Source organism: Pseudomonas lurida (genome assembly GCF_013522705.1).
In the GTDB taxonomy this organism is placed as follows: Bacteria; Pseudomonadota; Gammaproteobacteria; order Pseudomonadales; family Pseudomonadaceae; genus Aquipseudomonas; species Aquipseudomonas quebecensis.
The window spans coordinates 57672-115342 of the sequence record NZ_JAAMRE010000010.1 but is presented as its reverse complement, the minus strand read 5'-3'; the positions used below and the strand labels follow the sequence as shown (position 1 = coordinate 115342).

Annotated in this window: 50 protein-coding genes and 1 pseudogene (2 of these 51 cut by a window edge); 32 read left to right on the top strand and 19 right to left on the bottom strand. The window is 61.5% G+C overall.

The genetic code is table 11. The features are described 5' to 3' along the window. From G7025_RS27040 to G7025_RS11180, 5 genes and pseudogenes are all read left to right on the top strand, one after another. A pseudogene (locus G7025_RS27040) lies at positions 1 to 819 on the top strand (HAMP domain-containing protein) (its annotated part extends 213 nt beyond the left edge of the window); the annotation flags it as partial. A gap of 93 nt (positions 820 to 912) precedes the next feature. Beyond that, positions 913 to 1677: a methyl-accepting chemotaxis protein gene (locus G7025_RS27035; protein ID WP_370694783.1), complete on the top strand. Its 765-nt coding sequence runs from the start codon at positions 913 to 915 to the stop codon at positions 1675 to 1677. A 122-nt stretch (positions 1678 to 1799) separates the two neighbouring features. Beyond that, the gene (locus tag G7025_RS11190) at positions 1800 to 2921 is read left to right on the top strand and encodes a glycosyltransferase family 4 protein (RefSeq protein ID WP_181079037.1); all 1122 of its coding nucleotides are present in this window, start codon (positions 1800 to 1802) and stop codon (positions 2919 to 2921) included. After that, a complete protein-coding gene (locus G7025_RS11185) occupies positions 2914 to 3657 on the top strand; it encodes a DUF2334 domain-containing protein (protein ID WP_181079035.1) in 744 nt (247 codons plus the stop codon). The genes G7025_RS11190 and G7025_RS11185 overlap by 8 nt, the downstream gene beginning before the upstream one ends. Then, positions 3654 to 4763, top strand: coding sequence for a lysylphosphatidylglycerol synthase transmembrane domain-containing protein (locus G7025_RS11180; protein WP_181079033.1), 1110 nt, complete (start codon positions 3654 to 3656; stop codon positions 4761 to 4763). Before G7025_RS11185 ends, G7025_RS11180 begins: the two co-directional genes overlap by 4 nt. A 111-nt stretch (positions 4764 to 4874) precedes the next feature. On the opposite strand, the gene purU is transcribed toward G7025_RS11180, so the two are convergent. Then, positions 4875 to 5723, bottom strand: a complete 849-nt coding sequence (gene purU, locus G7025_RS11175; RefSeq protein WP_181079031.1) for a formyltetrahydrofolate deformylase — start codon at positions 5721 to 5723, stop codon at positions 4875 to 4877. A 348-nt stretch (positions 5724 to 6071) separates the two neighbouring features. On the opposite strand from purU, the gene mvaT reads away from it, so the two are divergent. After that, positions 6072 to 6446, top strand: a complete 375-nt coding sequence (gene mvaT, locus G7025_RS11170) for a histone-like nucleoid-structuring protein MvaT (protein ID WP_181079029.1) — start codon at positions 6072 to 6074, stop codon at positions 6444 to 6446. An 89-nt stretch (positions 6447 to 6535) separates the two neighbouring features. Here mvaT and sbcB read toward each other — a convergent pair whose 3' ends face one another. After that, positions 6536 to 7963, bottom strand: a complete 1428-nt coding sequence (gene sbcB / locus G7025_RS11165) for an exodeoxyribonuclease I (RefSeq protein WP_181079027.1) — start codon at positions 7961 to 7963, stop codon at positions 6536 to 6538. Positions 7964 to 8130: 167 nt separating this feature from the next. On the opposite strand from sbcB, the gene G7025_RS11160 reads away from it, so the two are divergent. The 6 genes from G7025_RS11160 to G7025_RS11135 are packed head-to-tail and all read left to right on the top strand — an operon-like array spanning position 8131 to position 14792. After that, positions 8131 to 8823 (top strand): RDD family protein, encoded by a 693-nt coding sequence (locus tag G7025_RS11160; protein WP_181079025.1) that lies wholly within the window; start codon positions 8131 to 8133, stop codon positions 8821 to 8823. Beyond that, on the top strand, positions 8820 to 9800 hold the full coding sequence (locus G7025_RS11155) for a stage II sporulation protein M (protein ID WP_181079023.1): 981 nt from the start codon (positions 8820 to 8822) through the stop codon (positions 9798 to 9800). Before G7025_RS11160 ends, G7025_RS11155 begins: the two co-directional genes overlap by 4 nt. Continuing rightward, a complete protein-coding gene (locus G7025_RS11150) occupies positions 9787 to 11307 on the top strand; it encodes a DUF4129 domain-containing protein (RefSeq protein WP_181079021.1) in 1521 nt (506 codons plus the stop codon). The genes G7025_RS11155 and G7025_RS11150 overlap by 14 nt, the downstream gene beginning before the upstream one ends. Continuing rightward, positions 11304 to 12461, top strand: a complete 1158-nt coding sequence (locus tag G7025_RS11145) for a DUF4350 domain-containing protein (protein ID WP_181079019.1) — start codon at positions 11304 to 11306, stop codon at positions 12459 to 12461. The genes G7025_RS11150 and G7025_RS11145 overlap by 4 nt, the downstream gene beginning before the upstream one ends. Further along, on the top strand, positions 12458 to 13453 hold the full coding sequence (locus G7025_RS11140) for an AAA family ATPase (protein ID WP_181079017.1): 996 nt from the start codon (positions 12458 to 12460) through the stop codon (positions 13451 to 13453). The genes G7025_RS11145 and G7025_RS11140 overlap by 4 nt, the downstream gene beginning before the upstream one ends. A 7-nt stretch (positions 13454 to 13460) precedes the next feature. After that, entirely contained in the window at positions 13461 to 14792 is a 1332-nt protein-coding gene (locus G7025_RS11135; RefSeq protein ID WP_181079015.1) for a DUF58 domain-containing protein, read from the top strand. A 59-nt stretch (positions 14793 to 14851) separates the two neighbouring features. On the opposite strand, the gene G7025_RS11130 is transcribed toward G7025_RS11135, so the two are convergent. Then, positions 14852 to 15211 carry a PilZ domain-containing protein gene (locus G7025_RS11130; RefSeq protein WP_181079013.1) on the bottom strand — a complete coding sequence of 120 codons (360 nt, stop codon included), beginning with the start codon at positions 15209 to 15211 and terminating at the stop codon, positions 14852 to 14854. A 223-nt stretch (positions 15212 to 15434) separates the two neighbouring features. Then, positions 15435 to 15806: a tetratricopeptide repeat protein gene (locus tag G7025_RS11125; RefSeq protein WP_181079011.1), complete on the bottom strand. Its 372-nt coding sequence runs from the start codon at positions 15804 to 15806 to the stop codon at positions 15435 to 15437. Positions 15807 to 15981: 175 nt separating this feature from the next. Between G7025_RS11125 and pyk the strand changes: the two genes are divergently transcribed. After that, complete coding sequence (pyk, locus tag G7025_RS11120; protein WP_181079009.1) at positions 15982 to 17433, top strand: pyruvate kinase; 1452 nt, start codon at positions 15982 to 15984, stop codon at positions 17431 to 17433. A gap of 83 nt (positions 17434 to 17516) precedes the next feature. Here pyk and G7025_RS11115 read toward each other — a convergent pair whose 3' ends face one another. Both G7025_RS11115 and G7025_RS11110 read right to left on the bottom strand, forming a co-directional pair. Continuing rightward, on the bottom strand, positions 17517 to 18266 hold the full coding sequence (locus tag G7025_RS11115; protein ID WP_181079007.1) for an enoyl-CoA hydratase-related protein: 750 nt from the start codon (positions 18264 to 18266) through the stop codon (positions 17517 to 17519). A gap of 30 nt (positions 18267 to 18296) precedes the next feature. Continuing rightward, positions 18297 to 19229, bottom strand: a complete 933-nt coding sequence (locus G7025_RS11110; protein ID WP_181079005.1) for an iron-sulfur-binding ferredoxin reductase — start codon at positions 19227 to 19229, stop codon at positions 18297 to 18299. A gap of 219 nt (positions 19230 to 19448) precedes the next feature. On the opposite strand from G7025_RS11110, the gene G7025_RS11105 reads away from it, so the two are divergent. From G7025_RS11105 to G7025_RS11075, 7 genes are all read left to right on the top strand, one after another. Continuing rightward, positions 19449 to 20972 carry a fumarate hydratase gene (locus G7025_RS11105; protein WP_181079003.1) on the top strand — a complete coding sequence of 508 codons (1524 nt, stop codon included), beginning with the start codon at positions 19449 to 19451 and terminating at the stop codon, positions 20970 to 20972. A gap of 171 nt (positions 20973 to 21143) precedes the next feature. Further along, positions 21144 to 22910 carry an ATP-binding protein gene (locus G7025_RS11100; RefSeq protein ID WP_181079001.1) on the top strand — a complete coding sequence of 589 codons (1767 nt, stop codon included), beginning with the start codon at positions 21144 to 21146 and terminating at the stop codon, positions 22908 to 22910. Then, entirely contained in the window at positions 22904 to 24229 is a 1326-nt protein-coding gene (locus G7025_RS11095) for a sigma-54-dependent transcriptional regulator (protein WP_181078999.1), read from the top strand. The genes G7025_RS11100 and G7025_RS11095 overlap by 7 nt, the downstream gene beginning before the upstream one ends. A gap of 184 nt (positions 24230 to 24413) precedes the next feature. Then, the gene (locus G7025_RS11090) at positions 24414 to 25733 is read left to right on the top strand and encodes an MFS transporter (RefSeq protein ID WP_181078997.1); all 1320 of its coding nucleotides are present in this window, start codon (positions 24414 to 24416) and stop codon (positions 25731 to 25733) included. A gap of 92 nt (positions 25734 to 25825) precedes the next feature. After that, positions 25826 to 27835 (top strand): M3 family metallopeptidase, encoded by a 2010-nt coding sequence (locus G7025_RS11085; protein ID WP_181078994.1) that lies wholly within the window; start codon positions 25826 to 25828, stop codon positions 27833 to 27835. Between the two features lie 118 nt (positions 27836 to 27953). Beyond that, complete coding sequence (locus G7025_RS11080; RefSeq protein WP_219855275.1) at positions 27954 to 29462, top strand: trypsin-like serine peptidase; 1509 nt, start codon at positions 27954 to 27956, stop codon at positions 29460 to 29462. Between the two features lie 96 nt (positions 29463 to 29558). After that, positions 29559 to 30191, top strand: a complete 633-nt coding sequence (locus tag G7025_RS11075) for a flavin reductase family protein (RefSeq protein ID WP_181078992.1) — start codon at positions 29559 to 29561, stop codon at positions 30189 to 30191. 120 nt (positions 30192 to 30311) lie between these two features. Here G7025_RS11075 and G7025_RS11070 read toward each other — a convergent pair whose 3' ends face one another. After that, the gene (locus G7025_RS11070) at positions 30312 to 30557 is read right to left on the bottom strand and encodes a hypothetical protein (protein WP_181078990.1); all 246 of its coding nucleotides are present in this window, start codon (positions 30555 to 30557) and stop codon (positions 30312 to 30314) included. 42 nt (positions 30558 to 30599) lie between these two features. Next, positions 30600 to 30941 (bottom strand): putative quinol monooxygenase, encoded by a 342-nt coding sequence (locus G7025_RS11065; RefSeq protein ID WP_181078988.1) that lies wholly within the window; start codon positions 30939 to 30941, stop codon positions 30600 to 30602. Between the two features lie 327 nt (positions 30942 to 31268). Between G7025_RS11065 and G7025_RS11060 the strand changes: the two genes are divergently transcribed. Then, positions 31269 to 32198, top strand: a complete 930-nt coding sequence (locus tag G7025_RS11060) for an AraC family transcriptional regulator (RefSeq protein ID WP_181078986.1) — start codon at positions 31269 to 31271, stop codon at positions 32196 to 32198. A 138-nt stretch (positions 32199 to 32336) separates the two neighbouring features. On the opposite strand, the gene G7025_RS11055 is transcribed toward G7025_RS11060, so the two are convergent. From G7025_RS11055 to edd, 4 genes are read right to left on the bottom strand one after another with little or no spacing between them, the layout of a single operon-like run. Continuing rightward, complete coding sequence (locus tag G7025_RS11055) at positions 32337 to 33806, bottom strand: ATP-binding protein (protein ID WP_181078984.1); 1470 nt, start codon at positions 33804 to 33806, stop codon at positions 32337 to 32339. After that, complete coding sequence (locus G7025_RS11050) at positions 33796 to 34569, bottom strand: response regulator (RefSeq protein WP_219855273.1); 774 nt, start codon at positions 34567 to 34569, stop codon at positions 33796 to 33798. Before G7025_RS11050 ends, G7025_RS11055 begins: the two co-directional genes overlap by 11 nt. A 44-nt stretch (positions 34570 to 34613) precedes the next feature. Continuing rightward, positions 34614 to 35570: a glucokinase gene (locus tag G7025_RS11045; protein ID WP_181078980.1), complete on the bottom strand. Its 957-nt coding sequence runs from the start codon at positions 35568 to 35570 to the stop codon at positions 34614 to 34616. Next, positions 35567 to 37393 (bottom strand): phosphogluconate dehydratase, encoded by a 1827-nt coding sequence (gene edd / locus G7025_RS11040; RefSeq protein ID WP_181078978.1) that lies wholly within the window; start codon positions 37391 to 37393, stop codon positions 35567 to 35569. Before edd ends, G7025_RS11045 begins: the two co-directional genes overlap by 4 nt. A gap of 221 nt (positions 37394 to 37614) precedes the next feature. Between edd and gap the strand changes: the two genes are divergently transcribed. The 7 genes from gap to G7025_RS27255 all read left to right on the top strand — a co-directional run bounded on the left by gap (position 37615) and on the right by G7025_RS27255 (position 46495). Next, entirely contained in the window at positions 37615 to 38616 is a 1002-nt protein-coding gene (gene gap, locus G7025_RS11035) for a type I glyceraldehyde-3-phosphate dehydrogenase (protein WP_181078976.1), read from the top strand. 129 nt (positions 38617 to 38745) lie between these two features. After that, positions 38746 to 39264: an RNA polymerase sigma factor gene (locus G7025_RS11030; RefSeq protein WP_181078974.1), complete on the top strand. Its 519-nt coding sequence runs from the start codon at positions 38746 to 38748 to the stop codon at positions 39262 to 39264. Between the two features lie 74 nt (positions 39265 to 39338). Further along, complete coding sequence (locus G7025_RS11025; RefSeq protein WP_181078972.1) at positions 39339 to 40307, top strand: FecR family protein; 969 nt, start codon at positions 39339 to 39341, stop codon at positions 40305 to 40307. Positions 40308 to 40422: 115 nt separating this feature from the next. Continuing rightward, a complete protein-coding gene (locus G7025_RS11020; RefSeq protein ID WP_181078970.1) occupies positions 40423 to 42990 on the top strand; it encodes a TonB-dependent receptor in 2568 nt (855 codons plus the stop codon). A gap of 134 nt (positions 42991 to 43124) precedes the next feature. Further along, positions 43125 to 43733 carry a biliverdin-producing heme oxygenase gene (locus G7025_RS11015; protein WP_181078969.1) on the top strand — a complete coding sequence of 203 codons (609 nt, stop codon included), beginning with the start codon at positions 43125 to 43127 and terminating at the stop codon, positions 43731 to 43733. Between the two features lie 84 nt (positions 43734 to 43817). Then, positions 43818 to 44231 (top strand): YbaN family protein, encoded by a 414-nt coding sequence (locus G7025_RS11010; protein ID WP_181078967.1) that lies wholly within the window; start codon positions 43818 to 43820, stop codon positions 44229 to 44231. Positions 44232 to 44356: 125 nt separating this feature from the next. Further along, positions 44357 to 46495, top strand: a complete 2139-nt coding sequence (locus tag G7025_RS27255; protein WP_181078965.1) for a methyl-accepting chemotaxis protein — start codon at positions 44357 to 44359, stop codon at positions 46493 to 46495. Between the two features lie 184 nt (positions 46496 to 46679). Here the strand turns inward: G7025_RS27255 and G7025_RS11000 are convergent, their stop codons facing one another. Further along, positions 46680 to 47243, bottom strand: a complete 564-nt coding sequence (locus G7025_RS11000; RefSeq protein WP_181078963.1) for a nitroreductase family protein — start codon at positions 47241 to 47243, stop codon at positions 46680 to 46682. A 140-nt stretch (positions 47244 to 47383) separates the two neighbouring features. On the opposite strand from G7025_RS11000, the gene G7025_RS10995 reads away from it, so the two are divergent. Genes G7025_RS10995 through G7025_RS10985 form a run of 3 tightly spaced genes read left to right on the top strand, consistent with a single transcriptional unit; the run spans position 47384 to position 51007 of the window. Next, the gene (locus G7025_RS10995) at positions 47384 to 48811 is read left to right on the top strand and encodes a di-heme oxidoreductase family protein (RefSeq protein ID WP_181078961.1); all 1428 of its coding nucleotides are present in this window, start codon (positions 47384 to 47386) and stop codon (positions 48809 to 48811) included. 31 nt (positions 48812 to 48842) lie between these two features. Continuing rightward, a complete protein-coding gene (locus tag G7025_RS10990; protein ID WP_181078959.1) occupies positions 48843 to 49907 on the top strand; it encodes an imelysin family protein in 1065 nt (354 codons plus the stop codon). Positions 49908 to 49909: 2 nt separating this feature from the next. Beyond that, positions 49910 to 51007 carry a DUF1513 domain-containing protein gene (locus G7025_RS10985; protein WP_181079096.1) on the top strand — a complete coding sequence of 366 codons (1098 nt, stop codon included), beginning with the start codon at positions 49910 to 49912 and terminating at the stop codon, positions 51005 to 51007. A gap of 78 nt (positions 51008 to 51085) precedes the next feature. Here G7025_RS10985 and G7025_RS10980 read toward each other — a convergent pair whose 3' ends face one another. From G7025_RS10980 to colR, 5 genes are all read right to left on the bottom strand, one after another. Next, a complete protein-coding gene (locus tag G7025_RS10980; protein ID WP_181078957.1) occupies positions 51086 to 51313 on the bottom strand; it encodes a hypothetical protein in 228 nt (75 codons plus the stop codon). Next, positions 51310 to 52029 (bottom strand): lipopolysaccharide kinase InaA family protein, encoded by a 720-nt coding sequence (locus tag G7025_RS10975; RefSeq protein WP_181078955.1) that lies wholly within the window; start codon positions 52027 to 52029, stop codon positions 51310 to 51312. Before G7025_RS10975 ends, G7025_RS10980 begins: the two co-directional genes overlap by 4 nt. 4 nt (positions 52030 to 52033) lie before the next feature. Beyond that, positions 52034 to 52714 (bottom strand): class I SAM-dependent methyltransferase, encoded by a 681-nt coding sequence (locus tag G7025_RS10970; protein ID WP_181078953.1) that lies wholly within the window; start codon positions 52712 to 52714, stop codon positions 52034 to 52036. 187 nt (positions 52715 to 52901) lie between these two features. Continuing rightward, positions 52902 to 54182, bottom strand: a complete 1281-nt coding sequence (locus tag G7025_RS10965; RefSeq protein WP_181078951.1) for a sensor histidine kinase — start codon at positions 54180 to 54182, stop codon at positions 52902 to 52904. Next, positions 54172 to 54855, bottom strand: a complete 684-nt coding sequence (gene colR / locus G7025_RS10960; RefSeq protein ID WP_034100290.1) for a two-component system response regulator ColR — start codon at positions 54853 to 54855, stop codon at positions 54172 to 54174. The genes G7025_RS10965 and colR overlap by 11 nt, the downstream gene beginning before the upstream one ends. Positions 54856 to 55056: 201 nt before the next feature. On the opposite strand from colR, the gene G7025_RS10955 reads away from it, so the two are divergent. After that, positions 55057 to 57006, top strand: a complete 1950-nt coding sequence (locus tag G7025_RS10955; protein WP_181078949.1) for an LTA synthase family protein — start codon at positions 55057 to 55059, stop codon at positions 57004 to 57006. Positions 57007 to 57090: 84 nt separating this feature from the next. On the opposite strand, the gene groL is transcribed toward G7025_RS10955, so the two are convergent. Next, on the bottom strand, positions 57091 to 57671 hold the end of the coding sequence (groL, locus tag G7025_RS10950) for a chaperonin GroEL (RefSeq protein ID WP_181078947.1). 1066 nt of this gene lie beyond the right edge of the window; 581 of the gene's 1647 nt are visible here — the last part of the coding sequence; the start codon falls outside the window, past its right edge; its stop codon occupies positions 57091 to 57093.

The following is a 57671-nucleotide window of genomic DNA, read 5'->3' as shown; positions in this document are numbered from 1 at the left end:
GCCCAGAACATCGCGATCAATCCGCAACCGACTGTGGTCGCCAGCCTGCTGGAACAAAAAACGCTGACGTCATCTTTCATGGCCACCTACGTGGGCGACAGCCAGGGCGCGTTCACCATCCGCCCCGACACCAAGATGCCGGAGGGCTTCGACCCGCGTGTGCGCCCCTGGTACAAGGGCGCGCAAAGCAGCAACGGTTCAACCCTGACCGAGCCTTATATCGACGCGGCCACCGGGCAATTGATCATTTCCATCGCCACCCCCAGCAGCAAGGGCAGCCAAAGCATCGGCGTGGTCGGCGGCGACCTGAGCCTGCAAACCCTGGTGGATACCATCGGCGCGCTGGACTTCGGCGGCATGGGCTATGCCTTCCTGGTCAGCGCCGACGGTAAGGTGTTGGTGCACCCGGACAAAACCCTGGTAATGAAGACCCTGGCCGATGTGTATCCGAAAAACACACCGAAGATCAGCGGCGATTTCAGCGAAGTTCAAGCCAACGGCAAAGACAATATCGTCACCTTCACCCCTATCAAAGGCTTGCCGTCGGTGAATTGGTACTTGGGTATTTCGGTAGATAAAGACAAATCTTTCGCCATGCTCAGCGAATTCCGCACCTCTGCGGTAATCGCCACGATCATTGCGGTGGTCATCATTATCGCCCTGCTGGGCATGCTGATCCGCGTGCTGCTGCAACCGCTGCACCTGATGACCCGTGCGATGCAGGACATCGCCGACGGCGAGGGCGACCTGACGCGCCGCCTGACCATTCAAAACCACGATGAGTTCGGCACCCTCGGTAACGCCTTCAACCGCTTCGTGGAGCGGATTCACACATCCATTCGCGAAGTGTCCTCGGCGACCGAACACGTCAATGAAGTGGCGCTGCGGGTTGTCAGCGCCTCCAACTCGTCGATGGTCAATTCCGACGAACAAGCCAATCGCACCAACAGCGTGGCCGCCGCGATCAATCAACTGGGCGCCGCGGCACAGGAAATCGCCCGTAACGCGGCGCAGGCATCCAATCAAGCCAGCGACGCGCGACAGTTGGCCGAGGACGGGCAGCAGGTGGTGGAACGCAATATCAAGGCCATGACCGATCTTTCCAAGATGATCAGCGCATCGAGCAGCAATATCGAGGCACTTAACAGCAAAACCGTGAATATTGGCCAGATTCTGGAAGTGATCACCAGTATTTCCCAGCAGACCAACCTGCTGGCGCTCAACGCGGCTATCGAAGCGGCCCGTGCCGGCGAGGCCGGGCGCGGGTTTGCAGTGGTGGCCGACGAAGTGCGCAACCTGGCCCACCGCACCCAGGAGTCGGCGCAGCAGGTGCAGACCATGATCGAAGAACTGCAGGTTGGCGCGCGCGACTCGGTAAGCACCATGAGCGAGAGCCAGCGCCACAGCCATGACAGCGTCGAAATCGCCAACCTGGCCGGCGAGCGCCTCAACAGCGTGACCCAGCGTATCGGCGAGATCGACGGCATGAACCAATCGGTCGCCACCGCTACCGAGGAACAGACCTCGGTGGTGGAGTCGATCAACATGGACATCACCGAGATCAACACCCTCAACCAGGAAGGCGTAGAGAACCTGCAGTCGACACTGCGCGCCTGCGCCGACCTGGAGCAACAGGCCGCACGCCTGAAGCAACTGGTGGGCAGCTTCCGCATCTGACAGAACACAGCGCGTAGGGGGGCCGGCCGGCCCGCGCCCCTCCACTCGCACAGCGCACTCGCATCCCGACCGAACATCTATCCTTGCCTAAGGTCCACGTAAAGGAGAGCTTGGAAGGAGGAATGTTCATCGTGCATATCGCTGACATAACCATGTTCTACGCCCCGGCCAGTGGCGGCGTACGCACTTACCTGGATGCGAAACACCGGCGCCTGGCGCTCAAGCCCGGCATTCGCCACAGCCTGTTGATTCCCGGCGCGCACTTGAGCGAACAGGACGGGGTGTACAAGGTGCCTGCACCCGCCCTGCCCTTTGGCAAGGGTTATCGGTTCCCACTGCGGCTGGCACCATGGCGAAATGTCCTGCACGATTTACAGCCTGATCTGATCGAGGTAGGCGACCCTTACCTGACCGCCTGGGCCGCGCTGGATGCCAGGCGCTCGCTGGATGTGCCCGTCATCGGCTTTTATCATTCCGACCTACCGCTGTTGGTGAGCAACCGCATGGGCCCGTGGTTTACGCCGAACGTTGAAGCCTATGTCAGCAAACTCTATGGGAATTTTGATCGGGTCCTGGCACCCAGCCAGGTGATGGCCGATAAGCTTACCGGGCTTGGGGTAAAGAACGTCTTCGTCCAGCCGCTGGGCGTGGATTTGCACACGTTCAACCCGGACGCACGCGACCCCGGGCTTCGCGCTGAACTGGGGATCGACCAAGACACGCGGCTGCTGATCTTCGCCGGCCGCGGCTCCAAGGAAAAAAACCTGCCGGTGCTGCTTAAATGCATGAAGCGCCTGGGCGAGCGCTATCACCTGCTGCTGGTGGGCTCCGGCATGCCCGCCAACGTGCCGGACAACGTCACCGTGGTCGATGGTTTCCAGCCCGCCGCGCAGGTGGCGCGCCTGATGGCCAGTGCCGATGCCCTGCTGCATGGCGGCGACCAGGAGACCTTCGGGCTGGTCATCCTTGAAGCCATGGCCTGCGCCATACCGGTCGTTGCCGTGGCCGCCGGTGCCTTCACGGAAATAGTGCACGAGCAATGCGGCCAGCTGTGCACGCCCAACGATCCGAGGGCGATGGCCGAAGCGGTGCGTACGTTGTTCGACCGTGACCCTGTTCGCCTTGGCGCACAGGCCCGGCGCCATGTTGAACAGCATTACGCCTGGGACACAGTGGTCGACAGCCTGCTCGGGCATTACCACGCGGTGCTCGGCACCCACAGCCCGATGCTTGCCCATGGCTGAGCGCTCGGTAGTGCTGGTATTGCACGATGTGGCCCCACAAACCTGGGTCGACTACCGCCCTTTTGTCGAAGCGGTGGACGCCTTGGGCGGCGTCCCCATCACATGGCTGGTAGTGCCGGACTTCCATCATGGCGGCGCTTTCGGCGATCACGCTGAGTTTCGTCGTTTGCTCGACATCCGCGTGACATGTGGCGATGAACTGGTACTGCACGGCTACTACCACAGCGATGACCAACCCGCGCCGCGCACGCCCAAAGATTGGTTTATGCGCCGCCTCTACACCCATGAGGGCGAGTTCTACCAACTGTCCCAGGACCAGGCACTGCAACGCTTGCACCAGGGTGTCGAGGTATTCCGGCGCAATGACTGGCCGTTGCACGGTTTTGTCGCCCCGGCCTGGCTGATGAGCCAAGGCACCCGGGATGCCTTGCGCCAACTGCCGCTCTCCTACACCAGCGACCCGCAGCATCTTTACCGGCTTCCCGACTTCACCGCTGTGGATGCCCCGGGCCTGGTCTGGAGCGCCCGCAGCCCCTGGCGTCGCGGCGTGTCCAAAGTCCTCAGCGATCGGCGCGAACGGCAGTGGCGAACCGCCCCGGTCATTCGCCTGGGGCTGCACCCGGTGGATATGCGCCATGAATTCTCCCGCCACTATTGGCTGCAAACCCTGCGGCGCCTGTTGGAGGCCGGCCGTACGCCAATGACTAAAATGGCCTGGCTGGCGTCGCAGGCATGAGCCGCCTGCTCTGGATGCTGCTGGCATTGCTGGTCGCCCTGGCGATTCCGGTATGGCTCGGCGGCAGCGAGACCGCCACACGCCTGCTGCAATTCCCACCCCTGCTCTTGTGGCTGATGCTTGCCATGATCATTGCATGCTGGATCATCAACAGCCTGCGTCTGCGCCTGTTGCTGGGCGAGCACAGGAGCCGGCTCAGTCGCCTGGGCAGTCTCGGCGTGGTGATGTCCACCGAGTTTGCGCTGTGCGCCACGCCTGCCGGCAGCGGCGGCCCGCTTACCCTGATGGCCCTGCTGGCACGCAACGGTATACGTCCGGCTCATGGCAGTGCGGTATTTGCCATGGATCAGTTGAGTGACCTGTTGTTCTTTCTGTGCGCCCTGACGGGGATCGCCGTGTGGGCTGTGTTTCACACACTCAATCCGCGCCTGGAATGGCTGTTGGGGTTGAGCGCGGCGACGATGCTGGGCGGGTTATGCAGTGGCCTGTTGCTGGTGCGTTCGCACCGCCGGGTGATACGCCTGACGGGACGATTGCTCAAGTACCTGCGCGTCAGTGCCAGCACTCGCCGACGTTGGGCACGCCGATTGCTGCATTTTATCGCGGCATTTTCCGACACGCTGAAATTGCCCTGGCTGACTCTGATCGGCGTGTTTGCGCTGACAAGTCTGCATTGGCTCCTACGCTACAGCGTGCTCTACCTGGCATTGCGCGGGTTGGGTGGGGATGTGCGTTGGGCCTGGAGTTTTTTGATCCAGATGCTCTCGCTCACGGCGGGGCAATTCAGCCTGTTGCCGGGCGGGGCGGGCGCCGCGGAACTGACGTCAGCGGCATTGCTGGCGCCAATGGTGGGCAAATCTACCGCTGCAGCGGCGATTCTGATCTGGCGCGCGGTGACCTATTACTTCTATCTGGTGGCCGGTGGGCCGGTGTTTTTGCTCATGGTCGGCAAGCCGCTGCTCAAGCGTCTTTTTCAGAAGGCGCCGGCGGCGCGTCCGGTGCCTGCAACTGTTCCCACAACCGGGCCGCGCCCGGAAAGTCAGTACCATCCTCGGCGTCCAGCGCATCCGGGTCATAGCGACTCAGACACCCCTCGCCCACAGTAGCGGGCGCCTTGGACGTGGCTTTTTCCAGTGGGTCGCTCATGCTCGATGCTCCATGGCAGACAGGTGAGAAAGGGCCCATGGCGATTACCACCACGGGCCCTCGGGCTTGGATCAGAACACAACCGTTTTGTTGCCGTGCACCAGGACGCGGTCTTCCAGGTGGTAACGCAGGCCACGCGCCAGCACCATCTTTTCCACATCACGGCCGAAACGCACCATGTCTTCAATGCTGTCGCTATGGCTGACGCGAACCACGTCCTGCTCGATGATCGGACCGGCGTCCAATTCCTCGGTGACGTAGTGACACGTTGCGCCAATCAACTTCACGCCACGCAGGGAAGCCTGGTGGTAAGGCTTGGCACCGACAAACGACGGCAGGAAGCTGTGGTGAATATTGATGACTTTGCCGGCGTACTCGCGGCACAGCTCCGGTGGCAGGATCTGCATGTAGCGCGCCAGGACGACCACGTCGGCCTCATGGTGCTTGACCAGGCGCGACACCTCGGCGAATGCCGGCTCCTTGTCCTGCGGATTGACCGGCACATGGTAGTAAGGAATGCCATGCCACTCGACCATGCTGCGCAGGTCGTCATGGTTGGAAATCACACAGGCAATTTCGCAGTCCAGTTCATCGCTGTGCCAGCGGTGCAGCAGGTCCGCCAGGCAGTGGGACTCGCGGCTGGCCATCAATACCACGCGTTTTTTCTGCTCGGTATCGGTGATCTGCCAGGTCATGGAGAACTCTTCAGCGATCGGCGCAAACGCCTCGCGGAACGCCTCAAGACCAAAGGGCAGCGTATCGGCACGGATTTCGTGACGCATGAAGAACCAACCGCTGAGGTTGTCCGAGTGATGGCTCGCCTCGGTGATCCAACCATTGTGGGAGGCCAGAAAGTTACTGACTTTGGCAACGATGCCGACCCGGTCCGGGCAAGCAATCACCAGCCGAAAAGTGCGCATTAGGGGGGAACTCCAGAACTTCGCAAAGGCCGCCATTCTAGCGATTGCGCAGCAAAACTGCAGTATTCGTTAACGCTTATTCCGCTCGCCGGCCCCGGCCTTGCCCCCTAGGAGCCTAAGGTTTTACCTGCTTATATCAATCAGAGGTTTTATCGCAGGCGTCTCGATAAAATTCACGCAGATGATGTTTCTCGCTACGTCGTTGTAATTAACTCGTTTGCGGCGCTTTTCTAAAAACATTCAACGTAATTCACATAATTGCATTCTTAAATGTTTACTTGGGCAAACCGCCTGACTATTATTGGGCCACTATCCCTGTCAATCAGCGCTCTACATAAGGTAGTCCACATGTCCCTGATCAACGAATACCGTGCCACCGAAGAAGCTATCAAAGAGCTGCAAGCCCGTTTGAAGAATCTGTCGCAAGACGACAAGCTGAAAACCGAGCTGGAATTCGAAGGCAAATTGCGCACCCTGATGGGTGAGTACTCCAAGTCCCTGCGTGACATCATCGCGCTTCTGGATCCAGAGTCGAAAGTTAAAGCACCTCGCGGCGCTGTGAAAACTACCGGCACCAAGCGTGCTCGCAAGGTCAAGCAGTACAAGAACCCGCACAACGGCGAAGTGATTGAAACCAAAGGTGGCAATCACAAAACCCTGAAAGAGTGGAAAGCCAAGTGGGGCGGCGATGTGGTTGAAAGCTGGTCGACCCTGCTGGGCTGAGCTTGACCAGGCCCGCGCCTGATACGCGACACATTAAAAACGCCAGCTTGCTGGCGTTTTTTATTGCTCGCTCTATTCTGAATATTCGATTACAGGGTCATACGCGTCGCTAAAGCGTCAACATAGTCCTGCCAGTGTGCCAGTACCTGCAGCTGAAACGGTGTCGCACTAAGCGTTAATTCCTGCCGGGCCTGCTTAAATGATTCGAAGGTATTCGGTGCACCCCATTGAGGGTCCGACAAACGTTGCTGACAGAAAAGTTTCCAGCGTTGTAGCTCCTCGCTGTTCAACGTATCGGGGAAGTTACGTGCACGGTAGCGAAACAATAGTTCAGGTAAACGTTCATCATCAAAAGGCCACTGCTGGCGTGCTAATTGCGCAGGTTCCGCCAGGCGGACTTGTTCGCACAAGCGTCTATCACGGTCGCCGATAAAGCCGTCATAGAGCTGCTGTTCGGGGTCCGCACTCGCTGCAAAATCTTCCTCGGCATAAATGATGGCTAACTTATCGCGCCACACTTGCTGTGCGTCAGTTAGCCGCAGCGCCCGCGCCTGCAACAGCGCCATGTCCAAATGCAGGCGCTCACGGTCTTCGGCCCTCAGCACGTTCAAGGGCGCAACCACCGGGCAGCGGTTGATATGCACCAGCTTGAGCGGCACCGCCAGCTCCCCGTCAGCCAAGTCATCGCGGCGTGTATAGAGGCGCCGGCGCAAGGTCTCGGCATCTGTGTCAAGCAAGCCCTGCGGGTCCAGCCCAAGGTCGCAGACAATCAGCGCATTGCGGTTGCGCGGGTGCCAGGCCAGCGGCAGTACAACGCCCAGGTAATGGCGTTCGGCGGAAAAACGCCCGGAGATATGCACCATGGGTTGCAGCAGGCGCACCTGGTCCATTACCCGCTGTTTGCTGCGCAGTTGAAACAGCCACTCGTAGAGCTTGGGCTGTTTCTCGCGAACCAACCGGGCCAGGGCAATCGTCGCGCGCACATCGGACAATGCATCGTGGGCCTGGCCATGGTCGATACCATTGGCCGCTGTCAGGCGTTCCAGCTTGAGCGTGACGCGCCCGTCCTGCTGCGGCCACTGGATACCCTGCGGGCGCAGCGCGTAAGCGGTGCGTACCACATCAATCAGGTCCCAACGGCTGTTGCCGCCTTGCCACTCTCGGGCGTACGGGTCAAAAAAATTGCGATACAAACTGTAGCGCGTCATTTCGTCATCGAATCGCAGCGTGTTGTAGCCGGCGCCGCACGTGCCAGGGGCCGCCAGCTCGGCATGCACGCGCGTCATGAAATCAGCTTCGGCCAGGCCTTTTTCGGCCAGGGTCGCCGGGGTGATGCCGGTAATCGCACAGGCGGCGGGGTGAGGCAGGATATCGTCGGCAGGCTGGCAGTAGAGGTTGACCGGGGTGCCGATTTCGTTGAGTTCGAGATCGGTACGAATGCCGGCTACCTGAAGAGGGCGATCGCTGCGCGGGTTGATGCCGGTCGTTTCATAGTCGTACCAGAAAATGGAGGTCACGAGCTGTTCCTGTGCTGAAGATCGGCAAAGTCTAGGCGCGGAACGGCATCCGGGGCCAGCGCCAAATCACCTGTACAAATATCCAGCAAAATCTTCAATGGTTGCTTCCAGCGCCGACACTGCTAGCATCCGTGTCTTCCAGCCGTTCCGCACTGCCAAGGATCGCGATGCCATCAGCCCCATTGGATACCCGCTATCAGATCGAAACTCCTGAGGGCATTGACCTGCCGCTGCGTCCCGCTGGCCTGGTGCCACGGGTACTGGCCTTCGCGTTCGACCTGTTGGCCCGCGCCATCATCATGGGCGTGCTCATGGCACCGCTGGCGCTGCTGGGCAACGTTGGTCTAGGCCTTGGCGCGCTGCTGCTGTTCCTGGTCAGTTGGTGGTACATGGTGTTGTTCGAAGTACTCAACCAAGGCTGCTCACCGGGCAAACAGGTCATGGGGTTGCGCGTGGTGCAGGACGACGGCACGCCGATCGGCTGGTCGTCCTCACTGATCCGCAACCTGCTGCGCTTTGTCGATATGCTCCCTTTCGGCTACTTTCTCGGTGCCATCAGTTGCCTGCAGCATCCCCATTTCAAACGCCTGGGCGACCTTGCCGCCGGTACGCTCGTGGTCTACCGCGAACGCCCCCTCGCACGCCCCCAGGTTCCTCAGGCGGCGGCCCTGCGCTTGCCTTTTGCACTGGACCTGAGCGAACAGCGCGCCATCCTGGGTTTCGCCGAACGCCAGGGCGAATTGTCCACGGAGCGCGTGCATGAACTGGCGGCAATCCTGGCGGCCCCCTTGCAAGTCTCCCCTGCCCGCGCGGCTCAACAACTCAACGGTCTGGCCCGCGGCCTGCTGGGGCCAACATGAAGCAGAGCCAGTTCGAAAGCCGTCACCAACCCGAATGGCAAGCCTTTGCCGAACAGCTCAGGCAGCTGGAACAAGGCACGGCCAAGGCCGATGATGTTGCTGACTTCCCCCATCAATACCGGCGTCTTTGCCAGCATCTGGCGCTGGCACAGGAACGCGGCTACAGCAGTTACCTGGTAGACCCATTGCAACAACTGGCACTGCGCGGCCACCAGCAACTTTATCGCCATCGCAGCCAACTGGCGGCGAACGTATTGGGTTTCATCCTGGCCGGTTTTCCACGCCTGGTGCGGGAGCAATGGCGGTTCGCAGCGGTCGCCAGCCTGCTGTTCTTCGGCAGCCTGTTGGGCATTGCGTTGCTGGTCTACCTTTTTCCCGAACTGATCTACAGCATCGTGAGCCCCCAGCAGGTGGCCGAGATGCAGGCCATGTACGACCCCGACGCCAGCCGCCTGGGACGCGCCGCCGAACGCGCATCGAGTGAAGACTGGATGATGTTCGGCTATTACGTGATGCATAACATCGGCATCGCCTTCCAGACATTCGCCGCCGGTTTGCTGTTCGGCCTGGGCAGCGTGTTCTTCCTGATTTTCAACGGGTTGATCATCGGTGCGGTATCCGGGCACCTGACCGAAATCGGCTACGGGCAAACTTTCTGGTCATTCGTCATCGGCCACGGAGCGTTCGAGCTGACAGCCATTGCCCTTGCCGGTGCCGCCGGCTTGCAACTGGGCTGGGCGTTGATCTCCCCGGGGCAGTTGACGCGTGGCGAGTCCCTGAGGCGTGCGGCGCATAAAAGTGTGCAACTTTTGTGCGGTGTGATGGTTTTCCTGCTGATCGCAGCGTTTATCGAAGCCTACTGGTCTTCCACCACGGTCATCGCTGCATGGGTCAAATACCTGGTGGGCGCAGTACTCTGGCTGCTGGTGGCGGCATACCTGACGTTTGCCGGAAGGACACCTCATGCGCCTGAGTGATGCCAGCGTGGCAATCCGCCCCCGTACGGCCTGGGAAGCCATGGACCTTGGCGTACTCATGGCCAGGGAACACCGCCGACTGCTGACCCTCAGTTGGGCACTGGTCACGCTGCCGGCGTTCATCCTGCTCAGTGCCGCGCTGTGGAAGTATCCGTCCGTTGCCGTATGCGTCTTCTGGTGGTTAAAGCCTGCCTTTGATCGATTGCCTTTGTATATCTTGTCCAAGGCACTGTTCGGGGAGGTGCCCAGCCTCAAGCAAGCCGTACGCCAGTGGCCGCGCCTGCTCAAGGGTCAACTGCTGGCAAGCCTGACCTGGCGCCGGCTCAGCCTCAGCCGCAGCTTCGTCATGCCGGTGAGCCAGTTGGAAGGCCTGGATGGGCAGGCGCGGCAAAAGCGCCTGGGCGTGCTGCAACAACGCGACGCGGGCGCCGCACGCTGGTTGACGACCGTCGGAGTACACCTGGAAATCGGGCTGTGGTTCGGTTGCATGGCGCTGTTCTATCTCTTTATTCCGCAGAACGTCGAGCAAGGGTGGGACTGGCAGCGCCTGGTACTGGCGAGCCAGTCCGAAGGGCTGTGGCTGGAGCACCTGAGCAATGCGTTTTATGCCCTGATCCTGATGTTCTGGGAGCCCATCTACGTGGCCTGTGGTTTCAGCCTTTACCTCAATCGTCGTACCGTGCTGGAGGCCTGGGACCTGGAACTGGTATTCCGCCGCCTGCGCCAACGCCTGAGTACGGTGGCGACGCTGTTGATACTGGTTGTGGGGCTGACTGTGCTGCCCGTCAATCGGCCCGCCATGGCCGATCAGCCCAAGCCGCTGAGTACGCAGGGCGCAAGCCAATCGATCAAAGCGCTGCTGGACAAGCCTCCGTTCAAAAACCCGGAGACCGTTACCCGTTATCGATTTGGCGAGGAAAAACCCGCTGTAAAGAGCAAGGCTCGCGGCGACAGCAAGCTGCCGGCGTGGCTGCAGGCGCTGTTGGACAACCTCAACAGCAATACCTTCAAGCACATCGCCCAAGGCCTGGAAGTCCTGTTATGGGGGCTTTTGATCGGCGGGCTGGCCCTGCTTGCATGGCGCTATCGGGACTGGCTGCGCACCTTTGTCAGCCGGCGTCCCCCCGCTCGCCCCAAGGCCATCCAACCGGCGCCCACGCAATTGTTCGGGCTGGAATTGGGCACGCAGACCTTGCCGGCAGATATTGCCAGCACCGCCGAACAGCTCTGGGCCACCCAGCCCCGGGAAGCTCTTGGCCTGCTGTACCGAGGGCTGCTGAGCCGGTTGCTGCATGACTTCAATCTGCCGCTTAAAAGCGCCGATACCGAAGGTCAGGTTCTTGAACGCGTTCATCAACTGGCGCAACCGCAACTGCTGGCCTTCAGTGATGAACTGACCCGGCATTGGCAAAATCTTGCCTACGGCCACACCCTTCCGCCAGCCTCGGCCCAGCAGAAATTATGTGGCGACTGGCGTGCCCTGTTCAGCTCAGGGAGCGCCCCATGAACCGACCCTTGGCATGGGCTGGGCTATTACTGGTGTCTTTGCTCACAGCGTGTGGATTCTTCGTCTGGAGCAAAGCAATCCCTTACGAAGAAGTGGTAGACCATGGGCCCTCCCCCGAGGCCCAGGCCAACCCTTATCTGGCGGCCGAGCAGTTTCTGCGCCTGCAAGGCCTGGCGGTGGAGCACGCCTTCAGCCTCGACCGCGTGGCCACGTTGCCACCCCAGGGCACTAGCCTGCTGCTGTTCAATGAACGTAGCAACATGTCGCCACGCCAGGTGGCGCAACTGCTGGACTGGGCCAAGTCCGGCGGCCATCTGCTGGTGGTGGCGGAGGCGCTATGGGATGAAGAGGCCGGTAAAAGTGGCGACCTGTTACTCGACCGCCTGGCAATCCACCAAGCGTTGAGCGACGAATCCGCAGAGCCCGCGCCCGCCCGCAAGAAGAAAACACCGGACCTGACCAGGCTGTATGTCGACAATGAAACCGCTCCGGCCTATTTCAGCTTCGACGCCGACTTCAACCTCACCGACCCGCAGCACCTGGCGCAATTCTCGGCCAACAGCGCCAGGTCAAGTCACCTGATGCAACTCAACCTCGGGCAAGGCCGAGTGACGGTGATAACCGACAGCGAGCTGTGGAAGAACCGCGATATCGGCAAGCACGACAATGCCTGGCTGCTGTGGTACCTGACCCAGGGTACCGGCGTGACGCTGTTGTTCAGCAGTGACGTGGATGATCTGTTCAGCCTGCTGTTGCGCTATTTTCCCCAGGCGATAGTCGCGCTTATCGCCCTGATCGCGCTGGCACTGTGGCATGCCGGCATGCGCCAGGGCCCGATCCAGGCACCTGCGCCCAAGGCTCGACGGCAACTGCAGGAACACTTGAAAGCCAGCGCAGACTTCCTGCTGCGCCGCAGCGGCCAGGGCACGCTGCTGCACGCGCTGCAGCGCGATATCCTGCGCGCCGCCAGGCGTCGCCATCCCGGTTTCGAACACCTCGACACAGCAGAACAATGGCAGGTGCTCGAGCATCTGACGCATCAACCCTCTCACGTCATCAGCCAGGCCCTCGGCCCACTCCCGCAGAAACGGCTATCCAGCGCCGACTTCAGCCGGCAGGTGGCATGCCTGCAAACCCTCAGGAATGCACTATGAGCGAATTTCAAAGCGCCACTGCCCTGACCGGCGAAACCCTGCAACGCGCCAGCCAGCAGGCCCAAGCCTTGCGCGCTGAACTGCGCAAGGCCGTCATTGGGCAGGATCAGGTCATTGATGATGTCCTCACCGCCCTGATCGCCGGTGGCCACGTCTTGCTCGAAGGCGTGCCCGGCCTGGGCAAGACCTTGCTGGTGCGGGCATTGGCGCGCTGCTTCGACGGCGATTTCGCACGCATCCAGTTCACCCCGGATCTGATGCCCAGCGACGTCACCGGTCACGCCGTGTATGACCTGCATACCGAACAGTTCAAGCTGCGCAAGGGCCCGGTCTTCACCCATCTGTTACTGGCTGACGAAATCAACCGCGCCCCGGCCAAGACCCAGGCGGCCCTGCTCGAAGCCATGCAGGAGCGACAAGTGACACTTGAAGGCGAAGCGCTGCCCATCGGCCAGCCGTTCATGGTACTGGCCACCCAGAACCCTATCGAACAGGAAGGCACCTACCCGCTGCCGGAAGCCGAACTGGACCGCTTCATGCTCAAGGTGCGCATGGACTACCCCGACGCCCGGCAGGAACTGGAAATGGTGCGCGAAGTCACTCGCTCGTCACGCGCCGACATGCTGGATGTGCAACCACTGCGCACCGTGCTGCAGGCCGAGGATGTGCTGCAACTGCAACAGATCGCCAGCGAACTGCCCCTGGACGAGCAAGTGCTCGACTACGCCGTGCGCCTGGCGCGTGCCACTCGCAGCTGGCCAGGATTGGCCATCGGTGCCGGCCCACGCGCGTCCATCGCACTGGTACGGGGCGCCCGCGCCCGCGCCTTGTTGCGCGCAGGTGCGTTCGTCACCCCGGATGACATCAAGGGGTGTGCCCTGGCGGTCCTTCGCCACCGTGTACGAATCGCCCCAGAGCTGGACATCGATGGGCTGGAGGTCGACCAGGTACTCAAGCAGATGCTCGACCAGATCTCGGCTCCGCGGCAATGAATCGCCCATGAAACCGACCCGTCTGCTGTTAACTTGGCTGGGCGTATTGCTGGGGCTCGGCATTCTGCTGGGCGCCGCCACGGCGCTGCGGTTCAAGGTGCCCGACGCCGTACAGTCAGTGGCCTGGGGCCTGCTCCTGGCACTGATGCTGCTGGCGCTGCTGGATGCCCTGCGCCTGCGCCGCCGCCCTACGCCCCGCGTGCAGCGGCAGATGCCCGGCAGCCTGGCGCTGGGACGCTGGGGCGAAGTACGCCTCACCCTGGAGCACGATTTTCCACAACCGTTGACGGTGCAGGTATTCGATCACGTTCCCGATGGCCTGAGCGCGGACAATATGCCTCAGACCGTCGAGCTGCGCCCCGGGGCGCGCAGTGAGCTGGGGTATCGCCTGCGCCCATTGCGCCGCGGGCATTTCGATTTCAGCCGCTGCGAAATTCACCTGCCCAGCCCGTTGGGACTGTGGTCGGCAAGGCGTTTTGTCGAACCGCGGGATGCCACCCGCGTCTATCCGGACTTCGCTCGTCTGTACGGGGCTCAGTTGCTGGGTGTGGATAACTGGCTGAGCCAACTGGGGGTTCGCCAACGTCAGCGACGAGGCTTGGGGCTGGAGTTTCATCAGTTGCGTGAATTTCGCGACGGCGACAGCCTGCGGCAGATCGACTGGAAAGCCACTGCACGGCAACGCACGCCTATCGCCCGGGAGTACCAGGACGAGCGCGACCAGCAGATCGTGTTCATGCTCGATTGCGGCCGACGCATGCGCAGCCAGGATGATGAATTGTCTCATTTCGACCACGCGCTCAACGCCTGCCTGCTGCTCAGCTATGTGGCATTGCGCCAGGGTGATGCGGTGGGGTTGTGCACCTTCGCTGGTGAGCAACCGCGCTACCTGGCGCCTGTCAAGGGCAGCAGCCAGTTGAATGTGTTGCTCAACACTGTGTACGACCTGGACACAACTCGACGAACCGCCGACTACCAGGCCGCGGCCAGCCAATTGCTGGCGCGGCAAAAACGTCGGGCATTGGTGATTGTAGTGACCAACCTGCGTGACGAAGACGACGAGGCGCTGTTGGCTGCGGTCAAGCGTATCAACCGCCAGCACAGGGTACTGGTGGCCAGCCTGCGCGAGGAGGTACTGGATCAACTGCGCCAATCTCCCGTGCAAACCCTGCAGGAAGCCCTGGCCTACAGTGGCACGGTTGATTACCTCAATACCCGCGACGAATTGCATGACCGCCTGAACGCTCATGGTCTGTCAGTATTGGATACCCTGCCTTCGCAAATGGGCGCGGCGTTGGTGACACGCTATCTGGGGTGGAAAAAAGCCGGCGTCTTTTGAGCGCCAGAAACAACCACGGCAGGCGCAACAATGCTCCTGCCGTGGGGTGACCTGCAGGCTTAGACCGATGCCTGCAGGGGATCAAAGCTGAAGTAATGCACCAAAACGCTGATCAACTGCGCATATTCCTCCGACGCTGAAATCACTCGGAACCCGGAATCGTAATGCTGCGGGTTGATGTCTTCATGACTCCACAGACAAGTCGCCGTCAGGTCAATGGCATGAAAATCCCCATCAGCGCTGGGGATCTTTACGCGCAACTCGAAATTCGCGTCAACCATCATTGGCAACAGGCTGATTAACATCAGTCCGTCTTCCGAAGCATTGCCCAAAAACCCGATGGGTTTATCGGTCAGACGGTTAAACACTTGCAGGAAACTTGGTAATTGATGCCGCTCGATCCGCCGGTCAGTAAACATGGTGAAATCGCCATCCAGTGGCCATGACTCAGGCCGTGCCAGTGATTCGGAACGAGCAATAGCGCTCGCTCTCCCTGGGCCTCGGAATGACAACCTCCTGGAATGTCACTAGACCGCCGCCGAGCCCGGGCCTCGCATTCGATTGAATAGAAACTTATACAAACGAACATTCAAAGAATAGCCCAAGACTGGCAACGGGCCAGTTATGAAATGGCAAATATTTTCACAGTGACGCGGGACGCGGCTGGGCAGCGGCGTCGCGGTAGTGACCCAGTTGCTGCAGCGTGTCCAGGCGCGCGCGGGCACGGTAGGCGTATTCGCTCGACGGGTATTGGGTAATGATGAACTGATAGGTTTGCACCGCGTCGACAAACAGTTTCTGCCGTTCCAGGCACTGCCCGCGCAGCATAGAGACCTCGGGTTGCACATAGCGACGGCTGCGGCTCTCGCGGTCCACTTGGGACAACTCCAGGGTAACGCGCTGGCAATCACCCACGCCGTAGGCGCGGTAGGCGTTGTTCAAATGGTGGTCCATCGACCAGCGGGTGCAGCCGACAACACTGACGGCCAGGGCGGCAACGAGCAAAATTCGCATGAGGGTTCTCCTGTCTTGTGCAGTGTATCGACCCCTCGTCGAAAATCTTCAAGGCTGTTCGTCTTTTCGGCTGCGGCCAAAACAACTGAATCGTCGATAAGTAGTGCAAACGAACAATGACTACAACGAAAGAGCATAGTAGCCTTCCTCAGCGCTTGAACTCAGGAGTCTGTGCATGTCCGTCCGTCGTACCAAAATCGTCGCCACCCTTGGCCCGGCCAGCAATTCGCCGGAAGTCCTCGAACAGCTGATTCTGGCTGGTTTGGACGTCGCCCGTCTGAACTTCTCCCACGGCACCCCCGACGAGCACAAGGCTCGCGCCAAGCTGGTGCGTGACCTGGCTGCCAAGCACGGTCGCTTCGTGGCATTGCTGGGTGACCTGCAAGGCCCGAAAATCCGCATCGCCAAATTCGCCAACAAGCGGATCGAGCTGAAAATCGGCGACACGTTTACGTTCTCCACCAGCCACCCGCTGACTGAAGGCAACCAGCAAGTGGTAGGTATCGACTACCCGGACCTGGTCAAGGACTGCGGCGTCGGCGATGAACTGCTACTGGACGACGGCCGTGTGGTCATGCGCGTCGACACCGCCACCGGCACCGAGCTGATCTGCACCGTGACCATCGGCGGCCCGCTGTCCGACCACAAAGGCATCAACCGCCGTGGCGGTGGCCTGACAGCACCGGCCCTGACTGAAAAAGACAAGGCTGACATCAAGCTCGCCGCCGAAATGGAAGTGGACTACCTCGCGGTGTCCTTCCCGCGCGACGCCGCCGATATGGAATACGCCCGTAAGCTGCGCGACGAGGCCGGCGGCACCGCCTGGCTGGTGGCGAAGATCGAGCGCGCCGAGGCCGTGGCCGACGACGAAACCCTCGATGGCCTGATCAAGGCTTCCGATGCGGTCATGGTTGCCCGTGGCGACCTGGGCGTTGAAATCGGCGATGCCGAACTGATCGGCATCCAGAAGAAAATCATCCTGCACGCGCGCCGCCACAACAAAGCCGTGATCGTCGCAACCCAGATGATGGAGTCGATGATTCAGAACCCGATGCCGACCCGCGCCGAAGTGTCCGACGTGGCCAACGCCGTATTGGACTACACCGACGCCGTAATGCTGTCGGCTGAAAGCGCCGCCGGCCCTTACCCGCTGGAAGCCGTACAGGCCATGGCGCGTATCTGTGTCGGTGCCGAAAAGCACCCGACCAGCAAGACCTCCAGTCACCGCATCGGCAAAGTGTTCGAAAGCTGCGACCAGAGCATCGCCCTGGCCGCGATGTACACCGCCAACCACTTCCCGGGCGTGAAAGCGATCATCGCCCTGACCGAAAGTGGCTACACGCCGTTGATCATGTCGCGTATCCGTTCGTCGGTGCCGATCTACGCGTTCTCCCCGCACCGCGAAACCCAGGCTCGCGCCGCCATGTTCCGTGGCGTCTACACCGTACCGTTCGACCCGGCGTCGTTGCCGCCCCATGAGGTCAGCCAGGCGGCCATCGACGAACTGCTCAAGCGCGGCGTCGTGGAGAAAGGCGACTGGGTCATCCTGACCAAGGGCGACAGCTACCACACCATCGGTGGCACCAACGGCATGAAGATCCTGCACGTTGGCGACCCAATGGTCTGAGTGATCGATTGCTGAAACAAAAGCCCTGTCATGCAAGTGACAGGGCTTTTTGCTTTCCGTGGGGGAATGGGCCTTGCTCGCTTTCAGCGCCGAGCAATGAACGCCGACAATGCGGCGATTGCCTCCGGCGACCTCAGCCGCTGGGTAAACAGCGCGCCCTCCTCCTCTATTACCTGGCGCAACTGCTCGCGATCCACGCTCTTCATCAGTTGCTTGGTGACCTGCACCGCACCCGGCGCCAACGCGTCAAAACGCTCAGCGACTTGCCTGGCTTTGGCCAACGTCGCCTCACCACTGCCCAACGCTTCAGTAGCGATGCCCCATGCAGCCGCCTGTTCGCCGGTAAACCCTTCGCCCAACAGCAGTAATTCGGCGGCTTTGGCGTGCCCCAGCAAACGTGGCAGGATCAGGCTGGAGCCGAACTCCGGGCACAACCCAAGATTGACAAATGGCATGCGCAGTCGCGCATCACGACTGACGTACACCAGATCGCAGTGCAACAGCAGGGTTGTACCGATGCCCACTGCCACGCCGGCCACGGCGGCGATCACCGGTTTGCGGCAGTTGAGCAGGCTTTTCATAAAGTGAAACGGCGGACTGTCGAGGTCACTGGGTGGCTGTTGGAGAAAGTCGCCGATGTCGTTGCCGGCGGTAAAACACTCGCTGCTGCCCTGGATCAGCACCGCATGGATGTTTGGGTCCGCATCGGCCTGCTCCAACGCCTGGGCCAAGTGGCTGTACATGGCGCGCGTCAACGCGTTCTTCTTGTCCGGGCGATTGAGTTGCAGGGTCAGCACCCTGGCTTCGCGGTGCTGGAGGATGGCGTCGGTCATGGCGATTCTCGCGGCTGTGGTGTTCAGCGCTCAACCATGGGGCACAAACACATCCGCCAGCAGTTGATTGCGCGGCAGTCCGGCCAGGAACAGACGCTTGGAGAATGCCTCGACACTGGCCGGATGCCCGCAGAGTAAGGCCAGGGTTTGCCGGGAAACAAGCCGCAGTTGCGCCAATGCCTGGGTCAACTCAGCCGCAGTCCACAGCTCCACGGTCAGCTGCGGGTGATGGGCGGCCAGCACCGCCAGCGGTTCAGCCAGATAATGGCCTTCAGCGTCATGGGCCAGATGAATCAGGCGTATGGCGCCGTGGTGATCCTGACGCAGCGCCTCGCGCATCACGCCCCATAAGGGGCCTAGACCGGTGCCCGAGGCCAGCAGCCACAGCGGTCGGGTTTGCCAGTCAGGATCATAGTGCAACGCGCCACCGCGCAATTCGCCGAGGCACAGGCGATCCCCGACCTGCAACCGCCGGGCGATATCGCTGAATTGACCGGGCTGGCGGCAATCGAGATGAAACTCCAGGAACGCGTCCTCCTGCGGCAGGCTCGCCAGGGAATACGGACGTGCCACCTCCCCGGCCCACAGCACCAGGTGCTGCCCGGCGCGATAACGCAGAGTGCGCTGGGGTTGCAGGCGCAAACGCAGCACCGCCGACGTCAGCCAATCGGCTCCCACCACCTGGGCAGGCGAGCCATCGCGCAGCGGATCGAACGTCTCGACCCGCACGTCCCCGCGCAACCGGCACTGGCAAGCCAGGCGCCAGCCATCCTGGTGTTGCACCGGGCTGAGGGCATCGGGCTGCTGATCGTCAACCTCGCCGTGGCAACGCACCAGGCATGCATGGCAACTGCCCGCCCTGCAGCTGTAGGGCACGGTCACACCGGCCTGATTCAAGGCATCCAACAAATTGCTGCCGGTGGGTACCGACCAGTGGCGTTCGCCGACGTGCAGTTCAGGCATGGAACATCTCGACTCAAAAGGCGCAGACAGGGAATCACGCCCGGCACAGTTTGACCATAGTCGGGTGTATCGGCCACCGCGCCGGGTTATACTGCCGCGCCTTTTTAGCGTCGCGCCTGCACCACTTGGCGTGCCTTGGAAAGGTGGCCTCAGCCGACCGATACACCCCACTGAAGCCACCTTTATTGAATGTTCCCGTCTTATAGAGGAGCGCGACTCATGACCGTGATCAAGCAAGACGACCTGATTCAGAGCGTTGCCGACGCCCTGCAATTCATTTCCTACTACCATCCCGTGGATTTCATCCAGGCCATGCACGAAGCCTACCTGCGCGAAGAATCGCCGGCGGCCCGTGACTCCATCGCCCAGATCCTGATCAACTCGCGCATGTGCGCCACCGGCCATCGCCCGATCTGCCAGGACACCGGTATCGTCACCGTGTTCGTGCGCGTGGGCATGTACGTGCGTTGGGACGGTGCCACCATGGGCCTGGACGACATGATCAACGAGGGCGTGCGTCGCGCCTACAACCTGCCGGAAAACGTCCTGCGCGCCTCCATCCTGGCCGACCCGGCCGGTGCGCGTAAAAACACCAAGGACAACACCCCGGCCGTGATCCACTACTCCATCGTCCCGGGTAACACCGTGGAAGTGGATGTGGCCGCCAAAGGCGGCGGCTCCGAGAACAAGTCGAAAATGGCCATGCTCAACCCGTCCGACTCGATCGTTGACTGGGTGCTCAAGACCGTTCCGACCATGGGTGCCGGCTGGTGCCCGCCGGGCATGCTCGGCATCGGCATCGGCGGCACCGCCGAGAAAGCCGCGGTGATGGCCAAGGAAGTGTTGATGGAATCCATCGACATCCACGAGCTGAAAAAGCGCGGCCCGCAGAACCGTATCGAAGAAATGCGTCTGGAGCTGTTCGAGAAGGTCAACCAACTGGGCATCGGCGCTCAGGGCCTGGGTGGCCTGACTACCGTGCTCGACGTGAAGATCATGGATTACCCGACGCACGCGGCCTCGCTGCCGGTGTGCATGATCCCCAACTGCGCCGCCACCCGTCACGCGCACTTCGTGCTCGATGGTTCCGGCCCGGCGTCGCTGGAAGCGCCACCGTTGGACGCTTATCCGGAAATCGTCTGGGAGGCCGGCCCATCGGCCCGTCGCGTCAACCTCGACACCCTGACCCCGGAAGAAGTGCAGAGCTGGAAGCCGGGCGAGACCGTATTGCTCAACGGCAAAATGCTCACCGGTCGCGATGCGGCGCATAAGCGCATGGTCGAGATGCTGAACAAGGGCGAAACCCTGCCGGTGGACCTCAAGGGTCGCTTCATCTACTACGTCGGCCCGGTTGATCCGGTGCGCGAAGAAGTGGTTGGCCCAGCCGGTCCGACCACTGCGACGCGGATGGACAAATTCACCCGTCAGATCCTCGAGCAGACCGGCCTGCTGGGCATGATCGGTAAGTCCGAACGCGGCCCGACCGCCATCGACGCGATCAAAGACCACAAGGCCGTGTACCTGATGGCCGTCGGCGGCGCCGCGTACCTGGTCGCCCAAGCCATCAAGAAATCCCGCGTGGTGGCCTTCGCCGAACTGGGCATGGAAGCGATCTATGAGTTCGACGTCAAAGACATGCCGGTTACCGTGGCGGTCGACAGCCAGGGCGAATCCGTGCATATCACCGGCCCTGCCATCTGGCAGAAAAAGATCAGTGACAGCCTGGCGGTAGAAGTGCAATAAGCGCTGCCTCAGCGACAGAAAAAGCGACCGATGCGATCAGCACGGTCGCTTTTTTATTGCCCGCCCATTTCTCAGTGGAGAGCCTGCTTATCTACAACCACCGCACGCACCACAAGACCCCGACCGCTCATGCTATGGTGCACTCCCCTTACCGTGCCTGTTCATCACCGTATGATCGCGATCCCTCGCCCCCTGCGCCTGACGTTCTATTCCCTGCTGATCATCGCCGGTGCGGTGCTGGCCGCGGCCCTGGCCACGCGGCATGCCGAGCGCCAGGCACTGGTGGACGATGCCGCCCGCGCCAATCAGCAACTGGCGTTGTATGCCAACTCCCTGCATACCCTGATCGAACGCTACCGCGCCCTGCCCGCCGTACTGGCGCTGGACTCGGAAATGATCAACGCACTCAAGGGCCCGCTGGACGCCGCCACCCAGGACCTGCTCAACCGAAAGCTGGAACGCATCAACAACGCCGCGCAGTCATCCACCCTGGAGCTGATGGACCACACCGGCCTGGCCGTGGCGGCCAGTAACTGGAACCTGCCGAGCAGTTATGTGGGTCACAACTACGCGTTCCGACCTTATTTCAGCCAGACCCGCAGCCAGGGCACCGGACGCTTCTACGCGGTGGGGGTGACGACGGGGATTCCCGGCTACTTCCTCTCCAGCGCGGTGCTGGATGAACACGAGCAGTTCCTTGGCGCCATGGTGGTCAAGCTGGAATTCCCCGAGCTTGAGCGCGAATGGGCCCAGGGCGACGATCTGCTGCTGGTCAGCGACGCGCGCGGCATCGTGTTTATCGCCAACCAGCCGGGCTGGCGCTACCGCAACCTGCGACCGCTGTCGGACAGCGACCTTGCCGAACTCAAGGCCACCCGCCAATACGACAAAAAGCAACTGCAGCCGCTCGAAAGCCAGCCGCTGCAACGCTTCGATGAAAACAGTCACCTGATGCACGTAAGCGGCCCCGATGGCAGCGCCGATTACATCTGGGAATCCCTGCCGCTGAAGGCCGAAGGCTGGACCCTGCACCTGTTACGCAAACCGCAGCTCGCGTTCGAGGATCAACGCAATGCCGGGCTGGCCGCCGCCGGGTCGTGGCTGGCGCTGGTGTTCCTGGTGCTGTTCCTGACCCAGCGTTGGCGTCTGGCCCGCCTGCGCCAGCGCAGCCGCGAAGAGCTGGAGCGCCTGGTGGAAGAGCGTACCCAGGCCCTGCGCACCGCCCAGGACGGCCTGGTGCAGTCCGCCAAGCTGGCGGCCCTGGGGCAGATGTCGGCGGCTCTCGCTCATGAAATCAACCAGCCGTTGACGGCCCAGCGCATGCAACTGGCCACCCTGCGCCTGCTGCTCGACCATGGTCGCGTGGATGACGCCTACAAGGCGCTCACGCCGCTGGACGATATGCTCACGCGCATGGCCGCGCTGACCGGCCATCTCAAGACCTTCGCGCGCAAAAGCCCCAGCGGCCTGCGCGAACGCCTGGACCTGGCCACCGTGGTCGATCAATCCCTGCAGTTGCTCGACGCGCGCCTGCGCGATGAAGGCATCGGCACCGTGCTGGACCTGACTCGGCCCGCCTGGGTGCGCGGCGATGCGATTCGCTTGGAACAAGTGCTGATCAACCTGCTGCGCAACGCGCTCGACGCCATGGCCGATAAGCCGCGCAAGCGTCTGGAAATCCGCCTGCACGCCGACCAGCAGCTGTGGCAACTGACGGTCAGCGACAGCGGCGGCGGTATTGCCGAAGAGCATCTGAACAATGTATTCGACCCGTTCTTCACCACCAAACCGGTGGGCGACGGGCTGGGCCTGGGGCTGGCAGTGTCCTACGCCATCGTGCACGAACTCGGCGGGCGCCTGAGCGCCGGCAACCGAGGCGATGGCGCGGTGTTCACCCTCACCCTGCCGATCGCACTGGAGGCCGCCGAGCCATGTTGAACACCGTAATTGTGGTCGATGACGAAGCCAGCATTCGCACGGCCGTGGAGCAATGGTTGAGCCTGTCAGGCTTCGACGTGCAGTTGTTCAGCCGCGCCGAGGCATGCCTGGCGCAACTGCCCAGGGACTTCGCCGGGGTGATCCTGAGCGATGTGCGCATGCCAGGGCTCAGTGGTCTGGAGTTGCTGGCCGAAGTGCAACGACGCGATGCGGACTTGCCGGTGATCCTGCTCACCGGTCACGGTGATGTGCCGATGGCTGTCGAGGCGATGCGCGACGGTGCCTACGACTTCCTCGAAAAGCCCTTCAGCCCCGATGCCCTGCTCAACAGCCTGCGTCGCGCCCTGGACAAACGCAGCTTGATCCTGGAGAACCGCCGTCTGCATCAGCAGGCCGGCCAGCGGGCACAGTTGGAGTCGAGCTTGCTGGGCATGTCGCGCGCGCTGCAGAACCTGCGCCGCCAGGTGCTGGACCTGGCGGCCCTGCCGGTCAATGTGCTGATCCGCGGCGAAACCGGCAGCGGCAAGGAACTGGTCGCCCGTTGCCTGCATGATTTTGGGCCGAGGGCAAAAAAGCCCTTTGTGGCGCTCAACTGCGCGGCGATTCCCGAGCAACTGTTCGAGGCCGAACTGTTCGGGCATGAAAGCGGAGCCTTTACCGGGGCCCAGGGCAAGCGCGTCGGCAAACTGGAGTATGCCCATGGTGGCACCCTGTTCCTCGATGAAATCGAGAGCATGCCCCTGGCCCAGCAGGTCAAGCTGCTGCGGGTGTTGCAGGAGCAGAAACTTGAGCGCCTGGGTTCCAACCAGAGCATCCACGTGGATCTGCGCATCATCGCCGCGACCAAGCCCGACCTGCTGGAAGAGGCCCGCGCCGGGCGCTTTCGTGAAGATCTGGCGTATCGCCTGAACGTTGCGCAACTGCGCCTGCCTCCGCTGCGCGAACGCCGTGAAGATATTCCTCTGCTCTACGAGCACTTTGCGCACAGCGCCGCCGAGCGCCTCGGCCGCACGGTCGAACCACTCGGCGGTGCGCAGCTGGGTCGTCTGCTCAGCCATGACTGGCCGGGCAATGTTCGCGAGCTGGCCAACGTCGCCGAACGTCAGGTACTGGGGTTGGGCGAACCGGAGCCGGAAGGTATCGAGGCCGGGCAATCCCTGGCGGCGCAGCAGGAAGCATTCGAAGCACAGTGCCTGAAAGCCGCGCTGACGCGGCACAAGGGCGATATCAAGGCGGTTCTGGCCGAACTGCAACTGCCTCGGCGAACCTTCAACGAAAAGATGCAGCGCCACGGCTTGACCCGTGAAGCGTTCCTCTGAGCGCAGCATCCGGCTTAGGCGGATTTCCGCTTATCGCCTGAAAAGCATCGGCGAATATCCGCTCAAAAAAAACCGGCGACCCTTCTAGGCCGGGCCTTCATCCCCCTGGCACAGCTCCTGCTATAGCCCCAGCCAGGCTGCACTCACGCGGCTTCATAAAAACAACTAGATGAAGGTTCCTTCGATGGATAACTCCAATACCCTGCCTGCAGGGTCGGCAGCCGTGCCGACCAAAGAACGCACCACCACCAGCCGGATCAAATCGATCTTCAGCGGCTCGGTGGGCAACATGGTCGAGTGGTATGACTGGTATGTCTATGCCGCCTTCTCGCTGTACTTCGCCAAAGCCTTTTTCCCTAAAGGCGACACCACCGCCCAATTACTCAATACCGCCGCGATCTTCGCCGTGGGCTTCCTGATGCGCCCGATCGGCGGCTGGCTGATGGGTTTGTATGCAGACTACAAAGGTCGCAAGGCCGCACTGATGGCCTCGGTACTGCTGATGTGCTTCGGCTCGCTGATCATCGCCCTCAGCCCCGGCTACGAAACCATTGGTGTCGGTGCACCGATCCTGCTGGTATTTGCGCGCCTGCTGCAGGGCTTATCGGTGGGTGGCGAATACGGCACCTCGGCCACCTACCTGAGTGAAATGGCAACCAAGGAACGCCGGGGTTTCTTCTCCAGCTTCCAGTACGTGACCCTGATCTCCGGCCAGCTCATCGCGCTGGCGGTATTGATCGTGCTGCAACAAGTGCTCACCACCGAGCAACTCTACGACTGGGGCTGGCGTATCCCGTTCGCCATCGGCGCCCTGTGTGCCGTGGTCGCGCTGTACCTGCGTCGCGGCATGGAAGAAACCGAGTCGTTCACCAAGAAGGAAAAAGCCAAGGAAAGCGCCATGCGCACCTTGCTGCGGCACCCCAAGGAACTGATGACCGTGGTCGGCCTGACCATGGGCGGCACCCTGGCGTTCTACACCTACACCACCTACATGCAGAAATACCTGGTGAACACCGTCGGCATGAGCATTTCCGACTCCACGACCATCTCGGCGGCGACGCTGTTTCTGTTCATGTGCCTGCAACCTATCGTCGGCGGGCTGTCGGACAAGGTCGGGCGCCGGCCGATCCTGATCGCCTTCGGCATCCTCGGCACGCTGTTCACCGTGCCGATCCTCAGCACCTTGCACACCATCCAGACCTGGTGGGGCGCGTTCTTCCTGATCATGGCGGCGCTGATCATTGTCAGCGGCTACACCTCGATCAATGCGGTGGTCAAAGCCGAACTGTTCCCCACCGAAATCCGCGCCCTGGGCGTCGGCCTGCCGTACGCGCTGACCGTGTCGATCTTCGGCGGTACCGCTGAATACATCGCGTTGTGGTTCAAGAGCATCGGGATGGAAACCGGATATTACTGGTACGTGACCGCGTGTATCGCGGTGTCGCTGGTGGTCTATGTGACCATGAAGGACACCCGCAAGCACTCGCGGATTACGACGGACTAAGGGATCGCTACCCGCTATATACGTATCGTCCGCGCGCACTTCATCTTTCTAGACTGGCGGTTTCGACCGCCACGTCCAAGGAAGAAGTACCCATGCTCAAAACCAATCCGCTGTTGCTACCTTATGAGCTACCGCCCTTCCAAGCCATACAGGTAGAGCACTTGGTGCCCGCCGTGCAGGCGATCATCGCCGAGAACCACCTCGCCACGGCAGCGATCATCAACAGCCAAGCCCCCTTCCCGACCTGGGACGACCTCGTACTGGCCGTGGATGAGCTGGAAGCGCGCCTGGAAGAAACCCTCGGCATCATTCAACTGCTCGGCTCCACGCACCGGGCTCCGGCTTGGCACGAGGCTATCTTTCGCTGTCATGCCCTGGCAGAGCAGTACAAACATGACCGGGCACGGAACGCCGCGCTGTATCGGCTTTATCGTCAGCTCGCCGACAGCCCGATTGCGGCTCTTTTCAACCAGCAACGTCAATGTGCCCTCCGTAAAGCTTTGCGTCACTTCCACTTCGCCGGTCTTGATCTCGCCCTCGACCAGCAAGTAAAACTGCGCGACTTGAATGACCAGATCAGTCAATGGCAGCACGAGTTCCTGGAGCGCGTGGACGATTCAAACAAGGCCTGGAGCAAGCACATCGAAGACAGCGCCCTGTTGAGCGGCCTGTCCCCTGCCGCCCTGATATCAATGCAGGCAGCGGCGCAAGCCAGCGGCCTTCCGGGTTGGCTGTTGACCCTTTCCGATCACACTTATCAAGAGGTCATGACCTACGCCGACAATCGGGCGTTGCGTCAGGAAATGATGACGGCCTACTACAGCCGCGCTTCAGGCACCGCGTCTGATGGTTCCAGAGACGGCAACGAGCCGGTGCTGACTCTGCTGCTTGAAGATCGCCACGAAAAAGCCCGCCTGCTTGGCTATCCCAATTTTGCCCAGTTAGCACTGGCCGATCAGATGGCGGATACACCCGAGCAAGTGGTCAGATTTTTACGCCAGCAAATTGAACAAGCGCGAAGTACTTTTACCCGCGATGCCGAGCAGCTTGAGCACTATGCCCAGCAGCACGGAATCACAGGCACGCGCCCCTGGGACCATGATTACTTCGCGCAGAAAATCCGCGAGGATATCGCGGGTATCTCTCAGTCGGCGTTGCGCGAGTACTTTCCATGGGAGAACGTATTACAGCATTTGCGCACCCTGGTGCAGATGCTCATGGGCGTTGAGCTCCTGGAGCAAAGCACCGCCGATACATGGCATACCGATGTCCGCGTATTTGAAGTCAGGGAATATGCGCAGCCCCTCGGATACTTGTTTGTCGACCCCTATCGCCGTGAGGGAAAATCAGAGCCTGGGGCGACCGTGGGCTTGCGCAACCGCCGAATCAGCACCGAAGGGCGTCCCCGCCATCCCATTGCAGTATTGAGCATTGGGTTGTCGCCTCCCACCGACACCCAGCCTTGCCTGCTCGATCATTTGCAACTCAGGGTGCTGTTGCATGAATTCGGTCACTGTTGCCAGCACCTATTGACCGCCGCGCCGTATCGGACCATTTCAGGTGTCGGTCAACTGGCTCACGACACCTCGGAGTTCGTCAGCCAGGTTTTCGAGCAGTTCTGCTTTGAAGCGTCATTCCTAACCTGGTTATCAGGCCATTTTCAAAGCGGGCAGCCATTACCGCAGGCGCTCGCCAGCAGAGTAACTCGCTATGTGCAGACTCAGACCAGCTGGGAAACTGCCAGCCTTTTACTGACCGCGTGGGTCGACCTGGAGCTGCACCGTGCCCATGGCGACGGGCAAACACCTGATCAGGTGTTCACCCGTGTCAACGCAGAAATAGGCCACCTTCAATGGCCTGAAGATGCTCGGCCGGTCAACAGCTTCGAACAACTGGCCGGGGACTATGGCGCCAGAATCTATTCCTACCGATGGTCCGGTGTACTGGCTGCCCGGGCGTTTGCGCGATTCAAACGCGATGGGTTGTTCAACCCCGCCACTGCACAAGCATTCCGCGCTGCGTTCATCACACATGGCGATGACGGATCGCTGATAAGTGCGCTGGCAAGTTTTGTCGGCAACCGGGAGTCCGCGAGAATTTGAACCCTGGCGATAGCCTGAAGCCCCGTTCGCCACCTCGATAACTATGCAGGGCGTTTCGATCCGGCAGGTCAAGTACAACGGGCACAACCGCTACAGTGCCACTTACCAAGGACTTGCCATGTTGTTCCGCTCCCGCATCCCCGCCCTACTGTTTGCGCTGCAATGTATTGCCGGCCATGGCCATGCCAGGGATCTGGCAGACGGACTGGCCAACCAGGCTCCCTCCGTGGCATTGCAGAACCACGACCAACGCTATGCGCTGTGGTCCGGTATCGGCCGTTTGAAAAACGCTATCGGGCAGACCTGCAACGCAGTCCTGCTCAACACTCGTAACCGGCGAAACGAAGCCGTTGGTCCGGCCTATGTGCTGACCAGCGGACACTGCGTGTTCTTCAGCTACGGTTCGGCACGTATCAGCCTGCCGATAGACGCCGACATCACCTTCATGTACTTCCACGATACCCCCAGTCAGCACAAGACCTTTCGCATCAAAACGGCTCATTGGAGCAGCATGGTCGGCACCGACCTGGCGATCCTCGAACTGGATCAATCGCTGGCAACGCTCATCGCTGACGGGATCATGCCGCTCAAGCTCGCCGCGACCTACCAGTACGCCGGAGAGCGCGACGTGGTCAACGTAGGTTCCCCGAGCGGGTTCCGCCAGAAGGGCTTGCGCATGAGCGCCTGCAAGGAGTCATCGACAGGCGATTTTGTCGAACATCCTGGCGTCTTCCCCGGCGCATTGAAAAACCGCTGCAGCGACCTTCAGTACGGCAGTTCCGGCAGCCCGATGCTGGATCGCCATACAAACGAAGTCACCAGCATCGTCAGCAAGGTCTCGGCGGTCATCACAAAAGACCTTCTCGCCAATTGCCAGAATATCTCAGCTTGTGAAGCCGCCAAGTTCAACTACAGCTATCCGGCCCACGGCCTGCTGCATTGTTTCGTCGATGGGGTGTTCACCAACAACACCAAGGATTGTCAGCTCAAATCCGTCGAAATAACCCTGGAGGAGCCCTGGAACCTGCCCCCGTTCGTCCATATGCAGCAGGGTGAGGCCGGGCAGCGCATCTGGCCTACCTGGAATATCCGGTTCTCCACTCAAGACCCGTTCTATCGATTCAAGACCACCGACAGTGTCAAAGCTTGCCGAGCCATCGACGGCTACCACCCCGCGGTTGCTTCGCCGGACGCCTATATCAACCAGGCCATAGGCCCGGCGCTCGGCGCGCATGTGTTGTGCATCATCGGTCTCGCAACTCGCAACCAGCCGCTGACACCCGCCTTGCTGCACAACGCGTTTACGCATGCAGTGTTCCTGACCCCTGCGACGCCAGCGCCGCAGGTCAGCCTGATTTACCGGATAAACTGGAACATCCCTCACACAGAGTTCATGCATTATTACGCCTACGTCGAGCCCTCAGCCGCATCCTGCGCAGGCAGCTACGACCCACGCTACGCGCCGACTGGCGACAGCATTACCTACCACGCCGCGCAGCTCCCAATCACCGTGTGCAGCTATGCGCGCGACGTGGCTGGCCAACCTTCGGCGACCCGCACGGATGTGATCGATCAATCAACGCATTGTCCCGTGCTGCAGCCGGCCCAAGCATCGCCTCGCCGCTGACCGCACCTCGATACCCGGTGGATGACTGTGGAAATCCATCGCCACGCCTTGCACTATACTGGCCCCCCCAGAGCTACCCAGCAGGAAACCCGGCCCATGCCTGACGATATCCACTTCTACGAACCGGCCAACGGCCACGGCCTGCCCCATGATCCGTTCAACGCCATCGTCGGCCCACGGCCGATCGGTTGGATTTCGTCACACGACAACGAGGGCCGCCTGAACCTGGCGCCCTACAGTTTCTTCAACGCGTTCAACTACGTTCCGCCGATCATTGGGTTCTCCAGCGTCGGGCGCAAAGACAGCCTGAACAACATCGAACAGACCGGCGAGTTCGTCTGGAACCTGGCCACCCGCCCGTTGGCCGATCAGATGAACCAGAGCTGCGCGGCGGTCTCGCCGGACGTGAATGAATTCGAGCTGTCCGGCCTGACCCCGGTGCCGTCGAAAATCGTGGGCGTACCGCGGGTGGGCGAAAGCCCGGTGTCGTTCGAGTGCAAGGTGACGCAAATCATCCAGTTGCAACGTGCCGATAAGGCGCTGGTGCCAAGCTGGCTGGTGCTGGGCGAAGTGGTCGCCGTTCACATTGCCAAGTGGCTGCTCAAGGACGGCGTGTACGACACCGCCGCCGCCGAGCCGATTTTGCGTGGTGGCGGCCCGGCGGATTACTTCCAGTTGGGGCCGGAGGCGTTATTCAAGATGTACCGCCCAGGCGCCAGCAAACCCTGACTGAAATACAGTCAAACTGTGGGAGGGGCTTGCCTCCGATGGCCATAGGTATCTACACATAACCTGAGAAAATGAGGTTCTTGTGGCGAGCTCCCTTCCACATCAGATCAGCGCCGTTGTTCAGCGGGTGGCGCTCGCCCAGGTCAGTTGACCTACTTCATCCACATTCACAAGCTGCTCAAGCTGCACGGTGGCCGCATCATCGGCATCGGAGGCAGTTTTGAACGTCTGCCCATCGAGGATCTTGTGAAACCGCGGGGCGCCCATGCCGTCCAGCGCTTTGACGGCGACGGCGGCGCTGTAGCCCCCTTCACCCGGTACTACGGCGGAAACGGCTTCGTGCTGAGCAAATTGTTTACGTGCCATGTTGCAGGTCCTGGCCAATGGAAAAGGTGGCCATTCTAACCATTAACCGGCCAGTTGCAGGTACTCACCGTAGGCATTGACGGCGCAGGCATCGGTGAAGGTCTGGAAGTCTATGCTGCGCACGACCATGTCGTTCAACAGTTCGGTAAAGATCATCAGGGCCGGCGAGTTGAAGTAGGCGCTCATCGCCTGCTCGCTGCTCCAGAGGCCCGAGACCAGCCACACATCGGGATCGACCTGGGAATGCTGCAACGAAAATTGCAGGCAACCCTGCGCCTGGCGGCCCGGTTCGATCAAACTGCTCAAGCGTGCACCCAGTTCGGTGCTGCACCCGCTGCGGGCGCGGATAAAGGCCATATGGCTCGCGGGAATGGGGGTGGACATATTCGACTCTCCCGTTGAGAAGTGATGCTCGGCAAGCACTGTGGAGGTGTGTTGCCACAGGATCAACGATAACGGCGCGGGTGCGAGCGCGGTTAGTCGATTCCTGCCGGCTTATTGCACGATCCTGCGAGAAGCGTAGATAGGACGTCGGGCCGGCGGCTTTATTCCACACCCAAACGCCGTGTTTCAGGCGCGTGACACGCCCGGCGCTTGCCTGATTGACGATAGGCCGCAGGATCAGGCAAGGATCGGGCAGAATCGACCTAACACATTTTGAAAAGCCGCCGCTAAGCTGGCCCCATCACAGCAGCCTGCAGAGGACGCGCCATGTCGTCACCCGAACATCAGCCCACCCCCCTCGATGCCGAGATGGAAAAACAGCGTGCTGAACTGGCCAGCATCGTGCACCGGCATACCTGGGAAGATGGTTCCTACGGCACCGCAATCACTTCGTTGTACCTGAACCGCCACAACGCACCGCGAGACTTTATGCCGGTACTGGTGGAGCCCGCGTTGTGCATCCTCGCCAACGGCAGCAAGGAAGTGCGCCTGGCCGACGAAGTTTTCGCCTATGACCCGCTCAACTATCTAGTGTTTTCCGTGGCGATGCCCGTGGCCGGGCGAGTCATCGATGCGACGCCCGAGGACCCGAACCTGTCAGTGCGCATCAATATCGACCCGGCGCAGCTCACAGCGCTGATTGCCGAGGCCGGCCCCATGGGCGTGCCCACGCGCCCGACCTCGCGCGGGATGTACGTGGACCGTATCGACACCCAGTTGCTCGACGCCGTGCTGCGCCTGGCACGTTTGCTGGATACGCCCAAAGACATCGCCATGCTCGCGCCACTGATCAATCGCGAGATCCTGTACCGGCTGCTGCGCGGGCCGCAGGGCTATCGGCTGTATGAAATTGCCGTGGCCAACAGTCAGAGCCATCGGGTGAGCCAGGCGATCAAGTGGCTCAACGGCAATTACGAACAGCCGCTTCGCATTGATGATTTGGCCAAGGAAGTGAACCTGAGCGTCTCGACCTTGCACCATCGCTTCAAGGCGATCACGGCAATGAGCCCGCTGCAGTACCAGAAGCAACTGCGCCTGCAGGAAGCGCGCAGGCTGATGATTGCCGAAGGGCTGGAAGCGTCGGCGGCCGGTTATCGGGTGGGGTATGAAAGCCCATCGCAGTTCAGCCGCGAGTACAGCCGCTTGTTCGGCGCGCCACCGCTGCGGGATCTGGCGCGGCTGCGCCAAAGCATCTGACACACGAGAGAAACGCTGGTGACAAAGGGCTGGCTCGATAGCAGTGCGTCAGCCAAGCAATCCAGTGACTGAATCCCCGTCATCGGCGGGCAAGTCAAATCGTCGCACCGCCCCTCCCACCTTTGTCCAATCGTGTTATCAGTCCAGGGTTCGGGGCAGTTGCAGGGTGACGCGCAAGCCGCCCTCGCGCAGGTTCTGCAAGCTCACCTCACCGCCATGGCTGTGGGCAATGTTGCGCGCGATGCCCAACCCCAGGCCGTAGCCTTGCTGCTGGCCGGCGAGGCGAAAGTGCGGCTCGAACACTTGCTCCAGACGTTGCTCCGGTACACCGGGGCCTTCGTCATCCACATGCAGGATGAATTCCGCGCCGTCGTCCTCAATATGCAAATGGGCGTTCTGCCCGTACTTCAACGCGTTGTCGATCAGGTTGCCGATGCAGCGTTTGAGCGCCAACGGTTTGCCCGGGTACGCCGCCAGCGCCATGCCATCCAGGGTCACGCGGCCGTTGCCGTTGGGCGCCACGTACGGCTCCACCAGGCATTCGAGTACATGGTTGAGGTCGACCGGCTGGATGTTCTCGTGAATATCGGTGTCTTTCACGCATTGCAGCGCGCCCTTGACCAGCAATTCCAGCTCATCCAGGTCACGACCGAACTTGGCCTGCAGGTTCTCGTCTTCCAACAGTTCCACGCGCAGGCGCAGGCGCGTGATGGGTGTACGCAGGTCGTGGGAAATCGCACTGAACAACTGGCTGCGTTCGGTCAGGTAGCGGCTGATGCGCTCGCGCATGGCATTGAACGCACGGCCCACTTCCACCACTTCACTGCCGCCGCCCTCGGCCACCGGCTCGACGTCGGCGCCCAGGGACATGTCCCGCGCCGCCAGCGCCAGGCGTTTGAGGGGCCGACTCTGCCAATGCACCAGCAGGCCTATGAACAGGAGTAGAAAGCCACTGGTCAGCACGATAAACCACACCTGCTGGGACGGCAGGCCCTGCTCTTCCAGACTGGTGTAGGGCTCGGGCAACAGCGAGGCGATATACAGCCACTCGCCGGGCGCCAGTTGAATCTGGGTCACCAGCACCGGCGGGTTCACCGGTTCCAGGGTCAGTGCGTAGTGCGCCCAGGAGCGTGGCAATTCATCGAGTTTGAGGCCGGCGTTGAAAATCCGCAGGTCTTCGGCGCTGACGAACTCCACCGAGATATGCACATCGGCGCCCAGGGTCTGACGCAGCACTTCATCCACCGCGGTCAGCACCGCCTGTTTGCGCGGGGTTTCGGGCAGCACCTGCATGTCCAGCGGGCGATCGTTGAGGGTCACCACAAAGCGGGTGCCGCCCATGCTGCGCAGTTGGTCAAGCACCAACGGGCGATAGGCCACCGGCAGCGAGCGGAAATAACTCACGCTGGCGGTCATCGAATGCGCCAGGCTGCGCGCGCTGGTGACCAGGCCTTCGAGCTGGGTGGCGCGCAACTGTGAGACCCAGATCACGCTGGACAGTGCCTGGGCGAACAGCACTGCCAGCAATGTGAGCAACAGCATGCGCCCCAATAGCGAGCGCGGTACCGGAAACCGGCGACGCCGTTCGCTCACCGGCTCAATGGGCATTGCCGGCAACCACGTTGGCTGCCAGTTGATAGCCGCTGCCGCGCACGGTGCGAATCAGCCGCGGAGGTTTTTCGGTATCGCGCAGGCGTTGGCGCAGGCGGCTGACGGCCATGTCGACGATACGGTCCAGCGGCATCAGGTCGCGGCCACGGGTGGCGTTGCCGATGGTGTCGCGGTCGAGGATTTCCTGGGGATGGTCGAGAAACAATTTCAGCAGGGCAAAGTCGGCCCCGGACAGGATCACTTCTTCGCCGTCGACGTGGAACAGCCGGTGGCTGATCATGTCCAGCCGCCATTCGTCGAACACCAGCACATCGCCCCCGGTGTTGCGCTCCTGGAACTGGCAGCGGCGCAACAGCGCCTTGATCCGCGCCTGCAGCTCACGCGGGCTGAACGGCTTGCCGATGTAGTCATCGGCGCCCAGCTCCAGGCCGATCACGCGGTCGGCTTCGTCGGAGCTGGCGGTAAGCATGATGATCGGCACCTGCGCCTGGCGCGGGTGCTGGCGAATCCAGCGGCACAGGCTGAAACCGTCTTCGTCCGGCAACATCACATCGAGGATGACCAGGTCGCACGGCGCCTCGTTCATCGCCTGACGGAATCCCGCGCCATCCGGCACTCCCCGCACCTGGAAACCGGCGCGACTGAGGTAGGTCTGCAGCAACTCGCGGATTTCCTGGTCGTCGTCGACGAGGAGAATCGATTTACTGATTACGCTCACGGGGTCCTCCTTGTTGTTATGCGGTGTAGTTGAAGGCCTCATGGGGGCAAGCCCCCTTCCACACTGATGTGGGAAGCCATCACTGCCTAAGCAAATGCCTGCTCCAGCGCCACACCCGCCCCGGTCAAGCCGGAATACGGCGCGGTCACCAGCCACACCGGAATACCGTTGAAGTAGTCGCTCATGCAGCCCTTGTCACGAAAGCTCCCGGCAAAGCCGCTTTGAATGAAGAAGTCGGCAAACCTCGGTATTACCCCGCCCACGATATACACACCACCACGTCCACCGGTGGTCAGTACATTGTTACCCGCCACTCGGCCCAGCCAGATGCTGAACTGGTCCAACACTTCCATGGCAATCGGGTCGCCGGCCAGGCCAGCCGCCGTGATGGCTTCGGGCGTGTCCAGCTGCGGCGTGTGGCCATCAACCGCACAGATTGCCCGATACAGACGCGGCAAACCACCACCGCTCAAGGCCGTCTCTGCGCTGACGTGGCCGATTTCGTTATAGATATGCTGCCACAGCTGGGTTTCCCTCGGGCTGCTCAAAGGCAGGTCGACATGGCCGCCCTCCCCCGGCAAGGCCGCGAAACGACCCGCGCCAAGATCCAGCAAGGTGCCGACGCCCAGCCCCGTGCCTGGCCCGATCACCACCGCCGGACGCAGCGGTTCCGGCGTGCCCTCGCAGACCACGCGAAATTCATCGGGCTGCAGCCGGGTCATCCCCAGGGCCATGGCCGAAAAATCGTTGATCAGCAGCAGCTCATCCACCTGCAGCGTCTTGCAGAAAGCGGTCTTGCTCAAGCGCCAGTGATTGTTGGTGAACTTGAACTCATCGCCACTCACCGGCCCGGCCACCGACAGGCATACCGCGCCGATATCGCCGATTTGCAGGCCTTCTTCCATGAGGTATACCAGGATGGCCGCCTCGGGACTGTCGTAGTCCGCCGTGGCGTGCACGCGGATCGAATGCAGGGCCTGATCCCGCCACAACGCAAAACGCGCGTTGGTACCGCCAATGTCACCGACCAGCGCTAACTTCACTTAAGCGTCTCCAGGGCAGAGGTAAAGGCGCTGGCGCCCTGCTCTGCGGAGCTTGCGGCCAAGCGCATAAATGCAAACAGCTCGCGACCGGCCCCCACGTTATTGCCCAACAGGCCCGTGGCAGGCGCGCGCGCTGCAAATTCTTCGGCGTCCACCTTAAGCTCCAGGGTGCCTTTGACGCCATCCACGCGAATGATATCGCCATCGCGCACGCGTGCCAGCGGCCCGCCGCTTTGAGCTTCGGGGTTCACATGGATCGCGGCGGGGATCTTACCCGACGCGCCGGACATGCGCCCGTCTGTCACCAACGCCACTTTGAAGCCACGGTCCTGCAACACGCCAAGAAACGGCGTCATTTTGTGCAGTTCCGGCATGCCATTGGAGCGCGGGCCCTGGAAACGCATCACCGCGACGAAGTCTTTCTCCAACTCGCCGGCCTTGAACGCATCGGCCAGGTCCTGTTGGTCCTGGAACACCACCGCCGGCGCTTCGACGATCTGGTGCTCGAGGGCCACGGCCGAGACTTTCATCACGCCACGGCCGAGGTTGCCTTCCATCACGCGCAGGCCGCCTTCGGGCGAGAACGCGCGGGCCACCGGGCGCAGGATGGCTTCGTCGAGGCTCTCGATCGGGCCGTCGCGCCAGATCAGCTCGCCGTCGACCAGGAACGGTTCCTGGGTGTAGCGACTCAGCCCCTTGCCGGCCACGGTGTTGACGTCTTCATGCAGCAGGCCGGCTTCAAGCAGTTCACGAATCAGGAACGACATGCCCCCCGCCGCCTGGAAGTGGTTGATGTCAGCCTTGCCGTTTGGATAGACGTGGGACAGGGTCGGTACCACCTCGGAGAGGTCGGCCATGTCCTGCCAGGTCAGGATGATACCCGCCGACATGGCGATGGCCGGCATGTGCAGGGTGTGATTGGTGGAGCCGCCGGTGGCATTCAGAGCCACGATGGAATTGACGATGGATTTTTCGTCGACGATTTCGCCGATCGGGGTGAAGTTGCCGTTGGCCTTGGTCAGGCGCGTGACCTGATGCGCGGCTTCGCGGGTCAGTGCGTCACGCAGCGGCGTATACGGGTTGACGAACGAAGCGCCAGGCAGGTGCAGGCCCATCACTTCCATCAGCAGTTGGTTGGTGTTGGCCGTGCCATAGAAGGTGCAGGTGCCGGGGCTGTGATAGGACTGCATCTCCGACTCCAGCAGCTCTTCGCGGCTGGCCTTGCCTTCGGCGTAGCGCTGGCGCACATCGGCCTTCTGCTTGTTGGAGATGCCCGACGGCATCGGCCCGCCCGGCACGAAGATCATCGGCAGGTGGCCGTAGCGCAGTGCGCCCATCATCAGGCCGGGCACGATCTTGTCGCAGATACCCAGCATCAGTGCCGCATCGAACATGTTGTGCGACAGCGCCACTGCCGTGGACATGGCGATGACTTCACGGCTGAGCAGGCTCAGCTCCATGCCCGGCTCGCCCTGGGTTACGCCGTCGCACATCGCCGGGGTGCCGCCGGCGAACTGGCCGACCGAGCCGACTTCACGCAGGGCTTTCTTTATTTGTTCAGGGAAATGTTCGTAGGGCTGATGCGCCGAGAGCATGTCGTTATATGAAGAAACAATTGCCACGTTAGCGGCGTTCATCATGCGCAGGCTCTGTTTGTCTTCGGTGCCGCAACCGGCCACGCCGTGGGCGAAGTTGGCGCATTGCAGCTTGCCGCGCATCGGGCCGTCGCTGGCGGCGCCGCGAATGAGCGCAAGGTAAGCCTGGCGGGTGGCGCGGCTGCGGGCGATAAGCCGTTCGGTGACCTCAAGGACGCGGGGATGCATGTGTAGAACTCCAGGCTAACGGATGTGGCGACCTGAGTGTCTATGCTGATCAAACGCCCGCAGCGCATGGGATGGCAGGGTGTCGTTTGGATCATCGGACCAGTTGATTCAGGTCACTCGTTGTAGATTGAACAAAATATTGCCACTAAAAAGGCTTGTTTTCTATTTTTATGCGAATAATCTTGTAATTCTTACAACAAATCGACGACAGGCACTCTCCAATGACTCTTCGTATCGCAATCAATGGTTTTGGCCGTATCGGCCGTAATGTCCTGCGCGCACTGTATACCCAAGGCTACCGCCAGGATTTGCAGATCGTCGCCATCAATGATCTGGGCGACAGTTCGATCAATGCCCACTTGCTCAAATTCGACACCGTACACGGTACTTTCGATGCAGAGGTTGCCCACGATCAGGAAAGCCTGACCGTCAATGGCGACCGGATTGCCGTGAGTGCCATTCGCAACCCGGCCGAACTGCCGTGGGCCGCGCTGAACATCGACGTGGTGTTTGAATGCACTGGCCTGTTCACCGATCGCGCCAAGGCCGCCGCCCATATCACTGCCGGCGCGCGCAAAGTGATCATCTCCGCCCCCGCCAAGGGCGCAGACGCCACCGTGGTCTACGGCGTTAACCATGACATCCTGCGTCAATCCCATCAGATCATCTCCAACGCCTCGTGCACCACCAACTGCCTGGCGCCGGTGGCCCAGGTGCTGCACCGTGAACTGGGCATCGAAAGCGGCTTGATGACCACAATCCACGCCTACACCAACGACCAGAACCTGACCGACGTGTACCACACCGACCCGTACCGCGCGCGTTCGGCCACCCAGAACATGATCCCGAGCAAGACCGGCGCCGCCGAAGCGGTCGGCCTGGTGCTGCCGGAACTGGCGGGCAAACTGACCGGCATGGCCGTGCGGGTGCCGGTGATCAACGTGTCCCTGGTGGACCTCACCGTGCAACTGAAGAAAGAAGCCACGGCCGAGCAAGTCAACGCGCTGCTCAAGGACGCCAGCCAGCACTCCAAAATTCTCGGCTACAACACCCTGCCGCTGGTTTCCAGCGACTTCAACCACAACCCGCTGTCGTCGATCTTCGACGCCAATCACACCAAGGTCAGCGGTAAATTGCTGAAAGTGCTCGCCTGGTACGACAACGAGTGGGGCTTCTCCAACCGAATGCTGGATAACTGCCTGGCACTCTGCAACGCCGAATAATTTAGTTTGCGTGGGAGGGGGGTTGCCTCCTCCCACTGTGGTTTTGGTGTAGCGCAGAACAGAATAGCCACTTGCCATTTGCGTTGATGATAAGCATTATCATTAACTGCCTATCGGTCTGGTATCACTGTGAGCCAATCTCGCTTCAACCATGTTTTTCTCACTCAACGGGCGATCCTGCTGCGCACCCTGCAACGGATGGTGCATAACCACAGCACCGCCGAAGACCTTCTGCAGGAAACCTACCTGCGCGTGACCCGGGCCCTGAGCGAGCGGCCGATCGATCATCTGGAACCTTTCGTCTATCAGACGGCGCGCAATCTGGCGCTGGATCACCTGCGCGCGCGCAAGATCCAGGCGCGCACCCTGCTGGAAGACGTACCGCTGCAAATCCTGCAAAGCGTTGCCGCGCCGATCACTACCCCCGAAGACGCGACCCAGGCCGAGCAACTGCTGGAGCATTTGAGCGTCAGCCTGGGTCAGTTGAGCGTCCGCCAGCAGCGGATATTCATCCTCAGCCGCCTGCACGGCTGCAGTTACCAGGAGATTGCCGACCAACTGGGGGTGTCGTTGAGTACGGTGCAGAAGGAACTGAAATTGATCATGGCGATCTGCGTAGGTGTGGCCGAACGGTTGGATCAGTCTTAAGCTGCATCCCACAGAAGCGTCGACGCAAACCGTAGGAAAAATGAATAAAACGTGGCGAAGACCCGAGGAACACCGTGACGGACCCGAATAACGTGCGCCCCCTTGCGTTGGCGCATGAGGTGCTGCAAGACCCGGCGATGGACCAGGCTCTCGATTGGCTGATCGCCCTGCAGTGCCCGCAACCTGGCCAGCAGGCTGAATTCCAAGCCTGGCTGGCCTGCGATCCGGCCCATCGCCAGGCCTTCGAAAAAGCCCAGGCCGCTTGGGGTGGCGCGCCGGTGCACAGCGCCGCCGTAGCCCTGGCGGCGCCACGAGGGCCGAGTGTCTGGCGCCGTATTCGGCCACACTGGAAACCGCTGGCCACCGCCGCCTTGCTGGTGATCGGGCTGTGCAGTTTCAGCAACCTGCCCGTGCGCCTGCAAGCCGACCACCTCACCGTGGTCGGCGAACGTCAGCGCCTGCAACTGGACGAGGGTGCCAACGTGTTGCTCAACACCAATTCGGCGTTTTCCAGCCGCATCCAGGACCAGCAGCGAATCGCGCGCCTGTACCAGGGCGAAGCGTTTTTCGACGTGGCCGCCAACCGTGGCCTGCCGCTGGAAATCGACGCCGGCCCGGTGCGTGCCAGCGTGCGCGACACCGCGTTCGCCGTGCGTTACCTCGATGGCGAGGCGCAAGTGCAGGTGCAGCGCGGCGACGTGGACCTGAGCAATACCTTCGACGATGCCCGGGTACGCCTGAGCGCCGGGCAAAGTATCCGCATCGGCCCCCAGGGCTTCGGTCAGCCGGGCAAACTGGACATCAACAAAGACCTGGCCTGGGTGCAGGGCCGGCTGATTTTCGAAAACTGCCCGATGAGCCAGGTGCTCGCCGAACTACGCCGCTATTATCCCGGCTGGATCGTCAACACCAATGAGCAGCTCGCCAGGGTCGCCGTCACCGGCAACTATCGCCTCGACCAGCCGCTGGACGTGGTGCGCTCGCTGGCCCACCTCACGTCGGCCAAGCTTTCGGAATACCCGGCGCTGGTGATCCTCAACTAAATGAGAATAATTTTTACTCGATAGTCTGCGGTGGTACGTCTCGTCTTAGCCAATGCAACTGATTCCTATTTGGAAAGGTTCGCAACTATAAGATTCGTACCCCGGAGCGCTCTCGATGTCCTCTTGTTTCAACCGCCGGTCTTCTTCGCCCGTTCTGTCCTTGCTCACCGCCGCCATCCTGCTGGCCGGCCTGCCGGTTGCCAGCGCCACGGCCGCTGAACCGGCGCCGCGCAGCTACGGCAATTATCAATTCAGCATCGAACAGCAGCCGCTGGTTTCGGCTCTCAACGCGTTTACCGCGGTGACCGGCTGGCAGGTCGGCCTGCCGGCGGAACTCGGCCAGGGCGTGTCCTCTCCTGGCGCGCGCGGCCCCATGGCAGCGGAAAAAGCCCTGGACCGGCTGTTGGTGGGGACCAACCTGACCTATCGCAAACTGGGCAGCAATAACATCGTCCTGGAGCCACGCGCCGCCGGCAGCACGCTCAACCTGCAGCAAGTGACCATCAGCGCTACCCGTAACGCGCAGGACATCAGCAGCGTACCAAGCACCGTCAGCGTGCACGACCGCGAAGCACTCGACCGCCAGAACGTGAACACTATCCGCGACCTGGCCCGCTACGAACCCGGCGTCTCGGTGAGCGGTGCCGGCAGCCGTTCGGGCAACGCCGGTTTCAATATCCGTGGCATCGACGGCGACCGCATCCTCACCCAGGTGGACGGTGTGGAAGTACCGGACAACTTCTTCAACGGCCCCTACGCCAAAACCCGGCGCAACTACGTCGACCCCGAAATCGTCAAGCGCGTGGAGATTCTGCGCGGTCCGGCCTCGGCCCTGTACGGCAGCAGCGCCATCGGTGGCGCCGTGAGCTATTTCACCCTCGACCCGGACGACATCATCAAGCCCGGCCAGGATGTCGGCGCGCGCCTGAAGATCGGCTACAGCTCCGCCGACGACAGCTGGCTGACCTCGGGCACCTTCGCCGGCCGCGTGGCGGACGTCGATGGCCTGCTGCATCTGAGCCAGCGCAACGGCCATGCAACCGAATCCTACGACGGCAACAACGCCACCGGCCTGGCCCGCACCGGCGCCAACCCGGAAGACGCACGCACCACCAACGTGCTGGCCAAGCTCGGGTGGAACTACGGCGACGATAACCGCCTGGGATTGACCTATGAAAAATACAAAGATGATCGCGACGTTAACCTGAAGAGCGCGGTAGGCGGCCCTTTCACCGGCGGCCGAGGCTTCAACTTCTACCGCGCCCGTTCGGGCAACGACACCATTACCCGGGAACGCTTGGGCCTTGAAAACCGCTTCGGCCTCGACTCACCGATTGCCGACCATATCAAGACCAGCCTCAACTACCAGATCGCCAAGACCGACCAGACCACGGCGGAAATCTACCAGCCATCACGCCGCGTCCTGCGTACCCGCGAAACGCGCTATGAAGAAAAACAGTGGGTCTTCGATGCACAACTGGATAAGGCTTTCAGCCTCGGCGCCACCGACCACCAGGTCACTTACGGCACGACGCTCAAACAACAGAAAGTCACCGGCTCCCGCGAAGGTGCCGCCACGTGCCTGGCGGTCGGCGCGGGCTGCACGGCCATTGGCGCCCCCAGCCCTTCCCCCAGCGACAGTGTGAAAAAGGCCAGTGACTTCCCGGACCCGACCATCAACACCTACTCGCTGTTCGCCCAGGACCAGATCGCCTGGGACAAGTGGACGTTCCTGCCCAGCGTTCGCTACGACTACACCCAGCTCAAGCCCAAATTGACCGAGGAATTCCTCAACACCGTGGACCCGAACCGGCTCTACGATCACAGCGACAAAGAAAAAACCTGGCACCGCGTCACGCCGAAATTCGGCCTGACCTATGCCTTGACCGAGCAATACACCTGGTTCGGCCAATACGCCGAAGGTTTCCGCACGCCTTCGGCCAAAGCGCTGTATGGCCGCTTCGAAAACCTCGGTCAGGGCTACACCGTGGAGCCCAATCCCGACCTCAAGCCAGAGACCAGCAAAGGCATCGAGACCGGGATTCGCGGCCAGTTCGACGCGGGCTCCTTCGACATCGCGCTGTTTTACAACAAATACCGCGACTTCATCGATGAAGACGCGGTGGTTGCCGGCAGCACCGTCGAAGCCTTCCAGGCCAAGAACATCAAGCGCGCCACCATCAAGGGCGTGGAAGCCAAGGGCCGCCTGAACCTGGATGCCCTGGGCGCGCCGCACGGTCTTTACACTCAAGGCGCTATCAGCTACGCCCATGGCCGCAATGACGACAACGGCGAGCCGCTCAACAGCGTCAACCCGCTCAAAGGCGTGTTCGGCCTGGGCTACGACCAGGATCGCTATGGCGCGCTGGTCAGTTGGACCCTGGTGAAGAAACAGGACCGCGTCGACAGCACCACCTTTTTCGCCCCCGACGGCAACACCAGCCGTGGCCCATTCAAGACGCCAGGCTTCGGGATCGTCGACCTGACCGGCTTCTACAAAGTCACCCGCGACGTGACCATCAACGGCGGCCTCTACAACCTTACCGACAAGAAGTACTGGAACTGGGACGACGTGCGCAGCTACGACGGCGTCGGTGAAGCCGGCGTGACCTCGCCGGCCAACCTGGACCGACTGACCCAGCCCGGCCGCAACGTGGCGATCAATGTGATCTGGGACATCTGACCACGCCAGCCTCACCTCGCCGAAATTTCAGTGACGAGGTGAGGATTTTTTACTGTGCTGCGTCTTCTTGTTCGTCTAGTTGATAACCACTCTCTTTAAGAGCAACCAGGCGCTCCCCTCTCAAGGACTTTTTCATGACCGCTTCCCCTACCGCAGAACGCCCAAGCCTGCGCTCCCAGCGCCTGAACCAGATCACCCACGCCCCGCACGCCAGGCTCGATGCACTGGTCAAGGCCCATGCGCCGTTTGAAAACCAGGCCAACTTCGCACGCTTTGTGGTGGCGCAGTACCTGTTCCAATCGGAACTGGTGGCGCTGTACACCGATCCCGAGCTGATCGAACTGGTGCCGGACCTGGCCGAACGTTGCCGCGCCGAAGCCGCCCGGCTCGATCTCGCCGACCTGGAGACCGACGTGCCGGCGCCGGTGGCCGGCGCGGTGAGCCACCCGAGCAAAGCCGAAGCCTTGGGTTGGCTGTTTGTGTCCGAGGGTTCCAAACTCGGCGCCGCGTTCCTGATCAAACGCGCCGTGGGCCTGGGCCTGAGCGAAACCTTCGGCGCCCGCCACCTGGCTGAGCCAGCCGGTGGACGTGCCGAAGGCTGGAAAAGCTTCACTCGCACCCTGGATGCACTGCACCTGAGCGCCGATGAAGAAGCCGCGGCGGAAAAAGGCGCGATTGACGCGTTTGTGCGCTTCACCGTTTTGCTGGAACAGGCGTACGCTAGCGCCCCTGAGCTGGCCTGATCGCCGATTTGAAATGCAATCGACTGCGGGAGGGGCTTGCCCCCTCCACTTTTGTATTGGTTTGTTCCTGACGTTGCATACCCCATGACCCGCCAAACCCAATCCACCTCGAAAATCGCCCAGCTCCTCTTCGGCCTGCTGGCCTACGTCAGCCTGGGCATCGGGCTGGTGGCGATTGTGGTGCCGGGGTTGCCCACCACCGAATTCATCCTGCTGGCCGCCTGGGCCGCCACCAAAAGCTCACCGCGCCTGAGCGCGTGGCTGGAGAACCACCGCCTGTTCGGACCGATCCTGTTCAACTGGCGCAATGGCAAGATCATCGCGCGGCGCGCCAAGGTCAGCGCCACGGTGAGCATGCTGCTGTGCGCCGTCCTGATGCTGGTCATGCTCGACCATGGCTGGCCGGTTTACCTGGCAATCGTCGGCATGGGCCTGGGCAATCTGTGGATCTGGTCACGCCCTGAACGGCTGGCAGTGCCCGCACAGCAAAGGCTGTAGCTGTTTTCCTACCGTTTATCGCCTGCTGCTCATGAATCGACCCGTTGCGCCGATGTTCCAGACATAGCGCTGAATGGACTTGGCCCTGCCTTGCCCACCCAACACGTCCATTCGTGAGTGAACCTATGTTCGACACCCTCTCTATCCGCTTGAAAATCGTGCTGCTGTCCGGGCTCTGCCTGTTAGGGGTGATAGCGCTGGTGGTCGGCATCAACATCTACAACACCAACCAGAATGATCAGTTGGTCAGCGATTCAAGCTCGCGCATGCTCACCGACGGCGTTGAACAGTTGCTGCAGGCCAAGGCCGCCGAACAGGCGGTGCAGTTGCAGAAAACATTCGGCGACAGCCTGTTGGCGCTGACCGCGCTGTCCGACCAGATCAAAGACCTGCGCATCCAGGCCAGCAAACGTGGCCTGGAAGCCGGCGCACTGCGCGAGGACATCAACCAGAGCCTGAAAACCACGTTCGATCGCAACAGCAAGGTGCTGGGTTTCTGGCTGTCATTCGAACCCAACGCCCTGGATGGCAAGGACAGCGAATTCCTCGACGACAAGGCGCGCGCGTCCAATGAAAAAGGGCGCTTCTCCAGCTATTGGAGCCGTGCCGGCGGCGAAGGCCTGAACACCGTGATGGTCGAAGAGGACCTGAACAAGACCACCCTCACCCTCAGCGGGACGCCCTACAACATTTGGTATACCTGCCCACGAGACACCCGCAGCACCTGCCTGCTGGACCCGTATGAAGATACGGTGGGAGGCCAAAAGGTACTGATGACCACCATCGCCTCGCCGCTGATCGTGGAGGGCAAACTGATCGGCGTCGTCGGTGTGGACATTGCCCTGACGGCCCTGCAAGCGACCACCGACGCCGCACAGAAAGACCTGTTCAATGGCGCGGCGCACCTGGAGATTCTTTCCAGCACCGGCCTGATTGCCGCCTACAGCGGCGAACCGGCCAGGGTCGGCAAGAACCTGATCGATACCCTTGGCGAAGAAGGCAAGGAAATCGTGCAATTGCTGGCAAGTGACAACCGCATGATCCGCGAACAGGGCGATACCATTCGCGCCGTGTACCCGGTCAAGCCACTTGCAGATGCCAAGCCGTGGGGTGTGGTGATCAAGCTCCCCAAAAGCGTGATGCTCGCCGATAACGTCAAGCTCCAGGCGGTGCTCGACGAAGCCCAGGCCAGCGGCACGATCAAGGCGCTGCTGGTAGCGGCCGCAGCCGGCTTGCTCGGCCTGCTGCTGATCTGGCTCACCGCCACCGGCGTAACCCGTCCGATCAACAGCGTGGCGGCCATGCTCAAGAACATCGCCAGCGGTGAAGGCGACCTTACCCAGCGCCTGGCCTACGCCAAGAAGGACGAACTGGGCGAGCTGGTGAACTGGTTCAACCGCTTCCTCGACAAGCTGCAGCCGACCATCGCGCAGATCAAGCAAAGCATCACCGAAGCCCGTGGCACGGCGGACCAGTCGTCGGCCATCGCCCGCCAGACCAGCGAAGGCATGCAGGTGCAGTTCCGCGAAATCGACCAGGTGGCCACCGCTTCCAACGAGATGAGTGCCACGGCCCACGACGTCGCCAACAGTGCCTCCAATGCCGCCAGCGCGGCGCGCGGTGCCGACCAGTCGGCGCGTGAAGGCATGCAGATTATCGAGAAGAGCACCCGCGACATCACCACCCTGGCCGACGAAGTCAGCAAGGCGGTGGGTGAAGTCGAAGCGCTGGCGGTCAACAGCGAGCAGATCGGCTCAGTGCTGGAGGTGATCCGCAGCATTGCAGAGCAGACCAACCTGCTGGCGTTGAACGCGGCAATCGAAGCGGCACGTGCAGGGGAAAGCGGCCGTGGTTTCGCGGTCGTCGCCGACGAAGTCCGTAACCTGGCCAAGCGCACCCAGGACTCGGTGGAGGAGATTCGCCAGGTGATCGAACGTATCCAGAGCGGCACCCGTGGCGTGGTGGCGACCATGCATTCCAGCCAAAACCAGGCCCAGAACAACGCCGGGCAGATCCATCAGGCCGTACAGGCCCTGGGCAAGATCAGCGACGCGGTCACGGTGATCAGCGACATGAACCTGCAGATCGCCAGCGCCGCCGAGCAGCAAAGCGCTGTGGCCGAAGAGGTCAACCGCAACGTCTCGGCGATCCGCACCGTGACCGAAACCCTCACCGGCCAGGCGACCGAATCGGCGGCCATCAGCAGCCAGCTCAATGCATTGGCCAGCCAGCAGATGAAGCTCATGGATCAGTTCAAAGTTTAAGAAACACCACGGGACCAATGTGGGAGGGGGCTTGCTCTAATGCCAGTCAGTTAAGGGCTCAGATGATCCAGCCCAGGCAATGACTATCAACAGTGGGAGGGGGCTTGCCCCCGATAGCGATGTGTCAGCTACAGATAAGTTGACTGACACACTGCAATCGGGTGCAAGCCCCCTCCCCCCATTGTCAAAGACCCGTCCAAGCCTGCACAAACGCCGCCACATCTTCCTTCGGCGCCGTACGCGGCGGGTTCTGCGGTGTGCCCAGATAGAGGAAGCCAATCACTTCCTCATTCGCCGCCAGCCCTAAACCCTTGGCAACGTGAGCCGAGTAGGACAATTCGCCAGTGCGCCACACCGCACCGATGCCTTGGGCGTAGGCCGCCAGTAGAATGCCATGGGCCGCGCAGGCCGCTGCCAGCAACTGTTCGGATTTGGGCACCTTGAAATGCTCCTGCAGGCGCGCGATCACCACCACCACCAGCGGCGCGCGCAACGGGCCGTTCTGGGCTTTGTCGATGACCGCCTGCGGGGCTTCGGGGTCCTGCAGGCGCGCGGCTTCAGCCAGCAGCGTGCCCATCTGTTCACGGGCCGAGCCTTCGACGGTGAGAAAGCGCCACGGACGCAGTTGGCCGTGGTCCGGCGCTCGCATGGCCGCAGCGAAAAGCACCTCGCGCTGCGCCTGGGTCGGTGCCGGCTCCAGCAAACGCGGCACGGAAACACGGTTGAGCAAAGCGTCGAGAGCCTGCATTGGCCACCTCCAGAAAAAAATGTGCGGTCATTCTAGCGGGAATGGTCCGTGAGTCCATCAAACGATAATTGCTCTTATTCAATCCGCCCTGCCCTGTTAGACTTTGCGCCCATCTTTTTCGCATTCGTCCAGGAAACTCGATGTTCCGTTCGCTTTTTCGTCTGTGCGTCGCCTTCATGGCCCTGGGCCTGGTTGCGTGCGATGACGCCCCGCGTTTCACTCAGGCTGAGCCCGGTGAAGCGCGAGCCGGCGGCGCAGCGACGGTGAACAAAAACGACCAGAATGCGTTTTCCCTGCCCTCCGCCAACCTGTCGCCCACGCGCCGCCTGGACTTCAGCGTCGGCAACAGTTTTTTCCGCAGCCCCTGGGTGATCGCGCCGTCCACCACCACCGCCCGCGATGGCCTGGGCCCGCTGTTCAACACCAATGCCTGCCAGAACTGCCATATCAAGGACGGCCGCGGGCACCCGCCGCTGGCCGACGCGCCCAACGCCGTGTCCATGCTGGTGCGCCTGTCGATACCGGATGCTGCACCCTACTCCAGGCTGATCGAGCAGTTGGGCGTGGTGCCGGAGCCCGTGTACGGCGGGCAACTGCAGGACATGGCCGTGCCGGGTGTCGTACCGGAAGGCAAGGTGCGCGTCGACTACACACCGGTCAATGTGACCTTCAAGGACGGCACCGTGGTGGAACTGCGCAAGCCGGACCTGCAAATCACCCAACTGGGCTACGGCCCGATGCACCCCGACACGCGCTTCTCGGCCCGCATCGCGCCGCCGATGATCGGCCTGGGCCTGCTCGAAGCGATCAGCGACGCGGATATCCTGCGCAACACCGACCCGAAAACCGCCGACAACGAAGCCATTGTCGGGCGGCCGAATTGGGTCTGGGACGACGCCCAGCAGAAAACCGTGCTGGGCCGGTTCGGCTGGAAAGCCGGGCAACCCACGCTCAATCAACAAAATGTTCACGCGTTCTCTGGTGATATGGGCCTCACCACCACCCTGAGACCCTTCGATGACTGCACCGACGCCCAAGTCGCCTGCAAACGGGCGCCCAACGGCAATGGCCCCGATGGCGAGCCGGAAGTCAGCGATAACATCCTGCGCCTGGTGCTGTTCTATACCCGTAACCTGGCCGTGCCCGTGCGCCGGGACGTCAACGCGCCGCAGGTGCTGGCCGGGAAAAACCTGTTCTATCAGGCCGGCTGCCAGGGCTGCCATAAGCCCACGTTCACCACCGCCGCCGATGCCGCCGAGCCTGAGCTGGCGAACCAGACCATCCGCCCGTACAGCGACCTGTTGCTGCACGACATGGGCGAAGGCCTGGCCGATCGGCGCAGCGAATTCAAGGCCGGTGGCCGCGACTGGCGCACACCGCCGTTGTGGGGTATCGGTTTGACGCAAACCGTAAGCGGTCATACCCAGTTTCTGCATGACGGCCGCGCCCGCAACCTGCTCGAAGCCGTGCTCTGGCATGGCGGTGAGGCCCAGGCGGCGCAGCAGCATGTGTTGTCCTTCAATGCCGAGCAGCGCGCTGCGTTGCTGGCGTTCCTGAACTCTTTATAAGCTTCGCCCCAATTACAGAAGGGAGCTCGACATGTTCCGTCCCAAGTTGTTGTTCACCAGCCTGGCCGCCCTTGCCCTCGGTGCCTGCTCGCCCCAGGACCCGCAGGCCGTGACCTCGGCGGCGATCGCCAAGCAAGTGATCCTGCCCACCTACAGCCGCTGGGTGGAAGCCGACCGCCAATTGGCGGTCAGCGCATTGGCCTATTGCCAAGGCAAGGAAAGCCTGGACACCGCCCGCGCCGACTTCCTGCACGCACAAAAAGCCTGGGCCGAACTGCAGCCGCTGCTGATCGGCCCGCTGGCAGAAGGCAATCGCGCCTGGCAAGTGCAGTTCTGGCCGGATAAAAAGAACCTGGTGGGTCGCCAGGTCGAGCAACTGGTGGAGGCCCAGCCGCAGATCGACGGCGCCGCCCTGGCCAAGTCCAGCGTGGTGGTGCAGGGCCTGTCGGCTTACGAATACATCCTCTACGACGCCAAGACCGACCTCGCCGACGACGCCCGGAAAGCCCGCTACTGCCCGCTGCTGGTGGCCATCGGTGAGCGCCAGAAAGCCCTGGCCGAAGAGATCCTGGCCAGCTGGAACAGCACCGACGGCATGCTCGCGCAAATGAGCAAGTTCCCTAACCAGCGTTACGCCGATTCCCACGAAGCGATCGCCGATCTGCTGCGGGTGCAAGTGACCGCACTGGACACCCTGAAGAAAAAGCTCGGCACGCCCATGGGCCGCCAGACCAAAGGCATCCCGCAGCCGTTCCAGGCCGATGCGTGGCGTAGCCAGTCGTCGCTGCAAAGCCTGGAGGCCAGCCTCGCGGCCGCCCAGACCGTGTGGGTCGGCGTCGACAATAAAGGCCTGCGTGGCTTGCTGCCGGCGGATCAGAAAGCCTTGGCCGACAAGATCGACGCCGCCTACGCCGCGTCCCTTAAACTGTTCGCCAGCAACCAGCGCAGCCTCAACGAACTGTTGAACGATGACGCCGGGCGCCAGCAGCTGAACGATCTCTACGACAGCCTCAACGTGGTCCATCGCCTGCACGAAGGTGAGCTGGCCAAGGCGCTGGGGATCCAACTGGGCTTTAACGCCAACGACGGTGACTGATGATGCTCAGGCGACAGGCTTTGGCGCTCGGCAGCGTGCTGCTCAGCGCACTTACGTTGGGTGGCTGGACGCTGTTCAAGCAGAAGGGCAGCGGCCCGCTGCTGCTGTCGGCACGTGACGATACGGACGGCAGGCACTACGCCGTGGGCTTTCGCTTGGACGGCAAGCAGGTGTTCGCTACCCAGGTTGGCCAGCGCTGCCACGACATTATCAACCACCCCACGCTGCCGATTGCGCTGTTCGTTGCCCGTCGCCCTGGCACCGAGAGTTACCTGATCGACCTGCGCGACGGCGCGCTGCTGCAAACCATCACCTCGAATGCCAATCGCCACTTCTATGGCCACGCGGTAATCCACAAGAGCGGCGAGTGGCTGTACGCCACCGAAAACGATACGTCCGACCCCGGCCGTGGCCTCCTTGGCGTGTATAAGTTCGAGGGCGAGCGCCTGGTGCACAGCGCCGAGCTGTCCACCCACGGCATCGGCCCGCACCAGGTCTCATGGATGCCCGACGGTGAAACCCTGGTGGTGGCCAACGGGGGCATTCGCACCGAAGCGGAAAGCCGCGTGGAGATGAACCTCAACGCCATGGAGCCGAGCCTGGTGCTGATGCGCCGCGACGGCACACTGATCAGCAAGGAAACCCTGGGCCAGCAGATGAACAGCGTGCGCCATATGGGCATCGCCAGCGATGGCACGATTCTCACCGGGCAGCAGTTCATGGGCCCGTCCCAGGAGCGCTCCGAACTGCTGGCGATCAAGCGCCCAGGCCAACCGTTCATGGCTTTTCCGGTGGCCGACGCGCAACTGCAGGCCATGGGGCATTACACCGCCAGCGTGGCCGTGCACAGCGAGTTGCGCCTGGTGGCCCTGACGGCGCCACGCGGCAATCGCTTCTTTATCTGGGACATGGACAGCGGCGAGCTGCGCCTGGACGGTCCGCTGCCGGACTGCGCCGGTGTGGGCGCGGTGGCGGATGGGTTCGTGGTCACCTCGGGCCAGGGCCGGTGCCGCTTCTACGATTGCCGGCAGGCCCCGTTGGTGGCTAAACCCTTGGAATTGCCGGCCGGGCTTTGGGATAACCACCTGCACTTGGCGTGAACGCCAGCCGGCAGCCTGGAAAAAACGCAAAAAAAAGGGCCTCGCATCGCAAGGCCCTGTTCGGGAGGTTTAAACGTTTCAACTTTGAGGCCTCATTCCTTGAGACAGACCGAACATGAACAGCAGCAGTTCATGATCGGGCTTGGCCGCCGTGCTCGCCTTGGCGACACGCGGCAACAGGCATTGCGCGCCGCCCTGCGACGCGCTGAGTACCTGAGTACGAGGCTGCTCCCAGGCGGCCAGCGCCAAGGCTGCCACGCCCAACGCTCCCACCAGGAACAAACCTCGCGCTATTTCTAGCTTCATCTGGTTAAACCCTTGATAGCGCTGCCAAACGCCGTCTCATAAAAGTAGCTGAGTTTTTCCCAATCGGCGCTGCTCCACGACGAATGGCGACGCAGTTGCAGCATGTCATGGGACGCCGCCCGATAAGCGGTCAGGCGCTGGCGGCATTTTTCAAAATCCAGCAGCGCCACTTCTACCGTGGCCGAGTCGCCCTCGCCTGTCACCCGCGCAAAGATATGCTTGATGTACAGGCAGCCGTGCTGCCAACGCCCCTTGTGCATGCGCGCCAGGGTGGTCGCCACTTCCTTGAGCAGACGTTCGTGCACCTGCTCGCCGTACTGCTCACGGCCACCGGCGGCGTACCATTTTTCGATTTCGTCGAAACCATCCAGCGAAGCCGTCACCAACAACGCCTTCCATTGATGCTCGGGATCGCGACGTGCTTCGCAGAAGACCATTTCCGGCACCCGCACATCCAGCAGGCGCAAGCCCTTCAAAGCATCACGCTCACGCAGCACCGTGGGGCGCCCGAAGGGATGCAGCCAACTGCGATAAATATGCCCGGTCTGTCGCTTGCTGTAGAGCAAACGACCACTGGCGGTCTTGATTCGCTGTACCCCACTTTCACCACCGCGACGACGATTGGGCTCTTCCACCCACTCGCCTTGCTGACGCCAGAAATAATCGAAGCGTTCTTCTGGAGCTACGTGACTGCCTGCTACGCACTCAACTGCCATCCTGTTACCTCTTGCGTAATACGTATACCCGCCACATGGCGTAGAGCGGTATGAAGTCCAGGGATTCCTGAACGCGAAAACCCGCCTGCTCGAATTCTGCTTCTACAGTAGCAGCCGGTAACACAAACCTGTTTTGGTAACCTTCCTGCTCACCTTTCCTACGACGACGCGCTTCCGAACGCTTGCGCTTCCACGCCTTGAAATTGCCGTCAACCCACAGTGAGATGATCACGCTGTCTCGGGTAACTCGCTGAAACTCCCGCAGTATCGCCAGGCGATGCGCCGGATCACCTATGTGGTGCAGCAAGCGCATGCAAAAAATGCTGTCGACCGCGTTATCTGGCAAATCAATATCAAAGGCTGAAGTCTGCAAAGGGCGTACCCGTTTCACCACCTCTGCCGGTTGGGCGCCGGTTGCTATCTTCAACATCGAAGCGGAATTATCGGCACCAATAATGATTCGGTTGGGCTTTTCCGCCAGCAGCGGCCAGAAACGGCCGGCGCCACATGGCAAGTCCAAAACCAAACCGGGCTCGCCCGCCATCGCCAGCGCGCCTCGGGCCAATTGCTCGTCGCGTTTGTGGGACAACCGGCGCGCCAGATTGTCCTGATGCTTGAGCAAATATTTCTGAGCGTGCTGATCGTCGTACTTTTCGGAAAATTCGAGTTTGATCGGGGTAGGCATCAACAGGTCTCCAATGACTGATGCCTACAAACTATTCAGCGATACGTGATCGCCAGGTCAACTCGTTGTGAAAAACTTGTCCTGTCCAAATTCATACATTTCAAGACTTTACAAAGACAATCAATAGCAAGTCGCCATCTTCGCCGAATAACGGCGGCTTATGGCAGGATAGCGGCAGCAGACGCGGTCAAGGCTTGACCTGACTCAACTCAACGTGAAAGCGGCAACCGTTGGGTTCCATGGTACTGAGGCTGACACTCCAGCCCTGGTTCTCGCAGATCCGCTGCACCAGTGACAGGCCCAGCCCCAGGCCTTCACCGCGCTTCTCACTGCCACGCACGAACGGTTCGAACATGGCCTCGCGTTTTTCTTCGGGGATACCGACACCGCTGTCTTCCACCACGAAACCGGTAGGTTCCAGGGTCAGGCGGATAAAGCCCTGCTCGGTGTAATGCAAGGCGTTGCGCAGCAGGTTGCCCATTACGGCGTGCAGGAAGGTGGTGTTGTAGCGTGTGTCCAGAGGGCTGCCCGGTTGATAGATCAGTTGCAGGCCCTTCTGCTCGATGGGTTCGCGCCAGATCCCGAGCAAGTCCTCCGCCACCTGGGTGAGGCTCACCTGGGGCGACATGGTGGACTCGCTGTGTTGCGCCCGCGCCAGCATCAGGAAGGTTTGCACCAGCTCGCGCATTTCTTCGCAGGCCCTGGCGATACGCAGCACCTGGTTACGTCCACGCTGATCGATGGCCGGATTTTCCAGCAGCAATTCGCAGGAACTGGCCAGGACCATCAGGGGGGTGCGCAACTCGTGGCTTACGTCGCTGGTGAACAACTGCTCACGGGATAGCGCCTGGCGCAGTCGGCCCAATGTGGCGTCGAAGGCCACGGCCAATTCGCCCACTTCGTCAGCCGCATAGTCTGGCGCCAGAGGCGGTGCCAGGCCCAGCAACTGGTCACGGTGACGCACCTGGCGAGCCAGGCGCACCACCGGCGCCATTACCTTGCGCGCCAGCACCCATCCCAGGAACACCGCCAGCGCCAGGCTGAGCACAAAGCCCACCAGGACCACGGCGAACAGCACCCGCTCACGCTCTTCGAAGTCACTTTGGTCCTGCAGCAGCACATAGCGCCGACCGTCGATCACTTCGACCATGGCGTGGTACGACAGCGACTCGCGAAACACCTCGTGAAAGCCCGGTTCCAGATGACGCAAATCCTTGGGCAATTCAAAGTCGCCACGGCCGCCGCTGAAATAGAACAGTTGGTCCGGCTCGGGTCGATGACTCCAGTCTTCGACGCTGTCCATCAGCAGCAAGCGTTGCAGGTCACCGCCCAGGCCCGCTGAAATCAACTTCTCTTCCACCAGGTGCACCGTCGCAACGATGCCCATGGCGAAGGCGCCCGCCACCAGTGCGCTCATCAAGGCAAACGCGATGATGATCCGCTGGGCAAGGCTTTGCTTAAACTCCATCGCGACCCTCGGCCAGGCGGTAACCCACGCCGTGCACCGTGTGCAGCAATGGCTTGGCAAACGGTTTGTCGATCACCTGGCGCAGTTGGTGGACATGGCTGCGCAGGCTGTCGCTGTCCGGGCAATCATCGCCCCACAGCGCTTCTTCGAGAATTTCGCGGCGCAGCACATGGGGGCTTTTCTGCATCAGCACCGCCAGCAGCTTCAGGCCGACCGGGTTGAGCTTGAGCAGGCGCCCTTCTCGGGTCACTTCCAGGGTGTCGAGGTCGTAGCTCAGGTCGCCCACTTGCAACGCGCGGCGCCCGCCACCCTGGGCACGACGCAGCACCGCTTCGATGCGCGCGGCGAGTTCCGACAGGGCAAATGGCTTGAGCAGGTAGTCATCGGCGCCGGACTTGAAACCCTGCAGCCGGTCGTCCAACTGATCGCGCGCGGTGAGCATGATCACCGGCGTATCACGACGCGCATCTTCGCGCAGGCGTTTGCACAAGGTGTAGCCATCGATGCCCGGCAGCATGATGTCGAGCACGATCAGGTCGTAGTGTTCGGTGGCGGCCAGATGCAGGCCCGACAGCCCGTCCTGCGCACAGTCGACGGTGTAGCCCTTCAGCCCCAGGTAGTCCGCCAGGTTGGCCAGAATATCGCGGTTGTCTTCAACCAATAAAATTCGCATGGGCAGTGTCTCCGTACGCGGTAACGGCCGTGTTGGCTCGCGCAGCTTAAGGCCAAGTCGGGCTCAGGGATAGACCTCCAGGGCGCGTGGATCAAGGTTTTCAATCAAATTGAGAGGGCAACGAGTTTTTCACTATAGCTTCACAAACTGACTACAGTGTCAGGACGACCATCGCCTCCCATTTATATAAGGAACATAGACATGGGTTTGGTCAAAACTGCGCCAATGCGCTATTTGCTGTTGATAACCGGTGCCTGGTTACTGATTTTCCTGGTCACCCGTGCCGTGCTGTTGCTGACTCACTTGGACGAAGTCGGCGGTAACCTGCTGCCGGTGTTCGGCGTGGGGTTGCTGTATGACCTGGGGTTTCTTGCCTACGCAGCGCTGCCGCTGGGACTGTACGTGCTGCTATGCCCGCCGGGCCTGTGGCGTCGTCGCGGCCACCGCTGGTTTTTGCAGGCGGTACTCACGGTCAGTCTCTTCGCAATGCTGTTTACCTCGGTCGCCGAATGGCTGTTCTGGGACGAGTTCGGGGTGCGCTTCAACTTCATCGCCGTCGACTACCTGGTGTATTCCGACGAAGTGTTGAACAACCTGCTGGAGTCCTACCCGATCGGCAAACTGCTCAGCTTATTGGCAATGCTGGCCATTGTGTTGAGCCTGGCTTTGCGTAAAGCGTTCAATGCCGCCACGGCCTCACCACTGCCACCGTTGCGCGGCCGCTTGTTCAACGCGGTGGTGCTGGTGCTGGCCGTCGGCCTCAGCCTGCAGTTGATCAGTCAGGACAGCCCCCGCGCCCAGGGCGGCAATGCCTACAAAAACGAGCTGGCCAGTAATGGCCCATATCAGTTTTTTGCAGCCTTTCGTAACAACGAACTGGATTACTCGCAGTTCTACAAAAGCCTGCCGACCGACGTGGTCGCCCGCCAGTTGCGCGCCGAACTCAGCGAGCCGAACGCCCGCTTTATCGGCCAGGACCCGCTGGATATCCGCCGGTCCATCAGCCACTCCGGCCCGCCGAGCACGCCCAATATCGTGCTGGTAACCATCGAAAGCTTCAGCGCCAAATACATGGGCAGCAATGGCGACGGGCGCAATCTCACGCCGAACCTCGACGCGCTGCGAAAACAAAGCCTGTATTTCAATAACTTCTACGCCACCGGCACCCGCACAGACCGGGGCCTGGAAGCAATCACCCTGGCGATCCCTCCTACGCCGGGACGCTCGATCGTCAAACGCATCGGCCGTGAAAGCGGTTTCGCCAGCCTCGGGCAACAGCTCACCGCCGTCGGTTATGACAGCGTATTCGTGTACGGTGGGCGCGGTTACTTCGATAACATGAACGCGTTTTTCAGCGGCAACGGTTACCGCGTGGTCGATCAGAGCAGCGTACCCGAGGCCGAAATCTCGTTTAAAAACGCCTGGGGCATGGCCGACGAAGACCTGTACAAACAAACCCTGAAACTGGCCGACGCCGATTACGCCAAGCGGCAACCGTTCCTGCTGCAATTGATGACTACCTCCAACCATCGCCCTTACACCTATCCGGATGGGCGCATCGATATCAAATCCGGGAATGGCCGCGACGGCGCGGTGAAATACACCGACCATGCCATCGGTGAATTCCTCGACGCGGCACGTCAGAAGCCCTGGTTCGACAACACGATCTTTGTGTTCGTCGCCGATCACACGGCCGGCAGCGCGGGCAAGGAAGACTTGCCCATCACCAACTACCAGATTCCGCTGTTCATCTATGCGCCCAAACTGATCGACCCACGGGAGTCCGCGCAACTGGCCAGTCAGATCGACCTGGCGCCGACCCTGCTGGGCCTGATCAACCTGAGCTACGAGTCGACGTTCTTCGGCCGCGACTTGCTTCAGGATAACCCGCTGCCGCCGCGCGTGGTGGTCGGCAATTACCAGCATCTGGGGCTGTTCGACGGCAAGGACCTGGCCATTCTCAGCCCGCGCCTGGGTCTGCGTCGCCACGACCAGGCCTTGGCTGAAAGCCAGGAGTCGCGAGTGGGCAGTGATGATCCCTTGATCCAGCGAGCAATCACCTATTACCAGGCCGCCAGCTACGGGTTCAAACAACAGTTGTTGAGTTGGAAAGCGCCCCAGGAGACGAGCCCACGGCTGACCGAGCGCTAAGCCAGCTCATGCCCCCCAAGCAATAAAAAAGCCCCGCCTGCATCACTGCAGGCGGGGCTTTTTCAGTACGGGGGTAAGGCTGGCTTACATCATGCCGCCCATGCCACCCATGCCGCCCATGTCTGGCATACCGCCGCCAGCCGAGCCTTCTTTCTTCGGTGCATCAGCGATCGCCGCTTCGGTGGTCAGGATCAGACCGCCGATGGAGGATGCTGCCTGCAGCGCCGAACGGGTTACCTTGGTTGGGTCCAGGATGCCCATTTCGATCATGTCGCCGTAGACGCCAGTCGCAGCGTTGTAACCGTAGTTACCTTTGCCGTTCTTGACTTCGTTGACCACAACGCTTGGCTCGTCGCCGGAGTTGGCAGCGATCTGGCGCAGTGGTGCTTCAACAGCGCGACGCAGTACAGCGATGCCGACGTTCTGGTCAGCGTTGTCGCCGGTCAGGTCAGTCAGGGCTTCCAGGGCACGGATCAGCGCAACGCCACCGCCAGGTACCACACCTTCTTCAACGGCTGCACGGGTTGCGTGCAGGGCGTCTTCAACGCGGGCCTTCTTCTCTTTCATTTCAACTTCGGAACCGGCGCCAACCTTGATCACTGCAACGCCGCCGGACAGCTTGGCCAGACGCTCTTGCAGTTTTTCACGGTCGTAGTCCGAGGAAG

What these genes read in the sequence shown, in the direction of transcription:
- G7025_RS27035 (WP_370694783.1), top strand. Translation starts at nt 913, where the DNA reads ATGGTCAATTCCGACGAACAAGCCAATCGCACCAACAGCGTGGCCGCC.
- G7025_RS11190 (WP_181079037.1), top strand. Translation starts at nt 1,800, where the DNA reads ATGTTCATCGTGCATATCGCTGACATAACCATGTTCTACGCCCCGGCC.
- G7025_RS11185 (WP_181079035.1), top strand. Translation starts at nt 2,914, where the DNA reads ATGGCTGAGCGCTCGGTAGTGCTGGTATTGCACGATGTGGCCCCACAA.
- G7025_RS11180 (WP_181079033.1), top strand. Translation starts at nt 3,654, where the DNA reads ATGAGCCGCCTGCTCTGGATGCTGCTGGCATTGCTGGTCGCCCTGGCG.
- purU (WP_181079031.1), bottom strand. Translation starts at nt 5,723, where the DNA reads ATGCGCACTTTTCGGCTGGTGATTGCTTGCCCGGACCGGGTCGGCATC.
- mvaT (WP_181079029.1), top strand. Translation starts at nt 6,072, where the DNA reads ATGTCCCTGATCAACGAATACCGTGCCACCGAAGAAGCTATCAAAGAG.
- G7025_RS11160 (WP_181079025.1), top strand. Translation starts at nt 8,131, where the DNA reads ATGCCATCAGCCCCATTGGATACCCGCTATCAGATCGAAACTCCTGAG.
- G7025_RS11155 (WP_181079023.1), top strand. Translation starts at nt 8,820, where the DNA reads ATGAAGCAGAGCCAGTTCGAAAGCCGTCACCAACCCGAATGGCAAGCC.
- G7025_RS11150 (WP_181079021.1), top strand. Translation starts at nt 9,787, where the DNA reads ATGCGCCTGAGTGATGCCAGCGTGGCAATCCGCCCCCGTACGGCCTGG.
- G7025_RS11145 (WP_181079019.1), top strand. Translation starts at nt 11,304, where the DNA reads ATGAACCGACCCTTGGCATGGGCTGGGCTATTACTGGTGTCTTTGCTC.
- G7025_RS11140 (WP_181079017.1), top strand. Translation starts at nt 12,458, where the DNA reads ATGAGCGAATTTCAAAGCGCCACTGCCCTGACCGGCGAAACCCTGCAA.
- G7025_RS11135 (WP_181079015.1), top strand. Translation starts at nt 13,461, where the DNA reads ATGAAACCGACCCGTCTGCTGTTAACTTGGCTGGGCGTATTGCTGGGG.
- G7025_RS11130 (WP_181079013.1), bottom strand. Translation starts at nt 15,211, where the DNA reads ATGTTTACTGACCGGCGGATCGAGCGGCATCAATTACCAAGTTTCCTG.
- G7025_RS11125 (WP_181079011.1), bottom strand. Translation starts at nt 15,806, where the DNA reads ATGCGAATTTTGCTCGTTGCCGCCCTGGCCGTCAGTGTTGTCGGCTGC.
- pyk (WP_181079009.1), top strand. Translation starts at nt 15,982, where the DNA reads ATGTCCGTCCGTCGTACCAAAATCGTCGCCACCCTTGGCCCGGCCAGC.
- G7025_RS11115 (WP_181079007.1), bottom strand. Translation starts at nt 18,266, where the DNA reads ATGACCGACGCCATCCTCCAGCACCGCGAAGCCAGGGTGCTGACCCTG.
- G7025_RS11110 (WP_181079005.1), bottom strand. Translation starts at nt 19,229, where the DNA reads ATGCCTGAACTGCACGTCGGCGAACGCCACTGGTCGGTACCCACCGGC.
- G7025_RS11105 (WP_181079003.1), top strand. Translation starts at nt 19,449, where the DNA reads ATGACCGTGATCAAGCAAGACGACCTGATTCAGAGCGTTGCCGACGCC.
- G7025_RS11100 (WP_181079001.1), top strand. Translation starts at nt 21,144, where the DNA reads ATGATCGCGATCCCTCGCCCCCTGCGCCTGACGTTCTATTCCCTGCTG.
- G7025_RS11095 (WP_181078999.1), top strand. Translation starts at nt 22,904, where the DNA reads ATGTTGAACACCGTAATTGTGGTCGATGACGAAGCCAGCATTCGCACG.
- G7025_RS11090 (WP_181078997.1), top strand. Translation starts at nt 24,414, where the DNA reads ATGGATAACTCCAATACCCTGCCTGCAGGGTCGGCAGCCGTGCCGACC.
- G7025_RS11085 (WP_181078994.1), top strand. Translation starts at nt 25,826, where the DNA reads ATGCTCAAAACCAATCCGCTGTTGCTACCTTATGAGCTACCGCCCTTC.
- G7025_RS11080 (WP_219855275.1), top strand. Translation starts at nt 27,954, where the DNA reads ATGTTGTTCCGCTCCCGCATCCCCGCCCTACTGTTTGCGCTGCAATGT.
- G7025_RS11075 (WP_181078992.1), top strand. Translation starts at nt 29,559, where the DNA reads ATGCCTGACGATATCCACTTCTACGAACCGGCCAACGGCCACGGCCTG.
- G7025_RS11070 (WP_181078990.1), bottom strand. Translation starts at nt 30,557, where the DNA reads ATGGCACGTAAACAATTTGCTCAGCACGAAGCCGTTTCCGCCGTAGTA.
- G7025_RS11065 (WP_181078988.1), bottom strand. Translation starts at nt 30,941, where the DNA reads ATGTCCACCCCCATTCCCGCGAGCCATATGGCCTTTATCCGCGCCCGC.
- G7025_RS11060 (WP_181078986.1), top strand. Translation starts at nt 31,269, where the DNA reads ATGTCGTCACCCGAACATCAGCCCACCCCCCTCGATGCCGAGATGGAA.
- G7025_RS11055 (WP_181078984.1), bottom strand. Translation starts at nt 33,806, where the DNA reads ATGCCCATTGAGCCGGTGAGCGAACGGCGTCGCCGGTTTCCGGTACCG.
- G7025_RS11050 (WP_219855273.1), bottom strand. Translation starts at nt 34,569, where the DNA reads ATGAGGCCTTCAACTACACCGCATAACAACAAGGAGGACCCCGTGAGC.
- edd (WP_181078978.1), bottom strand. Translation starts at nt 37,393, where the DNA reads ATGCATCCCCGCGTCCTTGAGGTCACCGAACGGCTTATCGCCCGCAGC.
- gap (WP_181078976.1), top strand. Translation starts at nt 37,615, where the DNA reads ATGACTCTTCGTATCGCAATCAATGGTTTTGGCCGTATCGGCCGTAAT.
- G7025_RS11020 (WP_181078970.1), top strand. Translation starts at nt 40,423, where the DNA reads ATGTCCTCTTGTTTCAACCGCCGGTCTTCTTCGCCCGTTCTGTCCTTG.
- G7025_RS11015 (WP_181078969.1), top strand. Translation starts at nt 43,125, where the DNA reads ATGACCGCTTCCCCTACCGCAGAACGCCCAAGCCTGCGCTCCCAGCGC.
- G7025_RS11010 (WP_181078967.1), top strand. Translation starts at nt 43,818, where the DNA reads ATGACCCGCCAAACCCAATCCACCTCGAAAATCGCCCAGCTCCTCTTC.
- G7025_RS27255 (WP_181078965.1), top strand. Translation starts at nt 44,357, where the DNA reads ATGTTCGACACCCTCTCTATCCGCTTGAAAATCGTGCTGCTGTCCGGG.
- G7025_RS11000 (WP_181078963.1), bottom strand. Translation starts at nt 47,243, where the DNA reads ATGCAGGCTCTCGACGCTTTGCTCAACCGTGTTTCCGTGCCGCGTTTG.
- G7025_RS10995 (WP_181078961.1), top strand. Translation starts at nt 47,384, where the DNA reads ATGTTCCGTTCGCTTTTTCGTCTGTGCGTCGCCTTCATGGCCCTGGGC.
- G7025_RS10990 (WP_181078959.1), top strand. Translation starts at nt 48,843, where the DNA reads ATGTTCCGTCCCAAGTTGTTGTTCACCAGCCTGGCCGCCCTTGCCCTC.
- G7025_RS10985 (WP_181079096.1), top strand. Translation starts at nt 49,910, where the DNA reads ATGCTCAGGCGACAGGCTTTGGCGCTCGGCAGCGTGCTGCTCAGCGCA.
- G7025_RS10980 (WP_181078957.1), bottom strand. Translation starts at nt 51,313, where the DNA reads ATGAAGCTAGAAATAGCGCGAGGTTTGTTCCTGGTGGGAGCGTTGGGC.
- G7025_RS10975 (WP_181078955.1), bottom strand. Translation starts at nt 52,029, where the DNA reads ATGGCAGTTGAGTGCGTAGCAGGCAGTCACGTAGCTCCAGAAGAACGC.
- G7025_RS10970 (WP_181078953.1), bottom strand. Translation starts at nt 52,714, where the DNA reads ATGCCTACCCCGATCAAACTCGAATTTTCCGAAAAGTACGACGATCAG.
- G7025_RS10965 (WP_181078951.1), bottom strand. Translation starts at nt 54,182, where the DNA reads ATGGAGTTTAAGCAAAGCCTTGCCCAGCGGATCATCATCGCGTTTGCC.
- colR (WP_034100290.1), bottom strand. Translation starts at nt 54,855, where the DNA reads ATGCGAATTTTATTGGTTGAAGACAACCGCGATATTCTGGCCAACCTG.
- G7025_RS10955 (WP_181078949.1), top strand. Translation starts at nt 55,057, where the DNA reads ATGGGTTTGGTCAAAACTGCGCCAATGCGCTATTTGCTGTTGATAACC.